The sequence below is a fragment of the Neisseria sp. P0013.S005 genome (assembly GCF_051958425.1).
In the GTDB taxonomy this organism is placed as follows: domain Bacteria; phylum Pseudomonadota; class Gammaproteobacteria; order Burkholderiales; family Neisseriaceae; genus Neisseria; species Neisseria subflava.
The window spans coordinates 301,535-357,043 of the sequence record NZ_JBQCVL010000002.1 but is presented as its reverse complement, the minus strand read 5'-3'; the positions used below and the strand labels follow the sequence as shown (position 1 = coordinate 357,043).

General features: G+C 49.2%; 52 protein-coding genes, 6 tRNA genes and 1 pseudogene. 29 read left to right on the top strand and 30 right to left on the bottom strand.

Translation table 11 applies throughout. From position 1 onward, the window contains the following. Both ACTHTA_RS03890 and ACTHTA_RS03885 read left to right on the top strand, forming a co-directional pair. Positions 1 to 1,686, top strand: a 1,686-nt coding sequence (locus tag ACTHTA_RS03890) for a transferrin-binding protein-like solute binding protein (protein ID WP_440379628.1), incomplete at its 5' end; no start/stop codon positions are given. A 237-nt stretch (positions 1,687 to 1,923) separates the two neighbouring features. After that, positions 1,924 to 2,532 (top strand): annotated as a pseudogene (locus ACTHTA_RS03885) (IS5 family transposase); the annotation flags it as partial. A 216-nt stretch (positions 2,533 to 2,748) separates the two neighbouring features. On the opposite strand, the gene ribBA reads toward ACTHTA_RS03885, so the two are convergent. Further along, positions 2,749 to 4,089 carry a bifunctional 3,4-dihydroxy-2-butanone-4-phosphate synthase/GTP cyclohydrolase II gene (gene ribBA, locus ACTHTA_RS03880; RefSeq protein WP_372340825.1) on the bottom strand — a complete coding sequence of 447 codons (1,341 nt, stop codon included), beginning with the start codon at positions 4,087 to 4,089 and terminating at the stop codon, positions 2,749 to 2,751. 190 nt (positions 4,090 to 4,279) lie between these two features. On the opposite strand from ribBA, the gene ACTHTA_RS03875 reads away from it, so the two are divergent. After that, positions 4,280 to 4,891: a DUF4230 domain-containing protein gene (locus tag ACTHTA_RS03875; RefSeq protein ID WP_137040559.1), complete on the top strand. Its 612-nt coding sequence runs from the start codon at positions 4,280 to 4,282 to the stop codon at positions 4,889 to 4,891. Between the two features lie 66 nt (positions 4,892 to 4,957). Here ACTHTA_RS03875 and ACTHTA_RS03870 read toward each other — a convergent pair whose 3' ends face one another. Together ACTHTA_RS03870 and tsaE are read right to left on the bottom strand one after the other, a co-directional pair. Beyond that, on the bottom strand, positions 4,958 to 6,205 hold the full coding sequence (locus ACTHTA_RS03870) for an N-acetylmuramoyl-L-alanine amidase (RefSeq protein WP_308887357.1): 1,248 nt from the start codon (positions 6,203 to 6,205) through the stop codon (positions 4,958 to 4,960). Further along, entirely contained in the window at positions 6,193 to 6,663 is a 471-nt protein-coding gene (tsaE, locus tag ACTHTA_RS03865) for a tRNA (adenosine(37)-N6)-threonylcarbamoyltransferase complex ATPase subunit type 1 TsaE (RefSeq protein ID WP_308887356.1), read from the bottom strand. The genes ACTHTA_RS03870 and tsaE overlap by 13 nt, the downstream gene beginning before the upstream one ends. Positions 6,664 to 6,835: 172 nt before the next feature. On the opposite strand from tsaE, the gene pheA reads away from it, so the two are divergent. Beyond that, entirely contained in the window at positions 6,836 to 7,924 is a 1,089-nt protein-coding gene (gene pheA / locus ACTHTA_RS03860; RefSeq protein WP_049323519.1) for a prephenate dehydratase, read from the top strand. Between the two features lie 61 nt (positions 7,925 to 7,985). Here the strand turns inward: pheA and ACTHTA_RS03855 are convergent, their stop codons facing one another. The 6 genes from ACTHTA_RS03855 to ACTHTA_RS03830 form a co-directional block, all read right to left on the bottom strand. Further along, the gene (locus ACTHTA_RS03855; RefSeq protein ID WP_070633467.1) at positions 7,986 to 9,215 is read right to left on the bottom strand and encodes an HlyD family type I secretion periplasmic adaptor subunit; all 1,230 of its coding nucleotides are present in this window, start codon (positions 9,213 to 9,215) and stop codon (positions 7,986 to 7,988) included. Between the two features lie 87 nt (positions 9,216 to 9,302). Beyond that, positions 9,303 to 11,519, bottom strand: a complete 2,217-nt coding sequence (locus ACTHTA_RS03850; RefSeq protein ID WP_308111419.1) for a type I secretion system permease/ATPase — start codon at positions 11,517 to 11,519, stop codon at positions 9,303 to 9,305. Positions 11,520 to 11,562: 43 nt separating this feature from the next. Beyond that, complete coding sequence (locus ACTHTA_RS03845) at positions 11,563 to 12,792, bottom strand: TolC family protein (protein WP_308887354.1); 1,230 nt, start codon at positions 12,790 to 12,792, stop codon at positions 11,563 to 11,565. Positions 12,793 to 13,097: 305 nt separating this feature from the next. After that, complete coding sequence (locus tag ACTHTA_RS03840) at positions 13,098 to 14,357, bottom strand: RsmB/NOP family class I SAM-dependent RNA methyltransferase (RefSeq protein WP_308887353.1); 1,260 nt, start codon at positions 14,355 to 14,357, stop codon at positions 13,098 to 13,100. A 34-nt stretch (positions 14,358 to 14,391) separates the two neighbouring features. After that, positions 14,392 to 15,240, bottom strand: coding sequence for a DUF1853 family protein (locus tag ACTHTA_RS03835; RefSeq protein ID WP_308887351.1), 849 nt, complete (start codon positions 15,238 to 15,240; stop codon positions 14,392 to 14,394). A 60-nt stretch (positions 15,241 to 15,300) separates the two neighbouring features. Next, the gene (locus ACTHTA_RS03830) at positions 15,301 to 16,116 is read right to left on the bottom strand and encodes an RNA methyltransferase (RefSeq protein ID WP_308887350.1); all 816 of its coding nucleotides are present in this window, start codon (positions 16,114 to 16,116) and stop codon (positions 15,301 to 15,303) included. Between the two features lie 175 nt (positions 16,117 to 16,291). Here ACTHTA_RS03830 and ACTHTA_RS03825 point away from each other — a divergent pair, with 175 nt between their 5' ends. The 6 genes from ACTHTA_RS03825 (at position 16,292) to ACTHTA_RS03800 (ending at position 20,996) form a co-directional block, all read left to right on the top strand. After that, entirely contained in the window at positions 16,292 to 17,077 is a 786-nt protein-coding gene (locus ACTHTA_RS03825; protein ID WP_308887349.1) for an inositol monophosphatase family protein, read from the top strand. A gap of 264 nt (positions 17,078 to 17,341) precedes the next feature. Beyond that, positions 17,342 to 18,145, top strand: coding sequence for a glutamate 5-kinase (gene proB, locus ACTHTA_RS03820; RefSeq protein WP_049323529.1), 804 nt, complete (start codon positions 17,342 to 17,344; stop codon positions 18,143 to 18,145). Between the two features lie 9 nt (positions 18,146 to 18,154). Continuing rightward, on the top strand, positions 18,155 to 19,405 hold the full coding sequence (locus ACTHTA_RS03815; protein WP_440364454.1) for a glutamate-5-semialdehyde dehydrogenase: 1,251 nt from the start codon (positions 18,155 to 18,157) through the stop codon (positions 19,403 to 19,405). Between the two features lie 89 nt (positions 19,406 to 19,494). After that, a complete protein-coding gene (gene grxD, locus ACTHTA_RS03810; RefSeq protein ID WP_003681608.1) occupies positions 19,495 to 19,806 on the top strand; it encodes a Grx4 family monothiol glutaredoxin in 312 nt (103 codons plus the stop codon). Positions 19,807 to 19,954: 148 nt separating this feature from the next. Further along, on the top strand, positions 19,955 to 20,581 hold the full coding sequence (gene upp, locus ACTHTA_RS03805) for a uracil phosphoribosyltransferase (protein ID WP_308887346.1): 627 nt from the start codon (positions 19,955 to 19,957) through the stop codon (positions 20,579 to 20,581). A 97-nt stretch (positions 20,582 to 20,678) separates the two neighbouring features. Continuing rightward, positions 20,679 to 20,996: a DUF2322 family protein gene (locus ACTHTA_RS03800; RefSeq protein ID WP_308887345.1), complete on the top strand. Its 318-nt coding sequence runs from the start codon at positions 20,679 to 20,681 to the stop codon at positions 20,994 to 20,996. A 61-nt stretch (positions 20,997 to 21,057) separates the two neighbouring features. Here the strand turns inward: ACTHTA_RS03800 and trxA are convergent, their stop codons facing one another. The 9 genes from trxA to ACTHTA_RS03755 form a co-directional block, all read right to left on the bottom strand. After that, positions 21,058 to 21,390 (bottom strand): thioredoxin TrxA, encoded by a 333-nt coding sequence (gene trxA / locus ACTHTA_RS03795; RefSeq protein WP_003682963.1) that lies wholly within the window; start codon positions 21,388 to 21,390, stop codon positions 21,058 to 21,060. A gap of 125 nt (positions 21,391 to 21,515) precedes the next feature. Then, on the bottom strand, positions 21,516 to 23,081 hold the full coding sequence (locus ACTHTA_RS03790) for an ABC transporter ATP-binding protein (RefSeq protein WP_440364455.1): 1,566 nt from the start codon (positions 23,079 to 23,081) through the stop codon (positions 21,516 to 21,518). A gap of 81 nt (positions 23,082 to 23,162) precedes the next feature. Next, entirely contained in the window at positions 23,163 to 24,716 is a 1,554-nt protein-coding gene (locus ACTHTA_RS03785) for a fatty acid--CoA ligase (protein ID WP_308887342.1), read from the bottom strand. Positions 24,717 to 25,030: 314 nt separating this feature from the next. Then, the gene (locus ACTHTA_RS03780; RefSeq protein ID WP_070633445.1) at positions 25,031 to 25,822 is read right to left on the bottom strand and encodes a TatD family hydrolase; all 792 of its coding nucleotides are present in this window, start codon (positions 25,820 to 25,822) and stop codon (positions 25,031 to 25,033) included. Positions 25,823 to 25,826: 4 nt separating this feature from the next. After that, complete coding sequence (locus ACTHTA_RS03775) at positions 25,827 to 26,180, bottom strand: PilZ domain-containing protein (RefSeq protein WP_003682949.1); 354 nt, start codon at positions 26,178 to 26,180, stop codon at positions 25,827 to 25,829. Positions 26,181 to 26,190: 10 nt separating this feature from the next. Beyond that, the gene (locus ACTHTA_RS03770; RefSeq protein WP_308887340.1) at positions 26,191 to 27,171 is read right to left on the bottom strand and encodes a DNA polymerase III subunit delta'; all 981 of its coding nucleotides are present in this window, start codon (positions 27,169 to 27,171) and stop codon (positions 26,191 to 26,193) included. A gap of 322 nt (positions 27,172 to 27,493) precedes the next feature. Beyond that, positions 27,494 to 28,810 (bottom strand): MFS transporter, encoded by a 1,317-nt coding sequence (locus ACTHTA_RS03765; protein WP_308887339.1) that lies wholly within the window; start codon positions 28,808 to 28,810, stop codon positions 27,494 to 27,496. Then, positions 28,807 to 28,995: a cbb3-type cytochrome oxidase assembly protein CcoS gene (gene ccoS, locus ACTHTA_RS03760; protein ID WP_003681462.1), complete on the bottom strand. Its 189-nt coding sequence runs from the start codon at positions 28,993 to 28,995 to the stop codon at positions 28,807 to 28,809. Before ccoS ends, ACTHTA_RS03765 begins: the two co-directional genes overlap by 4 nt. Further along, positions 28,995 to 29,300, bottom strand: a complete 306-nt coding sequence (locus ACTHTA_RS03755; protein WP_308887338.1) for an HLGFF motif protein — start codon at positions 29,298 to 29,300, stop codon at positions 28,995 to 28,997. Before ACTHTA_RS03755 ends, ccoS begins: the two co-directional genes overlap by 1 nt. Before the next feature lie 234 nt (positions 29,301 to 29,534). Between ACTHTA_RS03755 and ACTHTA_RS03750 the strand changes: the two genes are divergently transcribed. Further along, the gene (locus ACTHTA_RS03750) at positions 29,535 to 30,731 is read left to right on the top strand and encodes an acetate kinase (protein ID WP_308887337.1); all 1,197 of its coding nucleotides are present in this window, start codon (positions 29,535 to 29,537) and stop codon (positions 30,729 to 30,731) included. 149 nt (positions 30,732 to 30,880) lie between these two features. Here ACTHTA_RS03750 and ACTHTA_RS03745 read toward each other — a convergent pair whose 3' ends face one another. Both ACTHTA_RS03745 and ACTHTA_RS03740 read right to left on the bottom strand, forming a co-directional pair. Beyond that, positions 30,881 to 33,643, bottom strand: a complete 2,763-nt coding sequence (locus ACTHTA_RS03745) for a TonB-dependent receptor domain-containing protein (RefSeq protein ID WP_308887335.1) — start codon at positions 33,641 to 33,643, stop codon at positions 30,881 to 30,883. Between the two features lie 387 nt (positions 33,644 to 34,030). Beyond that, positions 34,031 to 34,492, bottom strand: a complete 462-nt coding sequence (locus ACTHTA_RS03740) for a c-type cytochrome (RefSeq protein ID WP_308887333.1) — start codon at positions 34,490 to 34,492, stop codon at positions 34,031 to 34,033. A gap of 132 nt (positions 34,493 to 34,624) precedes the next feature. Here ACTHTA_RS03740 and ACTHTA_RS03735 point away from each other — a divergent pair, with 132 nt between their 5' ends. The 7 genes from ACTHTA_RS03735 to ACTHTA_RS03705 all read left to right on the top strand — a co-directional run bounded on the left by ACTHTA_RS03735 (position 34,625) and on the right by ACTHTA_RS03705 (position 40,889). After that, positions 34,625 to 35,449: an SDR family oxidoreductase gene (locus ACTHTA_RS03735; RefSeq protein ID WP_137040576.1), complete on the top strand. Its 825-nt coding sequence runs from the start codon at positions 34,625 to 34,627 to the stop codon at positions 35,447 to 35,449. Positions 35,450 to 35,562: 113 nt separating this feature from the next. Further along, positions 35,563 to 36,036, top strand: coding sequence for a Fur family transcriptional regulator (locus tag ACTHTA_RS03730; RefSeq protein WP_049351198.1), 474 nt, complete (start codon positions 35,563 to 35,565; stop codon positions 36,034 to 36,036). Then, on the top strand, positions 36,024 to 36,953 hold the full coding sequence (locus ACTHTA_RS03725) for a CobW family GTP-binding protein (RefSeq protein WP_308887330.1): 930 nt from the start codon (positions 36,024 to 36,026) through the stop codon (positions 36,951 to 36,953). Before ACTHTA_RS03730 ends, ACTHTA_RS03725 begins: the two co-directional genes overlap by 13 nt. 152 nt (positions 36,954 to 37,105) lie before the next feature. After that, positions 37,106 to 37,876: a phospholipase D family protein gene (locus ACTHTA_RS03720; RefSeq protein ID WP_308111405.1), complete on the top strand. Its 771-nt coding sequence runs from the start codon at positions 37,106 to 37,108 to the stop codon at positions 37,874 to 37,876. An 89-nt stretch (positions 37,877 to 37,965) separates the two neighbouring features. Then, the gene (locus tag ACTHTA_RS03715; protein WP_308887329.1) at positions 37,966 to 39,021 is read left to right on the top strand and encodes an ABC transporter permease subunit; all 1,056 of its coding nucleotides are present in this window, start codon (positions 37,966 to 37,968) and stop codon (positions 39,019 to 39,021) included. A 36-nt stretch (positions 39,022 to 39,057) separates the two neighbouring features. Beyond that, positions 39,058 to 40,098, top strand: coding sequence for an ABC transporter permease (locus ACTHTA_RS03710; protein WP_004520828.1), 1,041 nt, complete (start codon positions 39,058 to 39,060; stop codon positions 40,096 to 40,098). Between the two features lie 110 nt (positions 40,099 to 40,208). Beyond that, a complete protein-coding gene (locus tag ACTHTA_RS03705) occupies positions 40,209 to 40,889 on the top strand; it encodes a sulfite exporter TauE/SafE family protein (protein WP_070749838.1) in 681 nt (226 codons plus the stop codon). Between the two features lie 86 nt (positions 40,890 to 40,975). On the opposite strand, the gene ACTHTA_RS03700 is transcribed toward ACTHTA_RS03705, so the two are convergent. From ACTHTA_RS03700 to xseA, 3 genes are all read right to left on the bottom strand, one after another. Then, entirely contained in the window at positions 40,976 to 41,785 is an 810-nt protein-coding gene (locus tag ACTHTA_RS03700; RefSeq protein WP_154953538.1) for a sulfite exporter TauE/SafE family protein, read from the bottom strand. 1 nt (position 41,786) lies between these two features. Beyond that, positions 41,787 to 42,566 (bottom strand): CDP-diacylglycerol--serine O-phosphatidyltransferase, encoded by a 780-nt coding sequence (gene pssA, locus ACTHTA_RS03695; protein WP_101755407.1) that lies wholly within the window; start codon positions 42,564 to 42,566, stop codon positions 41,787 to 41,789. A 123-nt stretch (positions 42,567 to 42,689) separates the two neighbouring features. Beyond that, positions 42,690 to 44,039, bottom strand: coding sequence for an exodeoxyribonuclease VII large subunit (gene xseA / locus ACTHTA_RS03690; protein ID WP_440364362.1), 1,350 nt, complete (start codon positions 44,037 to 44,039; stop codon positions 42,690 to 42,692). Positions 44,040 to 44,220: 181 nt separating this feature from the next. Between xseA and lpxK the strand changes: the two genes are divergently transcribed. The 11 genes from lpxK (at position 44,221) to rfaD (ending at position 52,562) form a co-directional block, all read left to right on the top strand. Next, positions 44,221 to 45,231: a tetraacyldisaccharide 4'-kinase gene (gene lpxK, locus ACTHTA_RS03685; RefSeq protein ID WP_440364361.1), complete on the top strand. Its 1,011-nt coding sequence runs from the start codon at positions 44,221 to 44,223 to the stop codon at positions 45,229 to 45,231. Between the two features lie 64 nt (positions 45,232 to 45,295). After that, the gene (locus ACTHTA_RS03680) at positions 45,296 to 45,961 is read left to right on the top strand and encodes a DUF2059 domain-containing protein (protein WP_308887326.1); all 666 of its coding nucleotides are present in this window, start codon (positions 45,296 to 45,298) and stop codon (positions 45,959 to 45,961) included. 48 nt (positions 45,962 to 46,009) lie between these two features. Next, the gene (locus ACTHTA_RS03675) at positions 46,010 to 46,435 is read left to right on the top strand and encodes a hypothetical protein (protein WP_308887325.1); all 426 of its coding nucleotides are present in this window, start codon (positions 46,010 to 46,012) and stop codon (positions 46,433 to 46,435) included. A gap of 254 nt (positions 46,436 to 46,689) precedes the next feature. Next, positions 46,690 to 46,872, top strand: coding sequence for a Trm112 family protein (locus ACTHTA_RS03670; RefSeq protein ID WP_049329252.1), 183 nt, complete (start codon positions 46,690 to 46,692; stop codon positions 46,870 to 46,872). Then, positions 46,869 to 47,627, top strand: a complete 759-nt coding sequence (kdsB, locus tag ACTHTA_RS03665; RefSeq protein ID WP_308887323.1) for a 3-deoxy-manno-octulosonate cytidylyltransferase — start codon at positions 46,869 to 46,871, stop codon at positions 47,625 to 47,627. The genes ACTHTA_RS03670 and kdsB overlap by 4 nt, the downstream gene beginning before the upstream one ends. A 21-nt stretch (positions 47,628 to 47,648) precedes the next feature. Then, positions 47,649 to 48,167 (top strand): hypothetical protein, encoded by a 519-nt coding sequence (locus ACTHTA_RS03660; RefSeq protein ID WP_049329254.1) that lies wholly within the window; start codon positions 47,649 to 47,651, stop codon positions 48,165 to 48,167. Between the two features lie 71 nt (positions 48,168 to 48,238). Beyond that, positions 48,239 to 48,886, top strand: coding sequence for an adenylate kinase (gene adk / locus ACTHTA_RS03655; RefSeq protein WP_049329255.1), 648 nt, complete (start codon positions 48,239 to 48,241; stop codon positions 48,884 to 48,886). 110 nt (positions 48,887 to 48,996) lie between these two features. Next, complete coding sequence (pyrF, locus tag ACTHTA_RS03650) at positions 48,997 to 49,728, top strand: orotidine-5'-phosphate decarboxylase (RefSeq protein WP_308887322.1); 732 nt, start codon at positions 48,997 to 48,999, stop codon at positions 49,726 to 49,728. Between the two features lie 13 nt (positions 49,729 to 49,741). After that, positions 49,742 to 50,413: an NAD(P)H-binding protein gene (locus ACTHTA_RS03645; protein WP_308887320.1), complete on the top strand. Its 672-nt coding sequence runs from the start codon at positions 49,742 to 49,744 to the stop codon at positions 50,411 to 50,413. Between the two features lie 41 nt (positions 50,414 to 50,454). Then, on the top strand, positions 50,455 to 51,417 hold the full coding sequence (rfaE1, locus tag ACTHTA_RS03640) for a D-glycero-beta-D-manno-heptose-7-phosphate kinase (RefSeq protein WP_308887319.1): 963 nt from the start codon (positions 50,455 to 50,457) through the stop codon (positions 51,415 to 51,417). Positions 51,418 to 51,557: 140 nt separating this feature from the next. Continuing rightward, positions 51,558 to 52,562, top strand: coding sequence for an ADP-glyceromanno-heptose 6-epimerase (gene rfaD / locus ACTHTA_RS03635; protein ID WP_049348399.1), 1,005 nt, complete (start codon positions 51,558 to 51,560; stop codon positions 52,560 to 52,562). A 99-nt stretch (positions 52,563 to 52,661) separates the two neighbouring features. Here the strand turns inward: rfaD and ACTHTA_RS03630 are convergent, their stop codons facing one another. The 7 genes from ACTHTA_RS03630 to ACTHTA_RS03600 form a co-directional block, all read right to left on the bottom strand. Beyond that, positions 52,662 to 54,671 (bottom strand): LTA synthase family protein, encoded by a 2,010-nt coding sequence (locus ACTHTA_RS03630; protein ID WP_049351211.1) that lies wholly within the window; start codon positions 54,669 to 54,671, stop codon positions 52,662 to 52,664. Positions 54,672 to 54,925: 254 nt separating this feature from the next. After that, a tRNA-Leu gene (locus ACTHTA_RS03625) sits at positions 54,926 to 55,015 on the bottom strand. 21 nt (positions 55,016 to 55,036) lie between these two features. Further along, positions 55,037 to 55,114: transfer RNA gene (locus tag ACTHTA_RS03620), tRNA-Cys, on the bottom strand. Between the two features lie 10 nt (positions 55,115 to 55,124). After that, positions 55,125 to 55,198 (bottom strand) — tRNA-Cys (locus ACTHTA_RS03615). Between the two features lie 36 nt (positions 55,199 to 55,234). Then, a tRNA-Gly gene (locus ACTHTA_RS03610) sits at positions 55,235 to 55,310 on the bottom strand. 21 nt (positions 55,311 to 55,331) lie between these two features. Then, a tRNA-Gly gene (locus tag ACTHTA_RS03605) sits at positions 55,332 to 55,407 on the bottom strand. 24 nt (positions 55,408 to 55,431) lie between these two features. Further along, positions 55,432 to 55,507, bottom strand: a tRNA-Gly gene (locus ACTHTA_RS03600). Positions 55,508 to 55,509 lie beyond the last annotated feature (2 nt).

The window sequence follows — 55,509 nt, the reverse complement described above, 5'->3', positions numbered from 1 at the left end:
GAAGAAGCCAAGAAAGCTGAAGAAGCCAAGAAAGCTGAAGAAGCCAAGAAAGCTGAAGAAGCCAAGAAAGCTGAAGAAGCCAAGAAAGCTGAAGAGGCCAAGAAAGCTGAGGAAGCTAAGAAAGCCAATGAGGCCAATTCAGGTCAAGGTTTTGGCGGCGAAGGCAAAGTAATGGGCAAGGCTTTGGATGGCGGTGTCTTGGTAGCGAAAAAACGTGAAACCGGCGATTTGGAATATGCCAAAACCGAAGCTCCGACTGCCTCGGATAAAAACAGCGTCGTACTTGATGGTGTCGCCATTAATACCAAAGACGTTAAAGCGGGTGAGTTTACGTTGGGCGAAAAAAGTATGAACGGCGGTAAAGCCGATGCAGCACAATATGCGGTACACAGCGGCGACCTGTTGTCTGACGTTCGTTACGGCGGTGTTGCCGATGTCAGCGATCTGCGTGATGTGAAACAGGCGTTGTTTGTCCAAGGCACGCCATCAGGCAGTGATACCGTTGCAGCCCAAAGAGGGGATGCAACCTATAAAGGCATCGGCCTGCATTTCCAAAACGGACTGCCGATCAATACAAGAGGTCTGCAAGAAATTTTTGAAACCGGTTCGCAAGCCAAGCTGGCCAATCTGTATCCTGCCGCCAAAGCAACCGATGTTACCGCAAAAGTCAATTTCGACCAAAAAACCATCAATGTCAGCATCAACCGCTATTCCGATCAAACGGTTGGCGGTGGTAGCGGTGGCGATAGGATTGCAGGTGTCGTCAAATCCAATGCGCGCGATATGGCGGAAAATTTGTCTTTCAATGGCGATTTGCACGGCAACACCTTCACCAACAAGCAAGGTACGATGCAAGGCGGATTCTTTGGCGCGAAGGCAGACCAACTTGCCGGTACATATAGTGCGGCAGGCAAAAACCAACGTGATGAAGACGTAGTGGCGCGCGGTGTGTTTGGTGCAAAACGCCAAGATGCGGCAGCTCAAGCAGGCGGACAGCCTGATGTGCCGGTTGTCAAACCCGATACGCCCGTAACCAAACCTAAAGGTGATGCCGCTGCGGCCGAATTGAAAAAAGGTGAAACAGGCGAGCAATATATCTTATCGAATATCGCGGACTTGACCAAAGTCATTATCAACGGTACGGCAATCGCTTTGGCACCTGTTACCAACAAGCTCCATCAAACTGAATTGGGTTCGGACTACAAATCGTTTGTTGCTTCAGGCAATTTGAGCAATGTTGTCTTCGGTGCGGCAAAACTTGCCGATAATGCCTACTCCTTGTTTGTTCAGGGGGTAATGAGTACCTCTCTACCGTCCGGTACAGCTAAATACGCAGGCGAGGTGTTGAATTTCCGTGCCCGCAACTTGGATGATAAGGAAAACTGGGTGGATGCCGGCAACACCTACCGTACCACCGGTTCGTTTACCGCAGATGTCAACTTCGATACCAAGACTATCGCAGGTAAAATCAATAGTGGTGACAGATGGTTCATGAATGAACGAGCCTTTACCGCAGGTATTACAGGTAGCAGCTTTAATGGTAAATGGACTTCAGATGCACAAGGCTCTGTAACCGGCGGATTCTACGGTGACAAAGCTGCCGAAATGGCTGGGCGATACAGTTATCATGACAAAGAAGATAAAAGTAACAATGCCTTCGGTGTATTTGGCGGTAAAAAACAATAACCGTCTGTTTAAGCTGAAAACAAACCGCCTGAAAAGGCGGTTTGTTTTTGAGTGGGTAGGATTTTCAGACGACCTTTTACGGTAACAACAATCTAGAGAGCAATTTACCCGCTAAAAGGTCGTCTGAAAACCTTGAATCTTATTTTCAGATAATCTGAGACCTTTGCAAAATTCCCCAAAATCCCCTAAATGTCTTGGTAGGAATTTAGGGGATTTTGGGGAATTTTGCAAAGGTCTCAAATAGAGAAAGCATCCGCCGCCGTCATTGACGCCACCATTATTCAGACCGCCGGCAGCAAACAGCGTCAGGCCATAGAAGTCGATGAAGAAGGACAAGTCAGCGGCCAAACCACACCGAGCAAAGATGAAGATGCCCGTTGGACAAAGAAAAACGGCCTCTACAAACTCGGTTACAAACAACATACCCGTACCGATGAGGAAGGCTATATCGAGAAACTGCACATCACCCCCGCCAATACCCATGAGTGCAACCACCTGTCCCCTTTGTTGGAAAGTATAGCTGAAGGCACGACCGTCTATGCCGACAAAGGCTATGACAGCGCGGAAAACCGGCAACACCTGAAAGACCATCAGTTGCTGGACGGCATTATGCGCAAAGCCCACCGCAACCGTCCGCTGACGGAAGCGCAAACCAAACGTAACCGATATTTGTCGAAGACCCGTTATGTGGTCGAACAAAGCTTCGGTACGCTGCACCGTAAATTCCGCTACGCCCGGGCAGCCTATTTCGGGCTGATTAAAGTGAGTGCGCAAAGCCATCTGAAGGCGATGTGTTTGAACCTGTTGAAGGCCGCCAACAGGCTAAGTGCGCCTGTAGTTGCCTAAAAGGCGGCCAGATGCCTGATTAATCAGGTATCCAAGGGGGATTAAGGGTGGGATTTGAGTAGAATCAGTGGATATTTGAAACAAAAACAGCCGAAAATCTTTGTTTAGGTTTCGGCTGTCGGGGAAAAAGGAATTTTGCAAAGGTCTCAGGCCGTCTGAAAAATGATGTTCAGACGGCCTTTTGTTTCATTTGCTTTGAGAATCAATCAAGCAAGATTATTTTTCAGCTTCTTCAAAACCGACGACTTCGAGGCCGAAGCCGGTGAGGCCGGTGAAGGATGACGGCTGGCCGAGGACGCGCAGTTTTTTGACGTTGAGGCCGGCGAGGATTTGTGCGCCTATGCCGTAGCTTTTGCTGTCCCATTTGTAGGCTTGGTTTGCGCCTTTGGGCAGGGTGCGGTCGAGTAGGGTGGCGCCGTCTTCGGTACGGTGCAAGAGGATGACTACGCCGCTTTCGGCTTGTTGGATGCGCTCAAGGGCTTTGGGCAATGACCATGAATGGCGCGGGTTGGCTTGGATGAAGTCCATTACGCTGAAGGGTTCGTGGACGCGGACAAGGGTTTCTTCGTCGGCGGTTGGTGTGCCTTTGACGAGGGCGAGGTGGGTTTCGCCGGAGAGTTTGTCGACGTAAACGTGTTGTTGGAACTCGCCCCACGGGGTTTGTACGGGTGCGTTACCCATGTCTTCGAGCAGGCTTTCGGTACGGCTGCGGTATTCGATGAGGTCGGTAATGGTGCCGATTTTGAGATTGTGTTCTTCGGCGAATTTCATCAGTTCGGGCATGCGCGCCATGGTGCCGTCGTCGTTGATGATTTCGCAGATGACGGCGGCGGGAATCAGGCCGTTCATTTGTGCCAGGTCAACGCCGGCTTCTGTGTGTCCGGCGCGGACGAGTACGCCGCCTTTTTGGGCGCGCAGTGGGAAGATGTGGCCTGGTTGGACGATGTCTTCTGGTTTGGCGGATGGGGAAACGGCGGTTTGAATGGTCAGGGCGCGGTCGGCGGCGGAAATGCCGGTGGTAATGCCGTGGGCGGCTTCGATGGAGACGGTAAAGTTGGTGCCGTATTGTGCGCCGTTTTTCTGGGTCATCATGGGCAGGCCGAGTTTTTCGACCATTTCGCCGTCCATCGGCAGGCAGACCAAGCCGCGTGCGTTTTTGATCATGAAGTTGATGGCTTCTGGGGTAACGAATTGGGCGGCCATCAGCAAGTCGCCTTCGTTTTCGCGGTCTTCGGCATCGGTGATGATGACCATTTTGCCGGCTTTGATGTCTGCTAGGATTTCGGGGATGGTGGAGATGTGGGACATGGTATTTCTTTCTTGGCTGATGGTGGGGGTGTGGCGGTCTTGGTGGTCTTGATCCAGCCACATGTCAGGCATATTGGCTGCCTGCTCGATTTTTCGGGCTTTTTTCTCGCCGAAAGATTTGTTTTTCAGCAGTGCGGACAGCTCGCCTTGGTTGATGGCGATGGCTTGGGCAAACTTGGTCTGCTGGCCGTTGTGGTGTTGTGTTATCCATTGCCGCAGGTTGTGGCGGCGCAGGTTGGTGGTATTCATGATGAGATGAAATTGAATTGTGTGTAATGGATTGTAGTCTTGTCTTTACCAAAAGGCAAACTTTGTTTATTGGGATTTTTTTATTACTTTTTGGTAATAAGTTTTAATGTTTCAGACGGCCTGGGTATGGCTTGAAATTGACGGTTTTGGGAGAATATGGGGAATGTTTTGATGATTATTTTAACGGGGGATGTTTGAAATGAAAATGCTTGGGCGCGGATTGGTCGTGCTGGTGTTGTGTGCGCTGACGGCTGCGGGCGGCTGGTTTTATGCCCTGCATGGTCAGAACGAAGAACATCAGGTTTTGTCCCGTGAGGGGGTTTTGATGCAGATTAAGCAGATGAACCGCTTGGAAAGTACGGCATTTTATATCGATACGATTATCCGTACGGAGAAAAAAGGGGATTGGCGCAGGCTGTGGCAGGATTCGCAAAGCGGTATTTTTATTGTGCGCGGTAAGGTGTTGGCCGGTTTGGATTTGGACAAGTTGGGCGCGGACAATGTCAATATTGTGGACGATAAGGTAATTATCAGTCTGCCGACGGTGGAAATCTTGAGCGTGGATTTGGAAAATATCGAAGTGTACGATATTCAGACCGGCTCGTTTAATTTGCTGCCTATGGATAAGTCTGTATTTAAGACGGTGCAGGAAGAGGCGAAACGGCAGGTATTGCAAAGCGCGTGTAAGGCTGAGATTTTGGAACATGCCAACCGTCAGGCGCAAACGCAGTTGGAAAACCTGTTTGCATTGACGCAGACGAAGGTGTCCGTCTATCCGGCTGCGGTAGGGAAGTGCGGTTAAATAGATTGCTTGAAAAGATAAGGCCGTCTGAAAAAATTTCAGACGGCCTTTGTTTCATCAAGCCATTTAACCGCGTCGTAAAACGGCGGTATTGATGTATTTTTGAATACCGGTGGCAATGGCTTGGGCGCATTGTTGTCGGAAGGACTCGCTGCCGAGCAGTCGCTCTTCGGTAGGGTTGGAGAGGAAGGCGGTTTCCACCAGAATGGACGGAACATCCGGCGCGCGGAGAACGGCAAAGTTAGCCTCGTCAACGCGGCCTTTGTGCAGTTGGTTGAGTTTGCCTAATTCGGTCAGGACGGAATGGCCGAGCTTGCGGCTGTCGCGCAGGGTCGCGGTTTGGGTCATGTCTAAAATGGCGTTATCGACGTTGCGGTTGCCGCTGGTTTGTACGCCGCCGATGGCGTCGGCGTTGTTTTGGGTTTGGGCAAGGAATTTTGCCGCCGAGCTGGTCGCGCCTTTGGTATTGAGCATATACACGCCGGTACCGCGAGCGGACGGGCTGGTAAAGGCATCGGCGTGGATGGATACGAATACGTCGGCATTGCGCGCACGGCCTTTGGCAACGCGTACGCCCAATGGGATAAAGATGTCTTCGTTGCGCGTCATGAATACGTTGTAACCCAAGGCTTCGAGGCGTTTTTTGGTTTCGCGTGCGATGGAGAGTACAACGTTTTTCTCTTTGAGGCCGCTCGGGCCGATTGCGCCGGGGTCTTCGCCGCCATGACCGGGGTCGATCATAATCACAGGACGGCGGTTGCCGCCGCTGCCGCGATTGCTTTTAGGGGCAGGGGTGTCGTATGCGATATTGGTATTCGGACGTTGTTTGGGGATATTGCCGTTGAGCAAGGCCATCATCGGGTCGTTGGCATCTGCGCCGTGCGGATAGAGGTCGATAACCAAGCGGTTTTTGAAGTTGCCGACGGGTGCGAGTGCGAAGACTTGAGGATGAGTGCTTTGTTTGAGGTCGATAACGATACGCACGGTGTTGGGCGTATTTTGACCGGCGCGGATGCTGCGGATAAAAGGGTCGTTAGACAGCACTTTGCTGGAAATGCCTTGCAGGACGCTGTTGATTTCCGCACCTTGAATATCCACGACCAACCGGCTGGGGTTGTCCAACATAAAATGTTGGTATTTCATCGAGTGGTTGCTCTCAAGGGTAACGCGTGTGTAGGCGTTCGCCGGCCAAATGCGGACGGCAAGGAATTGCGCAGGAGAGGCCGGTTTGGCCAATGCGGCACCAACGGGCGTGAGGGTGAGAAATAGTCCTGTGCCTTGACGGAGAATGTGTCTTCTAGTTAATTTGACCATGATTCTAAACTTTTTCGGCCTTGGTTTGTGTGGGCGGAAAAGGTGCAGGTTCTGCCCTTATCGGTGTACGTCAATGTAATGGTAATGTCTGCCGGAGGCGTGAATTCCCCACCTTGCTGCGGCCATTCAATAAGGCAGACGCTGTCAGGCGCAAACAATTCGTCCAAACCGGCATCTTCCCATTCCTCGGGCATGGTAAAGCGGTAGAGGTCGAAATGGTGGAGGGTAAATGTATCCAGCGGATAAGATTCGACAATGGTGTAAGTCGGGCTTTTGACTGCGCCCGTATGCCCCAGTCCGCGCAAAATCCCGCGTGTCAGCGTGGTTTTGCCTGCACCCAGCCCGCCTTCAAGGTAGATGGTCAGCGGAGCGGAAAGCTGCTTGCTCCATTCTTCACCCAGTTGCAGGGTTGCTTCTTCATCGGGCAGAAAACGGGTGTACAGTCCGTTTGAGTGCATGGGAATAGGCCTTGTCGTTCAAAAGGCTTAATTATGATGGAATTGGCGGCGTTTGCAAACCTGATAGACGATAAAGTTAGATAAAGATAGTGTTGAGGCCGTCTGAAAACGGAATTCAGACGGCCTTTAATGTTAAAATGAAAATATCCCTCACAAAATTGCGAGACAGCTTATGCCTTTATCCATAGACGAACAATTATTGCCGCACCGCAATGCCATCGACAGCATCGATGCGGAAATCCTCCGTTTGCTCAACGAGCGTGCCGGCCATGCGCATGCTATCGGCGAATTGAAAGGAACAGGCGCGGTGTACCGTCCTGAGCGGGAAGTGGCCGTTTTGCGCCGGATTCAGGATTTGAACCGCGGCCCTTTGCCGGACGAATCGGTCACCCGGCTGTTTCGCGAGATTATGAGCGAATGTTTGGCAGTGGAGCGTCCGTTGACGATTGCCTATTTGGGCCCGAAGGGAACATTTACCCAGCAAGCCGCCATCAAACATTTCGGCCACGCCGCACACACCATGGCGTGTACCACCATCGACAACTGCTTCAAACAAGTTGAAACGCGTCAAGCCGATTATTTGGTGGCGCCGGTAGAAAATTCGACCGAGGGCTCGGTGGGGCGAACTTTGGACTTGTTGGCAGTCACTGCGTTGAAAGCCTGCGGCGAAGTGGTTGTCCGCATTCATCACAACCTGTTGCGTAAAGACAGCCATGAAATCGGCGGCATTACCAAAGTTTTCGCCCATGCCCAAGCCTTGGCACAATGCAACGACTGGCTCGGCCGCAACCTGCCCAATGCCGAGCGTATCGCCGTAGCCAGCAATGCCGAAGCAGCGCGTTTGGTTGCCGAATCTGACAGCCCGAATGTGGCCGCCATTGCCGGACGTATCGCCGCGGAAATTTATCAGTTGAGTTTTGCCGCCGAGTGCATCGAAGACGAACCGAACAACACCACGCGTTTCTTGGTGATGGGTCATCAAGAAACCGGCCGCAGCGGCAACGACAAAACCTCTTTGGTCGTATCTGCGCCCAACCGTGCCGGTGCCGTTACTTCCTTGTTGCAACCCTTCACCGAGTTGGGCATTTCCATGACCAAATTTGAAAGCCGCCCAAGCAAATCGGTTTTGTGGGAATACCTGTTCTTCATCGATATCGAAGGCCATCAAAGCGATGAAAATGTCCAAAAAGCCTTGCAGCTTTTGGGCGAACGCGCTTCCTTCGTGAAAGTTGTCGGCTCTTATCCGACCGTTGTTTTGTAAGGATTATTGGGTATAAAAGGCCGTCTGAAAATATTCAGACGGCCTTTTATCGTTTTATCGATTAGCGTTCGCTTAACGCTTGTTTCATACGCGTAATCGGTTTGATCAGGTATTGGAAGATGGTTTTTTCACCGGTTTTGATGTCCACCGTTGCAACCATGCCCGGAATAATCGGCATAGGTTTGCCGTTTTTGTCTTTCAGGGAGTTGTTTTCGGTTTGGACGAGAACACGGTAATAGACTTGGTTCGGGTCAAGTTTCAAGTCGTTGGCACGGTTTTGCATGGAGTTGCTGACGGTATCGGCGCCGACGAGGGTAACTTTGCCTTCTAAACCGCCGTAGATGGAGTAGTCATAGGCACTGACTTTAACCAATGCAGGTTGGCCTGCGCGGATAAAGGCGATGTCTTGCGGACGGATATAGGCTTCGACCAGCAGTTTGTCGTCAACGGGGATGATTTGCATGATGTCTTCGCCTGCATTCACAACGCCGCCGATGGTGGTGACTTTTATGCCTTTGACGATGCCGCGCATAGGTGCGCGGATTTGCGAGCGTTCAACCGGGTCTGCACGCATGGCAACGTTTTCTTTGGATTGCGCCAGCTCGGATTCGGCTTGCAAGAGTTCGTTGTTGGCATCGGCTTTATAGCGGTTGCGGCGTTCGGAGATTTGGGTGGCCAAGTCTGCGGAATCGCGGCGCATTCTTAAAAGTTCGACTTCGGAAACCACGCCTTCGGCAACCATAGGTGCGGTAATGGCGATTTCGCGGTCAAGCGCGGCCTTGCTTTGGGAGAGGCCGCTGACAGCGTCGGTCATGGCTTGACGGCGTGCTTTGTAGGCGGCAATTTCGCGACGGCGAAGCTCAGGGCTCACGCTGTCAGGGAAGGAGAGCTTGATGCCGTAGGCTTCGGCTTTAAGACGGGCAATAGTGGCTTCGAGGTTTTCGACTTTGGCTTCGCTTTCTCGTAAAACGGCAGAGCTGCGCGTGTCGTCGAGTTTCATCAGAATCTGATCTTTCTCGACCATGTCGCCTTCTTTAACCATGATTTCGGTTACGATGCCGGGGTCGAGGCTTTGGATTACTTGCTCACGGCTGCTGGGAATGATATTGCCGTTGCCGCGGGTCACTTCTTCGACAGGGCTGTTGTATGCCCAGACGACGAAGACAATCAGGAAAAGGAAGAATAGGATGATGACCCAAAATTGGCCGCTGTGTTTTTCTTTTTGAAGGGCGGCATTGAGGTCGTTGATGAGGTGTAGGTCTTTGGATTTGACGTTGTTTTCGCGGCTCATAATCGTGTATCTTTATTGTGTTTGGTGGATTTTAACTATTAGGGCAGCCGTCTGAAAGGGTAAGTAGGTTTCAGACGGCCTTTTGCTTTATTGTGCTGCCGATTGAGGGGCGGCGGCAGCTTGTTGTTGCTGCTGTTTGACTGCAGCAGCTTGTTGCTGTTGTTGTTTGACGTTGGCTGCTTTGGCCTGTTCGTTTTGCATGAGTTTTTGCAATACCAGGTCACGCGGGCCGTCCATCACGACTTTACCATTGTCCATTACAATGATGCGGTTGACGATTTGCAGCACTTGCGGACGGTGGGTCACCAAAAGCATGGTGCGGTTGCGGCCCCATTGGGCAATGGCATTGAGCGCCATACGCTCAGTGGCTTGATCCAGGCTGGTGGTCGGCTCGTCCAGCAAGACGACTCTCGGGTTGCGCAAGGTCATGCGCGCCAGGGCGATGATTTGTTTTTGACCGCCGGATAAGCCCAAACCGTCTTCACCCAAAGGCATATCCAAACCACGCGGATGGTTGCGGATGATTTTGTCGAGGCCGAAGCGGTTGAGTGCAGTCAGTAAGTCTTGGTCGGTAGAGTAGCTGCCGGTACGTGCCAAGTCCATGTTTTCACGCAATGTGCCGAGGAACAGGCGTGGCGATTGGCTCAGCAGCAGGACTTGATCGCGCAGGAAGTTGGGGTCAAGCTGGCGCATATCGACTCCGTCAAGGGTAACGTTGCCTTTTTCAGTGTCGTACAGACCGCTGGCCAGTTTGAGCATGGTGCTTTTACCGCTGCCGATGCGGCCCAAAATACCGACTTTTTCGCCCGGTTTGATGGTCAGGCGCAAATCTTCGACGGCGCTGTTGTTGTCGGCTTGATATTTGAACGATACGTTTTCAAAGGTAATACTGCCTTGAACGTTGTCTAAAGTAATGTATTTGCGTTCCGGATTGCGCTCGATAGGGCGGGTAACGATATCGTTTACGCCTTTGAGGGCAAGTTTGGCCTGTTGGAAGCGGGTCGCTAGACCGGCGATTTGTGCCAACGGCGCCAAGGCGCGACCGGACAGAATCACGGAGGCAATCAATGCACCCATGGTGATGCGTTCCGCATGGTTGTCGGCATGAATCAGATAGGTACCGACGACGACCAAAAAGACGGTATTGAGCTGCTGCATGGCAACGGCGAAGTTGACCATGAAGTTGCTGGTGTCTTTGACTTTGATGGAAGAAGCGGAAGTTTTAGCGGTGTATTCGTCCCAACGTTGTTGCGCCCAAGATGTGGCGTTGTTGGTTTTCAGGGTTTCGATGCCTTCGATGGCTTCAACGGCAAGGCCGGAACGTTGCGAACCTTCTTTCATCGATTCGTTGATGTGGCGAGAGAGCGGGCGTTGTACGACAAAACCGACAATCACGACAATTGGAATGATGGTCAGGGGAACAAGTGCCAGTTTGCCGCCGACCATGGAAATCACGAAGATAAACAGCAACAGGAAAGGCAAGTCGACAATAGTCAACAAGCTGGCACTGGTCATGAACTCGCGCACGGCTTCAAATTCGCGCAGGTTGCTGGCGTATGAACCGGAAGAAGCAGGACGGTCTGCCAGACGCAATGCCATCACGCGGCGGAACAGGGCGGAGCTGATGATCAAATCGGCTTTTTTACCGGCAATATCGGTCAAGTGGCCGCGAATCATCTTGGCGGCAAACTCAAACAAAATTGCCAAGACCACGCCGATGCTCAAAACCCATAAGGTTTCATAGGCTTGGTTCGGAATCACGCGGTCGTACACGTTCATCACATACAGGGAGCTGACGAGCGCAAGGAAGTTGATGATGATGGTGGCCAAAATGACTTGGTAGTAGTAGCTGCGGAAACGCCAAATGACTTTCCAAAACCATGCTTTGGGCAGATGGTATTCAGGCAACTCCGAGCGCATATCGGTCGCCATTTTGGGTTTGATAAACCAGCAGTAGCCCAAATACAGGCCGGAGAGCTGCTCATGGCTGAGTTCCTGTTCCAAACCGTCAACCTGGCGGATATGGTATTTGCGCTCTTGGCCGGAGCCTTCGATTTGGGTGATGACCGCAGCCTCTTCGTTGTGCAGGATAATCATGACCGGCACGGCGAGCGAGGGGATGTCTTCCAGATTGCGTTTGGATAAGGTATTTTCAAAGCCGTGGCTGCGCAGGACTTCGACCAGTGAGTGATAGTTGACTTTGAGCTTTTTGTCGCGTACGACTTCGGCGGACAAAGCGGCTTCGGATACGGGCGCACCCAAAAGGCGGGTCACTAAAACGATGTGTTCAATGATGGTTTTCATATTTTTTCGCGTAATGTTTTTGGTTTAACCGGCGGATATGGCTTTATTTTTGTGCCAAACCGACCCAAGCGGAGATTTTGGCCTGGGTATTTAAATAGTCGAGCGCCGCATCGCGGAAATCGTTGCGGGCGGCAACGTAATCCTGCTCGATGGAGGATAACTCGCTGTATGCGCTCAAAACGTCAGTCAGCGTACGTCGGGCGATTTTAAACTGCAATTCGTACACTTTGATGACTTCTTTTTGGGCGGCGATGTGTTGCGCCGTCAGCACGGTACGCTGTTCGCTTTCCTGCATATCGATGGCGGATGTTTGAACGCGTTCGTTCATGTCGCGCAGGATTTGTTCGGACTTGGCTTCTGCGGCAATCAATGATTTGGCATTGCGTTCCACATTGTGGCGTGCGGCAATATCCAGAACATTCCATGCAACGTTTAAATAAAGCTGTCTGGTGTTGCGCGTTGCACTGCCTTCCAAATTGAGGGCAGGCAGGCGTTCGGCTTTGGAAGCGTCCAAATCGGCACGGACGCTGTCGCGTTCGGCCAATTGCGCCTGATAGGACGGATTGTTGTTGCGGTTGGGGTTGTTGAAGCGTTCGCTGATGGATTTCGCCGTGTCGTTTTTAAACGGATCTTCCAAGTCGTTGGCAGTCAGCTGGCGCGAGGTATAGCGGGACAGGCGGCTCAGTGCCAAATCCATGGTGCGGCGTTGTTGGGCGATAATGTTTGCCACTTGCAGTTGGCGCGCGCGCGCTTCAATCAGCTCGGAACGGCGGCCGGCATCATATTTGACGATGGTGTCCAAGTCTTTTAAGAGGTTGTTGTGGCGCGCCAAAGTCTGTTCGTTGAGGACCAGGGTTTCTTTTGCACGCAATGCGCTCAGATAGAGGCGGCCGATATCGCTGCCCAGCTGCTCTTGGCTTTCGGTGTATTTGTGTTGATAGTATTCTTCGCGGCTGCGGTCGCGGCGGACGGCGGCTTCAATCGCTCCCCATGAGTAGATGTTTACGCTGCCACGCACGCCAACACCGTCTTTCATATCGTTGCTGGAATATTTATTGTGTTGCGCCAGCACTTTCGTGCCGGTCAGGGTCACGACAGGATAATGACGCGCACGCGTGGCTTTGGTCGTGCTTTGCGCTGCTTCTTGAGTGGCTTTGGCTTCACGCACGATCGGGTCGCTGACTAAAGCGTCCCTGAGGATGTCTTGCAGGCTGTATGCAGAGGCCGTCTGAAACGGCAACAGACAGCAGGCAACGGCAACGGCCGATGACAAGAAACGGGGCTTTGTGGGGGAAGAATAACTATGCGACATGATTTTTAACCAAATGATTTATATATTATCGTTGTCTGTATCGGGTATCGCCTGAGGCATGACCGGGCGAATTTTGAACGAGAACGCATACATTTACAAAGCATAAAGCATTTTTTCCAGCTTTTCACAATATTCTGATAAAAGGTCGAGATACATGCCTTAAAGTATATTATTGCAGAGCGCGACTATCGTATTTAATGATTTTAATGTAAAAAATCTATCAAAAAGGCCGTCTGAAAGGATTTCAGACGGCCTTTTTTTCAACCTTAATCCTTACGTTGCAATACAGCGGCAAAGAAGCCGTCGGTTTGGTGTTCTCCAGAGTTGAGGCGCAGGTATTTTCCAGTATCCAAATCAATCTTCAGGCTTTGCAGCAGTTCGGCGCAGTTGACGAGTTCAAACTCGGGATGCTCGGACAGGAAACGTTCGACTTGCAGCTCGTTTTCTTCCGGCAATACGCTGCAAGTGGCGTACACCAAACGGCCTTGCGGTTTCACCAATTTTGAGGCGGCATCGAGGATGCTGTGTTGCTGTTCTAAAAGGTTGGCCACGGTCTCGGCGGATTGGCGGTATTTGAGGTCGGGATTGCGGCGTAAAGTACCCAAACCGGAGCAGGGCGCGTCCACCAACACACGGTCGGCTTTGCCTGCTAGTCGGGCAATACGGGGATCGTGTTCGCTGCTGATGCGTTCGGGGTGGATGTTGGTCAGTCCGGCACGGGTCATGCGCGGTTTGAGGTTGGCAAGGCGTTTTTCGGCGATGTCGAAGGCGTAGATTCTGCCTTTGTTGGCCATTTGCGCGCCGACAGCCAAGGTTTTACCGCCGGCACCGGCGCAGAAATCGACAATGATTTCGCCGCGTTTTGCGCCCACCAATAAGGCGAGCAGCTGGCTGCCTTCGTCTTGAACTTCCAGCGTGCCGTCTAAAAACAGTTCGTGTTTGTTAAGCGCGATTTTGTTTTTCAGGCGGATGCCCCAAGGCGAATAAGGGGTTGCCTCTGCATCGGCACTTTCGGCTTGCAACAATGGCAGCACTTTATCACGTTTGCTTTTCAGGGTATTGACGCGGATGTCGAGCGGGGCAGGTTGGTTGATGCTGCGGCCGAAGGTGAGGATTTCTTCTTCGCTCCAATGCTGTTGCAGTTGTTCCACCAGCCATTGCGGCAATTCTGCGGCGGTATTCAGGCCGTCTGAAAACTCGGTTTTACGGGCTTTCAAATTGCCGAGGAACTCTGTTTCTTCTTCATCAAGCAGGTCTTTGATTTGGCTGATGTTGGGGCTTCTGCCGAGAATCAGTGCGGCGAGTGCGGCTTTGCGTGGCTGCGCGTGCGGACGGCGCAGGGCGGTGCTGATTTTTTGATAGTGGCGCAGCGCGGCAAAGGCGGTTTCGGCGATTTCGTGGCGGTCTTGGCGGCCGAGCTTTTTGTGTTCGCGGAAATAGGCGGAGAGGACGGCATCGGAAGGCTGTTTGAAAGTCAGCATTTCAGCCAAAACTTTGGCGGTATGGTCGAGTTGTGCGGCGTTCATAATGTAATGGGTTCTCTTAAGTGGGTAAATGGTTTCAGACGGCCTTCATGATGCGTTCGATTTCGTGCCAAAAGCCGTCCGGCCGTAATTCCAAAACGGCAATCAAGCCTTGGTCGATACAGCGGATTTCGGTTTCGTTCAATGTTTCGGTTTCGGCGACACGAGCAGGCGCGAGGTAGGCCATACGGTCGAGCAAATGGTAGCGTGCTTCTTGGCGTTCAAACCCATATTCCGCCCAATCTTGAATATAGATGCCGCGCCAACCGTATGGATTAAGCGGCGGCTCAAAAGCATGGAAACCTTGTGGGAAAAATCCGATGCCGCGCACGATGGATGCAGGAAGCGGATTTTCCGGCAGACTTTGTGTCGCTAAGGTCGCTTTGCCTTGCGGCGTATGTAGTAGCTGAGATTGCTGTACCAATTTGGCGGCTTTGTCCGTCAGCGTATCTTTAGGATTGAGGCCGCGCAGGTTCTGCACTTGGTCTCCGCCGTAGTATTTACACGCCAGCTCGATATGGTAGGGCTGTTGGTTGAGGGAAGCGACAAAATCCGCGGCACCTAAAGTTTGGCCATCTGAAAAAACGGGCAGGTTGTATGCGTGCAGTTTGGCGTGCGGCGCGTTGGCAAACCAGAAAGCCAACAGCTCTTCGGCATAAATGCCGAGACGGTGGCCGAACGGGGCGCGTTGGGCGAGGTGTTCCTTCAGCGGCGTGGGATCGGCGTCCAATGCCAAAAGGTAGCGGAAACCGTGTTCCCCCAATAGTTCGCGCACGCTTAATTCGCAACCGCTTTGCCACAAAGGCGGCGCAGTCAGTAGCGAGGCGAGGTCGCGGACGGGTTGGCTGGTGAGTTTCCACCATAATGCGTCTAGGGCGTAATTCATGCTTATCCGAATATCAGTCATGCCGTCTGAAAAGCTGGAAATGTTTTCAGACGGCCTTAATCAGTCTTTTTTATGGATACGGTGACTGACAGTATTGAAAAAACCGCGCAGGATATCGATGTCTTCGGTTTGCGTGTTGGCGCGTCCGAACAGGCTCTGCATACGGCGCATCAGGCGCTCGCCGTTGCGGCGGTTGAAAAAGCCGATGTCGTTCATCACGCTTTCCATGTGGGCGACCATGCCTTTGATTTGCTCGTGGGTCGCGGCGTGGTCTTCTTGTTGCAAGTGGGTCATGGGCGAATCGGTTTGGCTGAAGATTTCATAACACACGACCTGCACGGCTTGGGCAAGGTTGAGCGAGAAATAGTCGGGATTGCCATTGATGGTCATCAGTCGGTTGCAGGCTTGGACTTCTTCGATACTCAAGCCGAAAGTTTCGTTGCCGAAAACCAGCGCCACTTTCTCGCCGCGGTTGGCGGCCTGCAGTAATTCGGGCACCAAGTCGCGTGGGGTTTGCAGCGGCGCGGTGATTTCGCGGCGGCGGCTGGTCAGGGCGCAGGCGATGGTGGTGTCGGCAAGGGCTTCGTCCAAAGAAGCGGCAATGGTGGCATTTTCCAAAACGTCTGCCGCGCCGGATGCGAGGATAAAGCTTTCTTCCGGTAATTTAAACGATTGCGGATGCTCCGGATCTAACACGGGCGGATTTTCCGTCATCGGCGTTGCCATCAGATTGGGGGCGACGATGGTTAGTTTGTGCAGGCCCATTGTTTTCATGGCGCGCGCGGCGGAGCCGATATTGGCGGGATGGCTGGTGCGCGTGAGAATGATGCGGATGTTGTCCAGATAAGCGGGCAGAGCGGGTTTTTCGGAAGTCATGTTTTGTTTTCTGTTTGTACGGGAATCAGGTATAATGCGCCATCTTTTTGTTTTCAGACGGCCTTTTTCCATGCCGTCTGAAATGTTCTTTAACAGCATCGGAAACGATTAACAGCCTCTTGTGTGCCTTGTTCGGCGCATTAGGGCGTATTTTACCTGAATTAGGAAGAAAACCATGAATCCGTTTTTAAATACCGCTTTCAAAGCCGCCCGTAAAGCAGGGCAAATGATGATTCGCGCCGCCGGCAATCTGGATGCCGTCAAAGTAGACAGCAAAGCATTCAACGACTTCGTTTCCGATGTTGACCGCAGCTCCGAAATGATTTTGGTGGAAGCGCTTAAAGAAGCCTATCCGCATCACAAAATCACTTGCGAAGAAGGCGGCTCCCACGGTAAAGTCACCGCCGAGTACGAATGGATTATCGACCCGCTCGACGGCACAACCAATTTCCTCCACGGCCATCCTCAATACGCCATCTCTATGGCACTCCTGCACAAAGGCGTGTTGCAAGAAGCTTTGGTATACGCACCTGAGCGCAACGACGTATACATGGCTTCCCGCGGCAAAGGCGCGTTGCTCAATGACCGCCGCATCCGCGTTTCCAACCGCATCGAATTGAACCGCTGCCTGATCGGTACCGGCTTCCCTGTTGTCGATCAAAGCATGATGGACAAGTATCTGGCGATTTTGAAAGATTTCTTGGCAAAAACCGCCGGCGGCCGTCGTGAAGGCGCGGCTTCTTTGGATTTGTGTGCCGTTGCGGCCGGCCGTTTGGACGGTTTCTTCGAGTTCAACCTCAAGCCTTGGGATATTGCCGCCGGTGCATTGATTGTCCAAGAAGCAGGCGGCATCGTTACCGATATGTCCGGTGATGAAGGCTGGCTGGAAAGCGGCGACATCGTTGCAGCCAATCCTAAAGTATTGGCGCAAATGCTGAAAATTATTTCTGAACACCAATAAACATTTATAGAGAACGGTCTGTATTTATCTTTGCAGGCCATGTTCTCAATAATCGGTAAAAGGCCGTCTGAAACCTGAAATTGGGCTTCAGACGGCCTTTTGTTTTGTTGTTAACGGATTCGGATAAAAGCTGAAAATATGGCTTTTAAAGGAAGCGTTTTTTAATTTTGTCTGTATTTTCTATTGCTTCGCAGTTATGATGTAGATACGTTTGGCTGAAATAATGCCTGATGCAATCATAAAAATAGAAAGCAGAGGAGAATAATGAAACGAGATTTTGAAGCAGTAAAACGCATTGTCATTAAGATTGGAACCAGTTCTTTGGTGTTGCCAAACGGCAAAATCAATTTGGCAAAAATCGACCAACTGGCCTTTGTCATTTCCAGCTTGGTCGGTAAGGGCAAAGAAATTGTGCTGGTGTCTTCCGGTGCAATGGGTTTTGGGCTGAATGTCCTCAACATGGAAAAACGTCCGGTGGAAATGGCGCAGCAGCAGGCTGTTTCAAGCGTCGGCCAAGTGGCCATGATGAGTCTTTATTCGCAGATTTTTTCCCATTATCGAATGACGGTATCGCAAATCCTGCTGACGCGCGATGTGGTCGAATATCCGGAAAGTTTGGCAAACGTTACCAATGCTTTTGAATCCCTGCTTTCTATCGGCGTTATCCCCATTGTCAATGAGAATGATGCGGTCAGCGTGGACGAGATGGACCATGCGACCAAATTTGGCGATAACGACCGTTTGTCGGCAGTTGTGGCGAAAATCGTTAAAGCCGATTTGCTGATTATGTTGTCCGATATCGACGGTTTGTTTGATAAAAATCCGGCGGTTCACGCCGATGCCAAGCTGCGCAGCCATGTGGCCGATATTACCGAAGAAATTATTGCTTCTGCCGGCGGCTCGGGCAGTAAGTTTGGTACGGGCGGTATGCTCAGTAAGATTAAGAGCGCGCAGATGATGTTTGAACATCATGGCCAGATGGTGTTGATGAATAGCGCCAATCCGCGCGATATCCTTCAGGTTTTAGATGGCGCGCCTATCGGAACGTGGTTTGCACAAGAGAAATAGGGAGGTTTTATGAGCTATATCGAACAGTTGGGCAAGAATGCTCAAAAAGCCAGTAAAACGTTAATCAGCCTGGGAAGCGTAGAAAAAAACAATCTGCTGCGTCAGGTTGCGGCGGCGTTGGTTGAACAGGCTGAGATGATTTTGGCGGAAAATGCCCGCGATTTGGCCGCTGCAAAAGAAAACGGCATTTCGGACATTATGCTCGACAGGCTGCGCTTGAATCACGAATGCATCAAAGGCATTGCGGAAGGCGTTGAGCAGGTTGCCGATTTGCAGGACCCGATTGGGCAGGTTGTTCGCGGCTATACCAATTTGGACGGTTTGAAGATTGTTCAAAAACGCGTGCCTTTGGGCGTGGTTGCTATGATTTTTGAAAGCCGCCCGAATGTTTCGGTCGATGCGTTTTCTCTGGCCTTTAAAACCGGCAATGCCATTATTTTGCGCGGCGGTCGCGATGCCATCCATTCCAACACCGCATTGATTGCCGTCATCAGGCAGACTTTGGTACAAGCGGGAATGGATGCTGATGTGGTGCAGCTGGTCGAAGATACCAGTCATGCCGCCGCCGAAGAATTGATGCAGGCAGTCGATTATATTGATGTACTGATTCCGCGCGGCGGCGCGCGCTTGATTCAGACGGTGAAAGAAAAATCGAAAGTTCCCGTCATTGAAACCGGAGTCGGTAATTGCCATATTTATGTGGATGACAGTGCCGACTTGGAGATGGCGGTCGATATTGTCGTGAACGCCAAAACGCAACGTCCGAGCGTATGCAATGCCGCGGAGTCTTTGGTTGTTCATGAAAAGATAGCAGAAGCGTTTTTGCCCAAACTGGAAGAAGCCGTTACCAAAGTGCATCCGGTAGAATTTAGAGCCGATCAGGAAGCATTGCGTATGTTTAAAAATGCTGTTTTGGCAACCGAGGAAGATTACAGCACCGAGTTTCTTGACTATATTATGTCGGTCAAAATAGTGAAAACAGTGGAAGAAGCCGTCGATTGGATTAACGGCCATACGACGCATCACTCGGAAGCGATTGTGACCCAAAGCATTGCCCATGCCGAGTATTTCCAAGAAAGCATTGATGCGGCGGCGGTTTATGTCAATGCGTCCACTCGGTTTACCGACGGCTTTGTTTTCGGATTGGGCGCGGAAATCGGTATTTCCACCCAGAAAATGCACGCCCGCGGTCCGATGGGTTTGGAAGCGCTGACTTCGACCAAGTTCTACATCAACGGCAACGGTCAGATCCGACGTTGAGAAACACCCCCTCAACTCCATCAATTTGCGTATAATGGCGGGAAATTTGATTTTCCCCGAACAACCGATTTAGTAAAAAGGAACACACCATGTCCTCTATCCACGATCAAATCAAAGAAGTCGTTACCACACACCGCGTCGTATTGTTCATGAAAGGCACGAAGCAATTCCCGCAATGTGGCTTCTCTTCCCGTGCCGTACAAATCCTGAATGCGGCAGGTTGCACTGACTATGTGACTGTCAACGTATTGGAAAACGATGCCGTACGCCAAGGCATTAAAGAATACAGCGATTGGCCGACCATTCCTCAACTGTACGTCAACGGCGAATTTGTCGGAGGTTCTGACATTTTGATGGAAATGTACGAAGCCGGCGAACTACAAGAATTGCTGAAAGCTTAATCATCTACAATATTCCGTAATGTAAAATTGTTGACAAAGGCCGTCTGAAACCCTGATTCAGACGGCCTTTCGCACGAAACATACCCTTTCCGCCATTCGTGAAAAAAAGTATAATTCACTCCGTCAACGAAACTCGGAAATACAGAAAATGAATGTTACCGTCATCAATCATCCCCTCGTCCGCCACAAACTGACTTTGATGCGCGAGGCAGAATGCAGCACCTACAAATTCCGCACGCTCACTACCGAGCTGGCACGCCTGATGGCATACGAAGCCAGCCGCGACTTTGAAACCGAAAAATACATCATCGACGGTTGGTGTGGCTCTATCGAAGGCGACCGTATCAAAGGCAAAACCTTGACCGTTGTCCCTATTTTGCGTGCAGGCTTGGGTATGCTCGACGGCGTACTCGACCTGATTCCTACCGCTAAAATCAGCGTTGTCGGCTTGCAGCGCGATGAAGAAACGCTGAAACCGGTTTCTTACTTTGAAAAATTCGTTGACAGCATGGCCGAGCGTCCCGCCCTGATTATCGACCCGATGTTGGCGACCGGCGGCTCTATGGTTGCGACCATCGACTTGCTGAAAGCCAAAGGTTGCAGCAATATCAAAGCATTGGTATTGGTTGCCGCTCCGGAAGGCGTGAAAGCCGTCAATGACGCGCATCCTGATGTAACCATCTACACTGCCGCGCTCGACAGCCACTTGAACGAATACGGCTACATCATCCCAGGCTTGGGCGATGCCGGTGATAAGATTTTCGGTACACGATAATTGAAATGTTTAAGGCCGTCTGAAAAGTGTCAAACATCAACTTTCAGACGGCCTTGTTATATGGTTTGCTTTAAAACCCACATCAGAAAGGACAATCATGAGCTTCCAAGACAATCTGGCCACCATGCCTGCCATCGACCATTTGAGCGGCTTGGATATTCTCGATAAAGAGGGCAAAGTGGTTCATCACATTCCCAATGCGCCCGGCAAACAAGGCTCGCTCAAGCTTTACCATGCTTTGGCGCAAGAGTTTGACGGCAAGCTGGACGCAGCGGCAGCAGAACGCGGCCTGGCATGGTTTGCCGAACATGTTGCCGATGCCGAAGCCAATCCGGGTAAGCATCCGAATATTGATTTGCTGTTTAAAGTGAAGACTGACAATACCAGCCTGACTTTGAAACCATTGGCTGCTTAATAAATACAAAAAAAGGCCGTCTGAAAATAATTTCAGACGGCCTTTTTATATGCTTAAAGCCTTAAGCGATAGAAGCTTCAACGAATGCAGTCAGTTGACCTTTAGCCAATGCGCCGACTTTAGTTGCAACGTTTTTGCCGTTTTTGAACACCATCAGGGTAGGGATGCCGCGAACGCCGAATTTGGCAGGAGTGACTTCATTTTCGTCGATGTTGATTTTAACGACTTTCAGACGGCCTTGGAATTCGGAGGCGATGTCGTCCAAGATTGGGGCAATCATTTTGCAAGGGCCGCACCATGGTGCCCAGAAGTCCAGCAATACAGGTACGTCGGATTTCAAAACGTCTTGTTCAAAGCTCGCATCGCTGGCGTGGATAATCAATTCGCTGCTCATGTTATTTCCTTTCAAATCGGGATTAATAAAGATGTTGTTCAGAATAGTGGCAGACAGGGAAAATTTCAAGTGCCGCCACCCGGCAATAGTTTTTTTGAAATGCGTCTATCGTAATCCTTAAAGATTCAGACGGCCTCTTGAACCATGTGGCCGGAGTGGGCAATCAAATGGCACGTATAGTCGCTGCTTGGATTGGCAAACACGTTTTCGCATTCGCCTTCTTCAACGACTTTGCCGTCTTTCAACACCATTACGCGGTGGGAGATAGCGCGGATTACGGCGAGGTCGTGGCTGATGATGATGAAGGCGAGGCCATATTCTTTTTGCAGGCTGCTGAGCAATTCAAGGATTTGTTGTTGCCATTGGACATCAAGCGCGCTGGTTGGTTCGTCCAATACGAGGATTTTTGGGCGGACAATGATGGCGCGGGCGATGGCGAGGCGTTGGCGCTGGCCACCGGAGAATGCGTGCGGATAGCGTTCGAGTGCATCTTCGGGCAGGCCGACTTGTTTAAGGACTTCTTCGACGCGGCGACGCATTTCTTCGCGCGGCATACTAGGCTCGTGAACGCGCAAGGCTTCGGAAACGGTATCAAAGACGTTCATGCGTGGATTGAATGCACCGAATGGGTCTTGGAACACCATTTGGATTTCGCGTCGTAATTCATGTCGCCATGGCTCGCCGTTGATGTTCAGGCTGCCTTCGGAATCGATAAGGTGCATAACGGCTTTCGCCAGCGTGGTTTTGCCGCAACCACTTTCGCCGATGATGCCTAAGGTTTCGCTGGATTTGAGATCGAAAGAAATGGGGTTGAGAATGGTTTTGTCGCGTTTCTTGAACCAGCCGTCTGATTCTTTGACGGAGAAGGCGATTTGTTCAGCCTTAAGTACGGTGGCAGGGTTTTCAGGCAAAGGAGCTACGCGTCGCGTTGTGCCGGCATTGAGCAGCATTTTGGTGTATTCGTGCTGCGGATTGGCGAAGACTTCGGCTGCTTTGCCGGTTTCGAGGATACGGCCGTTACGCATAACGGCGACATCGTCGGCAAAACGGCGCACAAGGTTCAAGTCGTGCGTAATGTAGAGCATGGTCATGCCGTGTTCTTCCTGCAGGCGTGAGAGCAGGTCGAGGATTTGGGCTTGGACGGCAACGTCCAAAGCGGTGGTTGGTTCGTCGGCAATCAGAAGCTTGGGCTGGGCTGATACGGCCATGGCAATCATGGCGCGTTGGCGTTGGCCGCCAGAAAGTTGGAAAGGGTAGGCTTGGGCTTTTTGCTCAGGCTGGTGGATGCCGGTTTCGTCTAGGAGTTCGATAGCGCGCGCCCATGCCTGTTTTTTATCCAAACCCAAATGCAGGGACAGGACTTCGGCGATTTGTTCGCCGACACGCATCACAGGGTTGAGGGCGGTCATGGGTTCTTGAAACACCATGCCGATTTCGCGGCCGCGTAATTTTTGCAGGGCGCGTTCGGGCTGGGTCAGCAGATCGGTTCCGCAATATTTCAGACTGCCTTCAAAGGTAACCATCGGATTCAGGCGCATAATGCCTTGCGACAATACGGTTTTGCCGCTGCCACTCTCGCCGACCAATGCCAGTTTGCGGCCGGGTTGCAAGGTCAGGTTGATATCGTACAGGACTTGCTTGCTCGGAAAGGAGCCGCTTAGGTTTTCGATTTCGAGTATAGGTGTCGTCATGGTCGTGGCCGTCTGAAAAGTTTGTTGATGACAGGTTTTCAGACGGCCTGCATGAATCAAGGGGCCGTCTGAAATAGCGGTTTAGTCTTGAAACTGTTCTTTGAGTTTGCGTTTTAACACTTTGCCGGTGGCATTGCGCGGCAGCTCGTCTTGGAAGATGACTTGTTTGGGGATTTTAAAGTTTGCCAACAGGCCGCGCAGGTGGCTGCGGACTTCGGCTTCTTCCAGCTTCATGCCTTCTTTTAGTTGGATAAAGGCAATGATTTCTTCATCGGCGTATTGGTCTTTCACGCCGATTACGGCGGCGGCTTCCACGGCATCGAGTTTGTAGATGGCTTCTTCGATTTCGCGCGGATAGACGTTTTGGCCTTTGGAGATAATTAGGTCTTTTTTACGGTCGACGATGAAGATAAAGCCGTCTTCGTCTATGGTGACGAAGTCGCCGGTTTTCAGCCAACCGTTGACAATGGTTTCATCTGTGGCGTCAGGCATATTGAGGTAGCCCTGCATCACCGAGCCGCCTTTGATGATGAGTTCGCCCACTTCGCCGCGCGGCACTTCGATTAATTCGTCATCGACGGCTTTCACGGTCAAGCCGGGCAGGGCGACGCCGACGCTGGCGGTTTTTTGGCGCTCAGGCGTATTGACGGCCACAACGGGCGAGCATTCGCTCAAGCCGTAGCCTTCCAGCAATTTGGCGCGCGGAAATTTGGCTTTAAAGTCGTCGATGGTTTGTCCGGCCAGAGGTGCGCCGCCGCTGATAAACAGACGGACGCGGTTAAACCATCTAAAATACCAAGGGATTTTGGCTTTGCTCATGGCAGTGTAAATAGCCGGTACGCCGAGGAAAATGGTAGCGCGTTTGAGCAAAACCTGTTTCAACACGTTGGAGAACGGGAAGACGGATTTGACCAAAATAATCGAGCAGGCTTGATATATCGGCAGTAAAACCATGGCAGTCAGCGTAAAGCTGTGGAACATGGGCAAGAAGACGACGAAGCGGTCTTTTTGCGAAATTTGGAAAATTTGTTCGATGCCCGAAAGGTTGGAAAATAGATTGCTATAACTGATTAATGCGCCTTTGGGATGGCCGGTTGTGCCGGAGGTGTAGATAATGTGCGCCAAATCGTTGGCTGACGGCTGACGGCTCAGATTCGGCTTGCCGGGGAATGTACGCGCGGCATCGAAATAGCTGTCATCGCCACTTGCGGCGTTGGTTTCGCCAATCCAGATGATTTTATTGACTTTGGTTTTGGCTTTGATGTTTTTGAGTTCTTTGGCCAACGGCGCGGAGGCGAACATAAAGCGTGCGCCGCAGTCATTAAGGATGTAGGAAAATTCTTCGCTTTTCAAAAAGACGTTGAGTGGGACGGCTACCGCGCCGATGGAAGTAATGGCGAAATAGGCGGCAATAAATTCGGGAGAGTTGGAAACGACAAGGGCGACCCTGTCGCCAAATTGTACGCCTTGGTGTTGCAGATAGGCGGCGACGGTTTCTACTTCGCGTTTGAGGGAGGAATAGCTGATTTTTTCTTTGTCGTTGAAAATGACTGTGCCTTTACCGTTTTTTTGGCAGGCTGCAGTCAGCATAGCGTAAAAATTAGGGTGGGTGTGCATTTCGGAGTTTGTGTCCATATTGTGTCGATTGATGTACGGTTTCGATGAACCGTTTATTTCGAAGGGTAGGTTTTACATCCTATCGGTAAAATAAGCAAGAGGCCGTCTGAAAATACTTTCAGACGGCCTTGCGCTTTACTGGGCTTAGGAAAGCAATATTTTGAATTTAAACTTACTTATTGTGTTGATGGGAAAATTCCCATTCTTCAAAAGTCTGGCCGTTCGGTAGATGGTACAAGCTGATTTCGTTTCTGTCTCAAGCCATTTCGAGTTTGCCGCTGAGTTTGACGTAGAGCCTGGATGCCGGGTAGGCAGAGCCGATGGTAGAAGCTCTAGGCTTCACCGTTGTTCAGACGGCCATCGGGTACTTTGTTAAACAGGCGATAGAAATTGTCGCTGGTGTTTTGTGCCAATGTTTCCAAGCTCTCGCCGCGCAGATTGGCTAAGAACTCGGCTGTATAGCGGACGTAGGAAGGCTCGTTTTGTTTGCCACGTTTGGGAACCGGCGCGAGGAAAGGCGCATCGGTTTCTACCAAGATTCTATCGGCTGGGACGTATTTGGCGGCTTCTTGTATCAGCGGCGCGTTTTTAAACGTCACAATGCCGGAGAAGGAGATATACATGCCTAAATCCAAAGCGGCTTTGGCAAAGGCGACGTCTTCAGAGAAGCAGTGAATCACGCCGGAGTTGGTGTGGCATTCTTTCAAAATCCGCAACGTGTCTTCGGCTGCATCGCGCGTGTGGACGATAACGGGCAGGCCGCTTTCGTTGGCGGCTTGGATATGATCGGCAAAGCGTTGATGTTGCCATGACAAATCGCCTTTGCACCAGTAATAGTCTAAGCCGGTTTCGCCGATACCGACGATTTTGGGATGTTTGGCCGCTTCTACCATTTCGGCAATGGTAAATTCTTCCGCTTCTTGGCTGTCGGGATGTATGCCAATGGTGCAGTAGATGTGGTCGTTTGCCTGAGCAATGTCGAAGACTTCGGCAAAACTTTGTTTACTGACGCTGATGGCAAGCGCCTGCTTGACGCTTTGCGCTTCCATATTGGCAAAGACTTCGGGCAGGCGGTCTTTTAAGCCGTCAAAATTGAGATGGCAATGTGAATCGATTAAATACATGGTATTACAGGGTAAAAGTAGTGCGGTCGCTGCGCAGGCGCGGGCCAAGCTCGGCTTCGATCAGGTTTTTGGCCTGCAGGCAGCTTTCGTGTTCGGAGAATGCAAGGCCTACGCCTTTGGGGCGGTGGGCTGAAGTGCGCGCCGGATTGATCCAAACGACTTTGGTTGGCAGGAAGCGTTTGGGATAGTCGGCGATTTCTACGGCCAAGAGGATGTCTTCGCCTAGGGAGAATACGTCATCGGTCGGTACGAACAGTCCGCCGTGTTCTAAAAACGGCATATAGCAGTTGTACAACAGATTGGGGTCTTTGAGTTGCAAGGCCAACATCTTCGCCGGAATGTCTTTTTTATTCATCATTTATTACCTGTTAGGGTTTGTTTTGCCAAAAATCTAAATATTCGATAAGCAGATACTCAAGCTGCATTTTAACACTCAAGGTATGGTATCCGTAAGGGTTGAGCGCGTTCAGACGGCCCAATAGGGCAAACAGCTTGCGTGAATCGGTTTTAGAGGCCGTCTGAAGCAGGGCTTGGGCATGGTGCGGATAATAAAGCGGCGCCATGTTTTGTTGTGCCAAGCCGACATCCATCAGCCACTTTTGCAGCCAGTCGATGAAAACGGCCAGCGGTTGCTTTTGTTTGTCGAACGCGGCGGCGTAGTCGAGTATGGCCAACAGGCGCGGGGCAGTCAGCAGTGTCAGCAACTCTTCGCGTAATGCGTCCAATTCGGGAGTCGGCGTGAATAAAGGCGCGCCGCTGTGAAATGCCAACAAGGCTTCTGCATTTTCCACGCCCTGTTGGCGCAGATATGTCGCAGCCTGCTCATGGGTAGGCGAGGGCAGCACCATCTGGCGGCAACGGCTTTTGATGGTGGGCAGGAGTTTGTCGCGCGCATGGGTAACGAGCAGGAAAACGACGTGTTGCGGCGGCTCTTCCAGAGCTTTCAACAAACCGTTTGCCGCCTGTGTATTCATGCTTTCAGCCGGATGCACCAATACTACGCGCAGGCCGCCGCGGACAGCGGTCAGGTAAATGTTTTCAACAATATCGCGCACGGCATCGATTTTGATTTGCAGAAGTTTGCGTCCTGTTGCCTCGCCTTCGGGAATTTCCGGCGTGAGTTCGTAAAAGTCGGGATGGGTGTTTTGGCTGAACAAATGGCACGAAGCACACTCGCCGCAGGGTTCATGACCGGACTTGGGCGATTCGCACAGCAATGCCTGCGCGACAAAGCGGGCAAACTCGGTTTTGCCGGTGTTTTCTTTGCCGGTAAACAGCCAGGCGTTAGGACGGTTTTGCCAATGGGCGGCGAGCTGTTGCCATTGGGTTTCATGCCATGGATAAATCATATCGTTTGGGAACTATAAGGTAGGTGGTTATTATACTCTCAGGCCGTCTGAAAAAGGTTTCAGACGGCCTTTAATAAACTGCCTAAAAATTAATTAAATATATTTTTACTTTGAAATATCAACTATTAAGCTGACTTATTCACAGCCTTTGCACACGCTTGTTTGGGGAAAATGTGCATTTTGTTTTGAGGTGAAATTGTGCTTAAAATTTAGGCAGATGTGTTTTTTAATTTTAAATCAGACAGTAATCTGATTTATGCACAAGCTGTCCACGCGATTGAACAGTGAAAATGTGCATGGTGGGGATACATTTCAGACGGCCTTATTTGCTGATTTTCAACAAAGCGGTCAAATCCCCGATAAATTTTGGTTCCCGTTTGATGAGGTAAACAATCAACGGAAGATTACCCACGGCAACAATCAAATACAGCAGCGTAATACTGTCGAACAACATCAGCAAAACCGCGCTCAAAATAGCGGCCGATACCATAAACACGCCGTTGATGATGTTGTTGGCGGCGACGGCGTGGGCTCGGAAGGTTTCGCTGCTGGCGGTTTGCAGCCAAGTGTAGAGCGGTACGGAGAAGAAGCCGCCGAAAAAGCCGATGGCCGACATCACCAGCATAATCGGATACGCTTGGGCTTGCGATAAAAACCAAATAATGCCGTTTAATTCGGTAAAGCGTTGGCCGTGGGTCAGCCACACCAGCAATAATCCACAGACGGTCAGACCCAGAGTGCCGATGGTAACCAAGCCCAAAATCAGGCGCTCATGGCTGAGTTTGGCGCATAACACCGAGCCGATGGCAATGCCGATGGAGAACAGCGCCAACATCAGGTTGAACACATTATCGTTGCCGCCCAAATGGATTTGCGTGAACGTCGGCAGTTGGGTGGTATAAACCGAGCCGATAAACCAAAACCATGAAATACCGATGATGGACGTGAATACGGGACGATCGGCCGCCGCTTCACGAATCAGTGAATTCGTACCTTTGATGATGTTCCATTCGATTTTTGTATCCGGCATTTTAGCGGGTACAGACGGCATAAACAGACTGGTTATTGTACCGCCGACGGCTACCAATAACACCAAACCGCCAACAATATACGGCGGAACGCCTGCGACTGCCGTGCCCAAAAGTTGGCCAAGCAAAATGGCGATAAACGTACCCGATTCAATCAGGCTGTTGCCCATAATCAGCTCTTTGTCGTTGAGGTAATCGGGCAAAATCGCGTATTTCAGCGGGCCGAACAAGGTCGATTGTGTGCCCATGCAAAACAGGCAGATTAAAAGCAAAGGTGCGGATTGGATATAGAAGCCATACGCCGCCACTGCCATGATGATGATTTCCAACAGCTTGATCCAACGCGCCAAAACAGCTTTATCGAATTTGTTGCTCAGCTGCCCAGAGAGCGCGGAAAACAGGAAGTAGGGCAGGATAAACAGCATTGCGCCCAAGTTCAGCATTTGGCTGGGTGGCAGCAAGTCGTTTTTGCCCAAACCGTAAAAACTGATCATCACGAATAATGCGGTTTTGAACATATTATCGTTAAACGCACCTAAAAACTGCGTCCCAAAGAGCGGCGCAAAACGGCGGGTCGTGTGGAAACTCAGATTATCTTTTTTAAGGCTCATTGTTTGGATTCTTTATCTTCGTCTTTTTCGATCAGTTTTTCAGTGGAGTCGTCGTCCATCAAAATGCGGTGCGCAGGGCCTTCAAGGTCGTCAAACTGTCCGTTTTTACCCGACCACCAGAAAAACCAGCCGATGATAAAGGCCAAAATAATGCTGATGGGGACAAGGATAAACATACTTTCCATTACATCGCTCCGGTCAAATCGGTCAGGATAAAGGTTTTACCGCTGATGGTCAGGTATTCGTTGCGCAACGTACCGATATTTTTATCGTCAAAAAACAATTCGATATGGTCTTTAACCACGCGCCAGTATTGTGGGATATCGGTTTGCTCAAAAGGATACAATACCGCCGCTGCGGCTGCATCTTCGCTTTGCAACTTGATTGCGAAGCGTCCGCTTTGCGGCGGATTTTGTGATTCATCGTCTGCCAACATAATAAAAAATCCGGCGTGTTCGCCGTCTTGAGTGTGGATACTGAAATAATGCATATCGGGAAATCTTCAAAACCGCCGTCATTTTTTCAGACGGCCTAAAATAAAATTCCGTCCATTTTACATCAAATATTAAGTCAAGCAGCCGATTACATTTTTTGTTAGAATACGGCGTTTACTTTGTTAATCTGTTCAGACCGCTACCCACTACGTCCCACAAGGGGTGCAACATAGCCGGAGCAGTAGTAAGGTCCCGACAAAAATGCCGTCTGAAGCCTCAAGGAGCATAAAATGACACAAAAATTAATCTTGGTTTTGAACTGCGGTAGCTCTTCTCTCAAAGGTGCCGTATTGGATAACGACAGCGGCGAAGTATTGCTGAGCTGCCTGGCAGAAAAACTCAATCTGCCCGATGCCTACATCACCTTCAAATTCAACGGCGAAAAACACAAAGTCGACCTGTCTGCCAAGCCCGACCACACCGGTGCAGTTGAAGCCCTGATGGAAGAACTCAAAGCCCACGGCCTCGACAGCCGCATCGGCGCGATCGGCCACCGCGTGGTAAGCGGCGGCGAATTGTACAGCGAATCCATTTTGGTTACCGACGATGTTATCGCTGGTATCGAAAAATGTATTCCACTTGCTCCTTTACACAACCCGGCCCACCTTTTGGGCCTGCGCGCTGCACAAAGCATCTTCAAAGGCCTGCCGAACGTTGTCGTATTCGACACTGCATTCCATCAAACCATGCCTGAACACGCTTACAAATATGCTGTTCCACATGAATTGTATGAAAAATACGGCTTGCGCCGCTACGGTGCGCACGGTACCAGCTACCGCTTCGTTTCTGACGAAACTGCACGCTTCCTCGGCAAAGACAAAAAAGACCTGCGCATGGTGATTGCCCACTTGGGTAACGGCGCATCTATTACTGCCGTCGCCAACGGCGAATGTAAAGATACCAGCATGGGCCTGACTCCGCTGGAAGGCTTGGTAATGGGTACCCGCAGCGGCGATATCGACCCTTCAGTTTTCAGTTTCTTGGCCGAAAACGCAAACATGACCATTTCCCAAATTACCGAAATGCTGAACAAAAAATCAGGCCTGCTCGGTATCTCCGGTTTGTCTAACGACTGCCGTACCATCGAAGAAGAAGCTGCCAACGGCCACGCAGGTGCCAAACTGGCTCTAGAAATCTTCATCTACCGCTTGGCTAAATACATCGGCAGCATGGCAGTAGCAGCCGGCGGTTTGGACGCCTTGGTATTTACCGGCGGCATCGGCGAAAACTCCGACATCATCCGCGAACGCGTATTGGGCTACTTGGGCTTCCTCGGTCTGCACATCGACCAAGAAGCCAACCTGAAAGCCCGCTTTGGTAACGCCGGTGTAATTACCACTGCCGACAGCAAAGCTGTTGCCGTTGTGATTCCTACCAACGAAGAATTGATGATTGCACACGATACTGCCCGTCTGAGCGGCCTGTAATCCGTCATTATTAAAAACCTGTCCGCAAGGGCAGGTTTTTTGTTGTGTATAGATGAAGAAAATTTTGAGAATATATTGAAAAAAGCCGGCAAACATTGTGTTTACCGGCTTTTTAATCAGTGCAATATTAAGAATGCTGATGGATAGGTTTAGAACTTATAACTGATGGTAAACAGCAAAGTCCTGCCTCGTGCGTAGTTGTTCAAGACGGAGCGTGTCGTACCGCCATATTTGCCATTGCATAAACCGTTGGCATCGCATTCGACTTCCTCATCATCTAAACCGCCTTTTCTTTCAAATACGCTGAAATAGCGCTGGGTTGCTGCATCGTTTGCGGCATCCAAAGGATCGACATAGCGTTTATTGAACGCATTTTGAATGTCAAAACGAAGGATAAGGTTTTTCTTCGGTTCATAATTGGCATAGAAATCAAAAATCAGCGGCTGTCTGTTGATGCTTTCTGTTTTTTTGATTATCCTTCCGCCCGTTTTCCATGAAGAGTAGGTATTATCACCGGTTGTACCGTCAACAAATTCCTCCTCAGTCGTTGCCCGTGTGCTTTTGCCGTAATAGCGCATAATGCCGCCGATGGTCAATTTATTGCCTAACCATCGGGACCCTAATTCAAACCGGCCATAATCTCGGGGCAGGCGGGAAATTTTGCTTAAGCCGTAGCCTTGTTTGATTTGGTCTTCTTTAGAAGAATTACGGGGCGATTCGCTGGCATCGCTATAATTGGTCGGCTGGTTGGTTTTTTGATATGCGTAAGACAGGGTTGTAAAAAAGCGGCCGAAATCATAGTTCATTTCCACTTCCAAACCATTTTTATGGACAGGTTTGGCATAGTTTCGATGCTGGATGGAGTATTTCAGGCCGGTACTGGTTACCCAGCTGGGTGCTTTATCCAAATCCCACCATTTGCCATAAACATTGTGGATATAGTTGTTTATCCTGCTGCGATAGGCGACCAGTTTGAAACCCAATACATCGTCCGGCTTGAAAATCCCTTTTTTGAAGGTATTGAAGCCTATTTGGTAAGTATTGGCCTGTTCCGGCTTAAGGGCGGTATTGACGCCTGAGTCGCCGATTTGTGAAAAATACATTTCTTGAATATTCGGCATTCTATGCGTACGCGAATAGCTGATAAACGGCATAAAGTAATCGTTGACATTGATGTTTAATGCCACCGAATGGTTTACCGCATGCTTTTTACCGGATTTGGTATAAACCGGTTCGTAAAGGTCGCAGCTTGGCGTGCAATGCTGTTTATAAATTTCAGAATCTTCTCCAAATGCTTTTTTAAAGTCTTCTTGGGTATTGAAGTAGTCGGTATATTCGCCCTTGTAGCGGTAGTTGACCATATTGGCGCTGTAATTCAATTGATAAATGCCTTTTTTCAAGGAAGTATCAAAATAGAACGTATTGAATTTTTGCTGGCCTGAAGGTTGCAATATGGTTGATTTCTGAGGAAATATTCCTTTGTCGCCTTTGAAGCGGCCTAAAAAGCTATACAAGCCGGCATCTTGATCCGGGCCGTTGTAAAACAGGCTCAGCTCTTCCGGAAAGCGGTTTTTACTGTATTGGTTTTTAAAGAAATTGAAACCGACAGTAGCTTTTAAATCTGTTTTTTGGGGAAGTTTGAAAGAAAAGCTATTGTTGACATCCAAAAGATTGGCTGTGTTTTTGGTTTCCAAATAATCAAGCAGTCCCCATCCTGAAAAACGTGAGTTTTTCGGATATTTTTGTTTTCCCAAATTATGGGCAGCCAATACGTTTAAATCGACATAATCGCCAATGTTTAATTTGTAATTGGCTTGGTAGTTGCGGTTTTCTACTTTGCGGCTGCCGATACGGTTGTTCATGGTACGAAGCTGAAGGTCCAGCTTGTTGTTGTCGTTTTCGTATTCCACTTTGACCAAATGGCTGTTTGAGCGTTGTTGCAGGCTGGTCGGGTCGATTGGAGTCAGATCCCATTGCGGTGCCAAATTTTCTTTCCAGCCTTTTTCCAAGTCATCGACATAATCTCTTTGTAAAACCTCAGGATCGTTATATTTTTTGGAGAAAGGGTAGTCCCAATAGCTTTTACCAACCGCATTGCGCTTAGAAAAGTCGCGAACCCAACGATTTTGCCCTTGGTCGAATTTTAATAAGTTGCTCTCAAAATATTCTTGTTTTTTACGGTCCAAATATTCTTCGCCAAAATTGCCGATACGCTGACCGCCGCCGCCTACTTTATAGTTTTGCTCGACATTGCGGTGGCTATAACCATATAAGGCACCAAGGCGCGCGCCACTGTCAAACCATTTTTGTGCTGCTCCGGTTGCCATAAAGTTGCTTTTGGTGCTGTTTGTGCCGGTCAATCCTTTGGTCAAGAGGCCGAAGGTATTATTTCCGTGTACCACATCGTCTACCCGTAAAGTACGGAAATTGGCTGTACCGGATAAGGTATTGATGCCGTTGGCACCTGTGAAACTGCCTTTGGTTACATCCACGCCGGCAATAAAATTGGGATCCAGTGCCGTACCGAATTGCGAGGAGCTGCCGCTGCGTCCGGCATCGGCAGAAGTGGAATAGAAGGTTTGGGTGACGCCGTCAACCATCGTATTGACGCGTCCCAAACCGCTATCACCACGGATATTGACCGCCAATACCCCCGATCCCTTGTCTTGTTGGGTAAAAACGCCGGGCATGCTCCGAACGATGGTATCGATGTTTTCGCTGGATTGATAAATGCGTTCACGCGAACTTTTGGCTTGGCCTTCGGTAAAAACTTTTTTTTCTTTGGCAATGTGTTTGCCTTTGACTTGAATTTCATCAAGCTCTTGAGTTGAAACCTCGTCTTCTGCGTGTGCGATACTTGTTATAGCCAGTAAAGATAATGTCAGTAGGTTTAATTTGAAATTCGGATTCATGATAGTTACCTCAGAAACGAAGTTCATTACTTTATAACATATTATTAAACTTTACAAATATTTTAATAATGAATTTTATTTATTAAAAAATAAAACAGATTCTTGTTTTAGGGGATAACTCAAACGCATATAATGAATATGGCTGAAAAGATAAAGCGGGTCTGAATTTGAATTTTATTAGCAGGGAAGAGGAAAGATTTAATTGGATTTAAACAGACGAAAGAAGAAAATTTGATTGCGATATGTGAATTGAGCCGTCGGTTTCAAATGAAACCGGTAAAAAAACATGAAATGCAAAATATAAAGTCAATATAGAAAGATTTGAAGTCAGTTGAAGAAAAGGCCGTCTGAAATATCATTTTCAGACGGCCTTTATTGCTTTAAGCCTTATTCCGGACCGCGGAATGTGTCGTGGCAGGATTTACAGGTTGCACCGGTTTCGCCGTAAGCGGCTTTGATTTCTTCAAGCTTGCCGGTTTGGGCGGCGGCATTGAGTTTCTCAACTGCGGCGGCAAATTTTTCTTCTTCGGCTTTGAAGGTTGCCTTGTCTGTCCAGATGGCAGGCAGGGCGCGGCCGTTGCCTTGAGGGTCGGATTCAAATAGGGTGAACGGTTTTTTGCTGTTTTCGGCGAAGGTTGCGGCGGCTTGTTTGAATTTTTCTACGTCGTAAGGCTCTTCGTCTTTGACCATTTTGCCCATGCGGGTAAACTCGGGCATCATGGATTTGAACGCGGCCGTACGGTCTTCGGAAATCGGGCCTTTAGGCTGGGAAGGCGCGCCGCTGCCGCCGCAGGCGGTCAGGGTAAGCGCTACTGCTGCCAAAGCGACAGGGAGAAAACGGGTTTTCATATGGAGTGTGTCCTATTGTGATGATATGATTATCGTTAAATTTAGAATCGGCCGGCCAAACACTCAGGCCGTCTGATAAGGCGTTATCATACCTTAAACCCAAGTCTGAAACGAGTATAGAAAGGAAACGATATGGCAATTTTGATTACCGGGGCATCGGCAGGATTCGGCGCGGCCATGTGCCGCACCTTTGTTGCGGCAGGCTATCATGTCATCGGTGCGGCAAGGCGTGAAGACAAATTGCAGCAGTTGGCAGAGGAATTGGGCGAGCAGTTTTACCCGTTGGAAATGGATGTTTCGCGTACGGAGTCGATTCAAAACGCTTTAAACAGCCTGCCCGAGCATTTATCTGAAATCGATTGCCTGATCAACAACGCCGGTTTGGCTTTAGGTTTGGATTCTGCCGATAAAGCCGATTTTGGCGATTGGGAAACCATGATTCAAACCAATATCATCGGCCTGACTTTTCTGACCCGCCAGATTTTGCCGCAAATGGTAGCGCGCAAACAAGGCTACATCATCAATTTGGGTTCGATTGCCGGCAGTTATGCTTATTCCGGCAGTAATGTTTATGGCGCGACCAAGGCTTTTGTGCGCCAATTCAGTATGAACCTGCGCGCTGAATTGGCAGATAAAAATATCCGCATTACCAATATCGAACCGGGCTTATGTGGCGACACCGAGTTTTCCAACGTCCGTTTCAAAGGCGACGACCAGCGTGCGGCCGAGGTTTATGAGAATGTCGAGTTTATCCAGCCGCAAGATATTGCCGATACCGCTTTATGGCTCTATCAGCGTCCGGCGCGGATGAACGTCAATTCCATCGAAATCATGCCGGTTGCCCAGACCTTTGCAGGCATGAAAGTTTACCGCGATGAGCCTGCTCTGGTGAAGGAAGAAACGTTTGAAAAACAAAGCATGTCTTTGTTTGGAAAAATAAAATCTTGGTTTAAGTAATCGGCATCAGGCCGTCTGAAGGTTTCAGACGGCCTCTTTGTTATCTGAAATTGAACAAACACGTTATAATGTAATTTTTTATTAACAAGGCCGTCTGAAAGGCTGTTTCAGTTATGAACGCAATCAAACAAAAAATCTTAGAACAAGCGCAGCGCGATGGCGTGCAGGTAACCGCATTGCGTGAGCAAGTGCTTGATATTGTTTTGAAACAAAGCGGCGTGATTAAAGCCTACAACGTTCTGTCGCAGATGCAGCAGCAAAGCGAGGGCGTGGTTGCGCCGCCGACGGCCTACCGCGCCCTTGATTTTTGGGCCGAGCAGGGCGTTTTGCACAAAGTGGCTGCGGTCAACGGCTATATTTTGTGCAGCCACGCGCAGCACGAGTGCGACGACCATTGCCACGACCACGAAGAAGCCGAAGCGCACCATAGCGCGTTTATTTTGGTTTGTACCGAATGCGGTACGGCAGATGAGCAGACCTTGAGCCAAGAATGGGCGGCGTTGCGTGCAGGCGTGGCCGAAACCGGTTTCTCATTAAAAGAAGAACATGTTGTTTTAACAGGAATTTGTAAAAAATGTCAGAAGTAAAAAAGACCAAAGTCCACCTGATTTCAGGCTTCCTCGGAACAGGCAAAACCACTGCCCTCAAAAGTCTGATGGCGCAAAAAGACCCGAATGAAAAATGGGTCATCATCGTCAACGAATTTGGCGAAATCGGCATTGACGGCGCCGTCTTGAGCGACAACGGTATTCCCGTGGCAGAAATCGCCGGCGGCTGTTTGTGTTGTACTACAGGCGCGCAAATGGGTACGACCGTACAAAAAATGCTGCGCGATGCCCAACCCGACCGCTTGATGATTGAGGCAAGCGGACTGGCGCACGCCGCCAGCGTCATCGACGAATTGAAAGCCAAACCGCTGGACAGCCTTTTGGAAATCGGAGCTGTCTTTACCGTCGTCGATCCGCGCCAGTTCATCAACCCCGATTACGCGCAGCAGGCATTGTATAAAGACCAAATCGGCATCTGCGACGTATTGGTCGCCAGTAAAACCGACTTGTGCACGCCCGAGCAGCTTGCCGAATTTCACGACAAAGCGGCAAAACTGTTCCCGCCCAAAGCCAAAGTGGTCGAAGTCCAAAACGCACAACTCGACATCCAATGGCTTGATATTCCCGTTATCGAAAAATCACGCTACCGCCTCAAAGCCCTGCCGGACAACACCATGGGCTTCCAGTCTCAAGGCTTCACTTTCCCTGCCGGACGTGATTTCGACGGCGAAAAGCTGACCAACTTCTTCAATGACCTGCCCAAATTCACAGACGGTCTTGTTCGCGCCAAAGGCGTGTTCCAAGTGCTCGGTACATGGGTGTGGCTCAACTGGGTGGACGGGCAATGGGGTGCCAATCAAGTCTCATGGCGGCGCGACTCACGCTTCGAGCTGATTGCCAAATCGTTTGACGTGGATTTGATTGAGAAGAAACTGCAAGAGGCTTTGGAGAAATAAGGAAGGTCGTCTGAAAGTTTGCCGCAGCAATTTTCAGACGACCTAAGCGATAGTGAAGTCTATTGTTTCAATTGTCAGAAGAATATAAAGCAACTGTGTAGCGTGGGCTTTGCCCGCGAATAAATTAAATAAACATTGCAGGAAAGAAGAAAATGGCAAAATTTTTAAATACCAGCGGTACAACGTATTACTTGGAAGAATTAATAAAAAATGCACAGGAACGGCTTTATTTGATTAGCCCTTATCTAAAATTAAACGATAGGGTAAAAGAGCTTTTAGAAGACAAAGACCGCATGAAAATCGATGTGCGGATTGTATATGGTAAAAGTGAATTGCAGCCTTCAGAGGCAGCTTGGTTGAAAAATTTAAATTATGTTCGTACGAGTTATTGTCCGAATCTTCATGCAAAATGTTACGTCAGCGAAGATGCTTGCATTATTACAAGCCTGAATTTATATGAATTCAGCCAAGTAAATAATAATGAAATGGGTATCTTGCTGAAGCGTAGTGAAGATGGAGAAGTCTATCAAGATGCTTATAGCGAAGCGCAGCGTATTATCCGTATTAGCGATGAAGTTAAAATTTCAGTTGACGTAGTAGAAAAAGAGCAAGTTTCGCAGAAAAATCAGAATATAGAAATTGCTAAAAAATACGATACATTGACTGTCGCTAAGCTGGCAGAAAAATGGGGCGTAACAACGGAAGAATGCAATGCGAAACTGTGTCATGCAGGCTTGCAGGAAATAGACGGTAAGTTCTACCGTTTGACAGATACAGGTAAGAAAGCTGGTGGGCTTATCAAAAAAGGACGTTACGGATATTTTATTGTGTGGCCGGATAGTTTGACATTGGAAATGGTTGAAGCGGCTGGCAATAATCAGAAAGATTTGCTGGATAGGTTTATTAGTTGGCTTATCAGTTAATTTTTTATAAGTATTAAAAGTATAGGTCGTCTGAAAGCAATCCGTACTTTTCAGACGACCTTAAAACCCAAATAGAGGAACACTTAACCATGTGGCGTTATATTTTTCATCGTATGCTCCTTTTGATTCCCACGTTATTGGGGATTTTGGCGATTACTTTCGCCGTGATTCAGTTTGTTCCCGGCGGTCCGGTGGAACAGATGGTTCAGCAGCTGACGCAGGGTGCGGTTGGCGGTGAGACGGCAGGGCGCAGTATGCCTGGAACTTTGGCTAAAAACGGCAACCGCATCAGTGCGGAAGATTTGGCCGCGCTGAATGCTTTGTACGGATTCGACAAGCCGCCTGTGACGCGTTTTGTCGATATGGTATGGAAATTCGCCCGTTTCGATTTGGGCGAAAGCTTTTTCCACCACCAAACCGTATTTGAGCTGGTGAAAGAGAAAATGCCGGTATCGATGAGTTTGGGTTTGTGGACATTCTTCTTAACTTATTTGATATGTATTCCGTTGGGTATTGCCAAGGCAGTCAGGGATGGCAGCCGATTCGATACGATTACGGGCATGGTGATTTTGGTCGGCTATACCGTACCGCCGTTTGTATTGGGTTTGGTGTTGCTGGTGTTGTTTGGCGGTGGCAGCTTTTTTGCCTGGTTCCCTCAGGGCGGCTTGGTCGGCGATGATTTCGATACGCTTTCTTGGGCAGGTAAAGTCAAAGATTATTTATGGCATATGGCCTTGCCGATTACCGCTTCGGTAGCAGGCAACTTGGCGGTGATGACCGTATTGACGAAAAACGTGTTCCTTGAGGAAATCCGCCGTCAATATGTTTATACCGCGCGAGCCAAGGGCTTGCCTGAGAAGCAGATTTTGTGGAAGCATATTTTCCGCAATGCCATGATTCCTCTGATTACCGGTTTCCCGGCCGCATTTATCGGCGCATTCTTTACCGGAAGCCTGTTGATTGAAACGCTGTTCTCGCTGGACGGGTTGGGTTTGCTGTCTTACGAGGCGGTGATGAAACGCGATTATCCTGTTGTAATGGGTACGCTGTATGTGTTCACGCTGATGGGGTTGTTGGCTAAATTGGTGTCGGATATTTCTTATTCATGGGTCGATCCGCGTATTCACTTTGGCGGACAGAAATAAGGCTGTCTGAAAATATCTTCAATCCATTATTAAAGAATGTTTCGAACCATGAAAAAGAAAAAATCTACTTCAAACCCTACTTGGCAAGCATTTAAGCAGCATAAGCGCGGTTGGTTGGCTTTACGGATTTTGGCCGTTTTATTTGTCGTCACTTTGCTTGCACCTTTGTGGAGCAACGACAAACCTTTGTGGATACGCTATCAGGGAGAGTATTTCTTCCCCTTGGTAAACGAATATAACGAAACCACATTTGGCGGCGATTTCGATACGCCTGCGGATTATCTGGATCCGCTTATCCGCCACAACATTACTTCAGACGGCAATTTTGCCCTTTACCTGCCCAATCCTTACGATGCCGATACCTTGAACGATTTTGATACGGCACCCGATCCGGCCAAACCGTCCGAACGTCATATCTTAGGAACGGACGACCGCGGCCGCGACCTGTTAGCGCGCTTGGTTTATGGTTTCCGTGATTCGCTGCTGTTTGCCTTGGTGTTGACCGTGGTGACTACCGTAATCGGCGTGGTTGCAGGCGCGGTGCAGGGTTATTTCGGCGGCAAAACCGACCTTCTGATGCAGCGTTTTATCGAGGTTTGGGGCGGTATGCCGGAGCTGTACCTCCTGATTATCCTATCTTCGTTCTTTAATCCAGGGCTGTTGATTTTGCTGGTGTTGCTGTCGCTTTTCGGCTGGATGGGCTTGTCCGACTATGTCCGCGCCGAGTTTTTGAAAAACCGCCAGACCGATTACGTTTTAGCAGCGCGCGCGATGGGCGTGGGCAACCGTGAAATCATGTGGCGCCATATCCTGCCCAACAGCTTGACGCCGGTATTGGCCTTCCTGCCTTTCCGTATTTCAGGTGCAGTACTCGCTCTGACCAGTTTGGACTTCTTGGGCTTGGGCGTACCTGCCTCACAGGCAAGTTTGGGTGAGTTGCTGGCGCAAGGCAAAGACAACTTGGATGCGTGGTGGATCGGCCTGTCTGCCGTTGCTACGTTGACGGTGATGCTGCTTTTGCTGGTCATGATCGGCGAAGGTTTGCGTCAGGCATTTGACGTACGCGCACGCAGTTAATTGCTTTTCTAAAGCGTGAAGAGGATGGGCGGAAAAGCTTATCCTGCATTCTCAGGGCCGTCTGAAAAGTTTCAGACGGTCTCATCCATTCGTTTGAATCATTAAAAACCATGAATCAAGAAATCACATTTCTTACTCTTTTTCTGCTCGGCTTTTTTGGCGGAACGCATTGCGTCGGCATGTGCGGTGGCTTGAGCAGCGCATTCGCTTTGCAACTGCCGCCCCATTTAAACCGAATCGGGCTGATTGTATTGTTGAACTTGGGGCGTATCAGCAGCTATGTCGTCATCGGTCTGTTGGTCGGCTTGGTTGGGCAGGTCGGCATTTCCTTAGACGATACGCGCGCGGTTCAAAACGGTTTGTATATTGCCGCCAATATCTTGCTGCTTTTGCTCGGTCTCTATCTTGCCGGTATTTCGACTGCCGCAACCAAAATCGAACGCATCGGCAAACCGATATGGAAACGCCTGAATCCTTTACTGAACAAATTGCTGCCGATTAAATCGGTGCCTGCCTGTTTCGGCGTGGGCGTGCTTTGGGGCTGGCTGCCTTGCGGTTTGGTGTACAGCGCGTCTTTGTATGCCTTGGGCAGCGGCAATGCCTTGCACGGCGGGCTGTATATGCTGGCGTTTGCATTGGGGACCTTGCCGAACTTGCTTGCGATGGGCATATTTGCCGCGCAGTTGAAAACCTTTCTGCAAAAACGCATGGTTCGTTTGTGTGCCGGATTGTTGGTGGCAGGATGGGCGATATGGCGCTTGGCCGTATTTGCAATGGGGCAAATCGGGTAAGGTAAAGGGGATTTATTTAGTTTGTTGTTTTGCAATTTAAAAGGCCGTCTGAAAGATTTTCAGACGGCCTTTTTCACAAGAAAGATTTAATGTATCAAATTCCAAGCCATCTTGGCGGCAATCAGCAGCAACATGATGCCGAAGGCGATTTTGAGTTTTCGGGCGGGCAGCTTGTGTGCCGTTTTAACGCCGAGCGGAGCAAAGAGGATGGTGGCAACGCTCAATATGGCCACAGCCGGAAGATAGATAAAGCCTGCCGCGCCTTCAGGCAGGTTGGCAATATGCAAACCGTTGGCAAAATAGCCGATGGTGCCGGCAATCGCAATCGGCCATGCCAGGCCTGAAGATGTGCCGATGGCACGGTGTGCCGGAAAGTTGCAATACAGTAGAAATGGAACGGATAGTGAACCGCCGCCGATACCGACCCAGCTTGAAGCAGCCCCAAAAAGCGTGCCGACGGCTGTCAGGCCGGGGAGTTCAGGCAGGGTGCGCGAAGGTTTAGGTTTGGAATCGCGTAGGGTTTTGAGTGCGATAAAGGCAAGAAATGCAATAAAGAAAACCTGCAAAGCCAGCGTCGGCATATATTTTGCCGACACCGCGCCGAGGAGTACGCCGAGTATCATGCCCGGCGTCATCCGGCGGACGCTCGCCCAATCGATGGCGTGCTTTTTATGTTGGGCGTACATGCTGGAGAAGGTGGTAAATACCATGACGGCAAAGGAAGTGCCGATGGCGAGATGCTGGGCATAGGGGTGGCCGCCTATGCCTTGCAGCTGTAACGCCCATAAGACAACGGGAACAATTAACGTGCCGCCGCCTACGCCGAATAATCCGGCAATAAAGCCCGCCGCGCTGCCGACGGCGAGCAGGGAAAGGATGATGTCCCAAGACCACATTTCAGACGGCCTTATCGTGTTTGTGAGTTTTGTGGCGTTTTTTAAACCAGCGGATGACTGCCATCACATAACCGGACAGGCTGTAACCGAGGAAAAACAGGAAGAGGACGAGCGAAGGCTCCCAATTGATGAGCAGCAATACCAACACGGCCAATACCATGCCCATAAACGGCACTTGGCGGCGGATGTTGATTTCTTTGAAGCTCCAAAACGGAATCTGCACAATCATGGAAATACCGGCAAACAGGGTAATGCCCAATGCCCACCAATGCACGCCGGGGAAGCGTTCGATGCTGTGGTTGACCCAAATCAGGCCGACAATCAACGCAGCAGCGGTCGGGCTTGGAACACCAATAAACCAACGTTTATCGACTTTGCCAATAAGTGTGTTGAACAGCGCCAAACGCAGGGCGGCGCAGGCGCAGTAGATAAAGGCGACGGAATAACCGATTTTGCCAAACTGCCAAAGTTGCCATTTGTAGGCAATCAGGGCAGGCGCCACGCCGAAGCTGACCATATCTGCAAGGCTGTCGAGCTGTTCGCCGAATGCGCTCTGGCTGTTGGTCAAACGGGCAACGCGTCCGTCCATGCCGTCGAGCAGCATGGAAAGGAAAACTGCAATCGCCGCCGTTTCATAACGTCCGTGCATGGACTGGGTAATGGCGAAGAACGCGCAAAACAGTGCGGCGATGGTAAAGGAATTGGGCAGCAGGTAAATGCTGTTTTTGCGGATGGAGTTGCGTGGAGGAATCGGATTTTCTGTATTTTGTGCGTTGTCCATAATGTTTCCGTATATGCTGCGTGTGCAGATGAGGCATTATACCGCATTGGTTGGTTAAGGATTTTTAAAAGGCAGACATAGTTTCACTTCAATCGCATAAAGTTTCAGACGGCCTTTATTTTGTCAGTCAAACAACTCGCCTTGTGCCTGCTCTTTGGTTACGCGTACGTCGGTTTCGCCGTCGGCAAAAGTGATGTGCAGTTTCTGCCCTTGTTTCAACATATCGGCATTGCGGATGACTTGTCCGCGTGTGTTTTTGACGACCGAAAAGCCGCGCTCCAGAATATGTTGCGGCGATATGGCTTCGAGCAATGCGGCTTGGGCGGTCAGGCTTTGACGGCGGTGGGCAAGCAGCTGGCGGAAGGAATGCGACAGGGCCATCTGAAAGTGGTCGATATTTTGTGTGTAAACGGAAACATCAGGACGGCAATGTTTAAGGGTTTGGGTTTGGCGTTCGAAACGGGCGGTGTGGGCGCGGAGGTTTTGCGTCATCGAGTAAGACAGCATTTGCGCCAGCTTACTGATTGAGGCACGTTGCTCGTCAAGTTTTTGGCGCGGATGACGGATTTGCCGTGCCAGCCAGTCGAGTTTTTGACTGGCATCGAAATAGCGTTGTTCCAAAACGGTTTTCAGACGGCCTTGCGCTTGGGCGAGGCGGTGTAGCGATTCTTGGCGGTTGGGGCTGACCAGCTCTGCCGCGCCGGTCGGTGTCGGTGCGCGCACGTCGGCAACAAAATCGGCAAGCGTGAAATCGGTTTCGTGTCCTACGCCGCTGACGACCGGAATCGAGCAGGCTTCGATGGCGCGTACGACCGGCTCTTCATTAAACGCCCACAAGTCTTCAATGCTGCCGCCGCCGCGACAGACAATCAGTACATCGCACTCGGCGCGTTGCGAAGCGGTTTTAATCGCTTGGGCAATTTGCAACTCGCTGCCTGTGCCTTGTACGGGCGTCGGATAAACGATAACGGGGATTTCGGGCGCGCGGCGGTTTAAGGTGGTTACAACATCGCGTAAAGCAGCTGCCGCCAGGCTGGTGACGATGCCGATACATTGAGGGCGGGCGGGCAACGGTTTTTTGCGTTCCGCTGAAAATGCGCCTTCTGCCTGCAACTGTGCCTTCAATCGTTCATAGGCTTCGTAAAGCTGCCCCAAACCTTTGAGCCGTACTTCGTTTACGGTAATTTGAAATTCGCCCCGCGCTTCATAAATGCTGATTTTTCCTGATACTTCGATATGGTCGCCTTCTTTCAAAGGCTTCGCCAAACGCATGGCTGCACCCTTAAACATTGCGCAACGCACCTGCGCGCGGCTGTCTTTGAGCGAGAAGTAATAATGTCCGCTGGCGGCACGGGTCAGGTTGGATACTTCACCGGCAATCCATAAGCCTGCGAGATGGTCTTCCAGCAAGGCTTTGGCAATGGCGTTGAGTTCGGATACGGAAATGGAGGAGGGCGCGAAAAGTTCGGACATTACGAAACAGGAAAAATTTGGGAAAGCTGAATTATAAGGGTTTTAGAGCGATTCGTTGTATTCGTTTTCATGAAACTTGCGCCTTTTGTTTTAATATTATCAAAGCCGCATGTTCAGACGGCCTTGACTGGACGGGCTTGTGTTATATTATCGTTTGATTTTCGCTTCAAAAGCCGTGCGTATGCCCAAACTCCACCAAATTATCGAGCGCCATTGGCAATCTCCCAATCCGTTTTTGTCTTTGCTGCTGAAACCCTTATCCAAGCTGTTCGCCAAAATTGCGGCGAAACGGCGTGATGATTTTGTTTCAGGCCGTCTGAAAAGCGAAAAATTGCCTGTACCTGTGGTGGTGGTCGGCAATATTCATGCAGGCGGAACAGGGAAAACGCCGATAGTCGCCGCGCTGGTGTCGGGTTTGCAGGAAAAGGGCGTTAAGGTCGGCATCATCAGCCGAGGTTACGGGCGCAAGAGCAAGGCGGTTCATGTATTGAATACAGCCAGCAGTGCGGCAGATGCAGGTGACGAGCCTTTATTGCTGTTTCGTCAAACCGGTGCGCCGACGGCGGTAGGCAGCAGCCGTGCAGAAGCAGGCAGGGCATTGCTTGCGGCGCATCCAGAGCTTGAATTGATTGTGGCCGACGACGGCTTGCAACATTATGCCTTGCAACGTGATATGGAAATTGCCGTATTCCCGGCGGCAGATACTGGTCGCACCAATTTGGATTTACTGCCCAACGGTAGCTTGCGCGAACCTTTGTCTCGGTTGGCTTCCGTTGATGCGGTCGTCATCAGTGGCGGAAAAGCAGATATGGCATTCAGACCGTCTGAAAATATGTTTGCCAGCCATATTGAAACAGGGCAGATTTACCGTTTGAATAAGCCGTCTGAAAAATTGGATTTGGCGGGTTTGGGAAATCAAACCGTCGCCGCCGTCGCCGGTATCGCTAAGCCGGAGCGTTTTTTCAATACGTTGCGAAGCATGAATATTGCTTTAAAACAAACCGTTGCCTTGCCTGATCATGCAGATATTACGGTAGCGGATTTGCCGGATGCAGATGTGGTGATTATCACGGAAAAGGATGCGGTCAAATTTTCAGACGGCCACAGCCTGAATCATGTGTGGGTCTTGCCTGTCTATGCGATAATTGAGCCGGACTTGGCGGCGTTTGTATCCTCGAATGTTTCAATCTAAATGCTTATAGATGTTTCACAGATGTTTTAAAGATGATCTTCAAACTACGCGATAGGAGTAAATCATGAAGTTAAAATATTTGTTGGTCGCTTGCGCAGCTTTATTTGTATCCACTCAAAGCTTGGCTGCTAAACCAAGTGATGAATCTGCAATGAAATGGTTGGAGATTCAAGGGATAAGCAATAATTATAGCGAGAAAGTACAACGTTCTTTGGAGATGGTAAATAAAGAGGACAATGAGCGCTTGTTAACGATGACGCCCAAAGCTCAAAAAGCGCAGATGAAGGCGGTCATCAGTCGTTATATGAAAGACATGCAAGACGATTTGAGCCGCCCTGAGTTGAAAAAACAATGGTTGGATGAAGAAAAGCGTGCCGTACAGAAAGTATTTACACAAGAAGAAGTGGATGTGCTCAATCGCTTTTTCTCTTCCCCTCGGGGCAAGGGTATTTTGAAAAAAATCAATCATCTCAGACAGCATGGCGGAGATATTGATAATGTACTGAGCCAAGCAGACGTGGACAGCATGGCAAAATTGTTTGAGCATGGGGCCGGTAAGTCTGCATTTGAAAAGATGGAACGTTTCGATAAATTGAATGATGAGATTGTTGAAAAGACAATGAGCAATAACTATATCAACGCAAGCAGGAAATATACGCCCGCTTTTGAGGCGCAAACGCGCGATATTTTGTGTAAGGGCAATAAACATTCTTCGGAATGTGCCAAATAATGTGCAGGCCGTCTGAAAATATTGATATTTATTAAGTAGGTAGAAAAAATGAAATTGAAAACTTTATTGTTGCCTTTTGCTGCTTTGGCCTTGTGTGCCAATGCGTTTGCCGCGCCGCCCAGTGATGCGTCGCTGGAGCGGTTGTTTGAAGTGCAGAAGATGGATGCTCTGATAGACCAGTCTCTCCAAAGCGTTGGAGGTATTGTACTTTCTGATCCGAAGATACAGGATTTTTTGAAAGATGTGCCCAAAGATAAGCGTCCACAGTTAGAAGAGGTCCTTAAAAAATATACAAATCAATTAATTAACGAAATTAATGCACTACAAGAGAATACTCAGGTACATAAAGCAGCTTTAGACGGTATAAAGGCGGTTTATACTCAGGAAGAAGTCAATAGATTGATTGACTTTTACGGCACGGCAGTGGGGCAATTATACTTACTAAAACGCCGTGCTATTTTGAGATCACAATGAATCTAATATTGTCTAATATTGAGTATCATCACCGAAAAATACGAAAAATCCAGTCAAAACGAAAACTTAGCCCGTGAAATCCGTCAGATCATGTGCAACGGCAAAAATCCTAACCAAGTCTGTACGCGGCAAGCAAAGAAAACGGCACGGAAAAAATGATGCCGCTTGAGGCCGTCTGAAAACAAGCGTAGCAAGTTTCGCCAAAACGAGCAAAGTGATTTTCGCTAAAACTATCAAACCTGAAAGTAAACCCCATGGAAAAAAAATTCTTAGACATCCTCGTTTGTCCTGTGACCAAAGGCAAACTCGAATACCATCAAGACAAACAGGAATTGTGGAGCCGTCAGGCAAAGCTCGCTTATCCGATTCGTGACGGCATCCCTTATATGTTGGAAAACGAAGCGCGCCCGTTGAGCGAAGAGGAACTGAAAGCATGACCGAATTTGTCGTATTGATTCCGGCACGGTTGGATTCTTCACGTCTGCCGGGAAAGGCTTTGGCCGATATTCACGGTAAACCGATGGTTGTACGCGTTGCCGAGCAGGCAGCGAAAAGCAAGGCCGCGCGTGTTGTCGTTGCCACCGACCAACCCGATATTCAGACGGCCTGTCAGGCGCATGGCGTCGAAGTAGTCATGACTTCCAATCAACACGAAAGCGGTACAACGCGCCTTGCCGAAGCAGCCAATACGCTGAAACTGCCGCAGCATCTGATTGTTGTGAACGTACAAGGCGACGAGCCTTTAATCGATCCCGAGCTCATCAACCGTACAGCCGAAGTTTTGGTTGAAAACAATGTGCAAATGGCGACCGCTGCCCACGAATTGCACGATTTTGACGAGTTTATGAATCCTAATGTCGTCAAAGTCATCCTCGATAAAAACCGCAACGCCATCTATTTCAGCCGCGCCCCGATTCCTTATCCGCGCGATGTGATGCGTGCCGAAAAACGCGAATTGCCTTCCGAAACAGCCGTTCTGCGCCACATCGGCATTTATGCCTATCGTGCAGGTTTCCTGCAACGCTATTCAGAAATGGATGTTTCTCCTTTGGAAACCATCGAATCGTTGGAACAGTTGCGCGTCCTGTGGCATGGTTATCCGATTGCTGTTGAAATCACCCAAGAAGCGCCTGCTGCAGGTGTGGATACGCAGGAAGATTTGGACAGAGTACGTGTTGCGTTTAAAGCTTAAGGCCGTCTGAAAGGAAAAGACATGAATGATTTCCGCCATTTGAACCGTGAAGAACAAAAATTGCTTGCCGACGTGGAGAAGCTGGTAAGAGATGACGAACAAGAATTCAACTATGACATGCTGAAAATAGAAGCGCCGGAGCAGGCCAGCGGCGAGTTTTGGTTCCGCATGGCAGAAATGCTCAGCACTTTGCCGCCTAACCAGTCGTTGGACTTGCGTATGAACGGCGGACGCTTGACCGTTGCCGTATCAATTTTGTCGGTATTGCTGCAAGACAATCCCGATATTCCGCAGCTTTGGGCACAAAAAATCATTGCGCTCAATTACTTGGCTCATGGCCATCAAACCCGTGCAATCGGTCTGGCGCAGCAGCCTGACAAAGCGGCCGAAGCCAATGAGGAAGAATATTTGGCGAAAGCCTTATCGCAAAACTTGCTTTCCACTTTGAAAGACGCGATAGAGCGATTCCCCGAAGACTCCTGGTTTATCGAAATGCGCGACGATGCATGGAAGCATTTCGGCACGAAAGAGGCCGTCTGAAGTTTTGAACGATAAACACAAGCCGTGTAAAATTATCTGAACATTAAATCCGTCAACCAAAAGGACTCATCATGAAAGTATTATTGTTGGGCGCACCAGGCGCCGGCAAAGGCACACAGGCTCAATTCATCACTGCTGCATTCGGCATTCCTCAAATTTCTACCGGCGACATGCTCCGCGCTGCCATCAAAGCAGGCACTCCGCTGGGTTTGGAAGCAAAAAAAATCATTGATGAAGGCGGTTTGGTACGCGATGACATCATTATCGGCATGGTTAAAGAGCGCATTGCCCAAGACGACTGCAAAAACGGTTTCCTGTTTGACGGTTTCCCACGCACATTGGCACAAGCCGAAGCCATGGTTGAAGCCGGTGTGGATTTGGATGCCGTGGTTGAAATCGATGTGCCTGACAGCGTGATTATCGACCGCATGAGCGGCCGCCGCGTGCACTTGGCTTCCGGCCGCACCTACCACGTTACCTACAATCCGCCTAAAGTCGAAGGCAAAGACGACGTAACCGGCGAAGATTTGATTCAACGCGACGACGACAAAGAAGAAACCGTGAAAAAACGCCTTGCCGTTTACCATGAGCAAACTGAAGTTTTGGTTGATTTTTACAGTAAACTGGAAGGCGAACACGCGCCGAAATACATCAAAGTTGACGGCACTCAACCGGTAGAGGCCGTGAAAGCCGAAGTATTGAAAGGTTTGGGCAAATAAGTTTTGCCGAAGTAAAATCATAAGGCCGTCTGAAAAAATATTTTCAGACGGCCTTTTGTGTACAAAAGCTGTTAAAATCGAAGCTATAACCGTTTATCCGCAGGCATCTCATGAATCCCTTGATCTCCGACTTCCAAACTCAGCAACAACGTACTCCCGTTATCGTCGCCCTCGATTTTGCCAACGAAAAAGATACGCTCGGATTTGTCCGTAATCTTGACCCGGCATTGTGTCAAATCAAAATCGGCAAAGAGCTGTTTACCGCAACCGGCCGTAGTTTGGCAGAAAGCTTAATCAATCAAGGTTTCAAACTTTTCCTCGATTTGAAATACCACGATATTCCCCACACCGTTGCGCAAGCCTGTAAAGTTGCCGCCGATATGGGCGTTTGGATGGTCGATATGCACGCTTCAGGTGGTCGCCGTATGATGGAAGCCGCAGCAGAAGCCGTTGCCGGATATCAAACCAAGCCGCTCTTGATCGGCGTAACCGTGTTGACCAGCATGGAACAAAGCGACTTGGCAGAAATTGGTTTGAATATCGCTCCTGAAGAGCAAGTCATCCGCTTGGCAAAACTGACGCAAAGTTCAGGCTTGGACGGCGTGGTATGTTCCGCTCAAGAAGCCGCGCCACTGCGCCGTGAATTGGGACAGAATTTTGTCTTGGTTACGCCGGGTATCCGCTTGGACGTTGCAAGTAATAATGACGACCAACGCCGTATCATGACACCAGCCGAAGCCTTGGCTGCCGGCTCAACCTATTTGGTAATGGGTCGCCCTGTTACCCAAGCCGCCGATCCGGTAGCCGTATTGCGTGAAGTTAATCGAATAGCCAACACTTAAGGCCGTCTGAAGTATGAAGGCGATTGTAATTGGCACGACAGGCGCAACAGGAAAATCCTTGTTGCCTCTGCTTGCAGCCAGTTCAGAGGTTGAGTCTATCGATTGTTTTGGTCGCAGACATCCTGATTTTACCCACCAAAAGCTAAATAGCCATCAGATTGATTTTTCTAAGCCTGATGATTGGCGCGAAGAAGTGCAGGGCGATGTATTGTTTGCCTGCTTGGGAACAACTCTGAAAGCAGCAGGCAGTAAAGAAGCGCAATGGGCTATCGATTATGAAGCGAATCTTGAATTTGCCAAAGCCGCACGAGAAAACGGCGTCAATACTTTGGTTTTGGTTTCCGCTTCCGGTGCAAATTCTGCTTCGCGCCTGTTTTATCAAAGGATGAAAGGCGAATTGGAGCAGGCATTAATTGCTTTGAACTTTCCGTGCCTCATCATTTTCCGTCCACCATTGCTGATTCGTCCGAATAGCGACCGCTTGGGCGAAAAAGTAGCAGAACGGATTTTTCGCGTACTCAACCGCATCGGCATGCTGAAAAACCAACGTCCGCTTGCTGTCGAAAAATTGGCGCAAGCCATGCTGAAAGCAGCGTTGTTGTCATCTCATGAACAGGCGTCGTACTCGAAAAACCATATGCAGGTATATGAGCCTCAAGATATTTTTAGGCTGTTAGATCAATAAACTGATAACAAGCCTTACACAGAGATTTTAATGGAGCCAGTATGGTAACCAAGTTCCAACAAGAAACCCTCAAATCCCGTTTTGCACAAGCCAAAGTCCTTGTTGTCGGCGATGTGATGCTCGACCGCTATTGGTTTGGCGATGTGTCCCGTATTTCTCCTGAAGCCCCAGTGCCGGTGGCGAAAATCGCCCGTATCGACCAACGAGCGGGCGGAGCGGCAAACGTTGCGCGCAATATCGCTTCATTGGGCGGCAAAGCAGGGCTGTTGTCCGTGACTGGCGATGATGAAGCTGCGGATGCACTGGATGCGTTGATGGTGCAAGATGGCGTTTCTTCCTATCTGATGCGCGACAAGCAAATTGCGACTACTGTGAAATTGCGCGTTGTTGCCCGTAATCAGCAGCTTATCCGACTTGATTTTGAAGAATCGCCTCATCGTGAGGTGTTGGAACAAATCAAGCATCAATATCGAGAAGTGTTGCCTGAATACGATGCCATTATTTTTTCAGATTACGGCAAGGGCGGTTTGTCGCATATTTCCGATATGATTGATTGGGCGAAACAGGCCGGTAAACCCGTTTTAATCGACCCGAAAGGTGATGATTACGAAAAATATGCCGGCGCTACGCTGATTACGCCTAACCGTGCAGAGCTGAAAGAAGTGGTGGGAAGCTGGAAAAACGAAAATGATTTGACCGAAAAAGCCCAAAACCTGCGCCGTCATCTCGACTTGACCGCGATTTTGTTGACCCGAAGCGAAGAGGGGATGACCCTGTTCAATGAGGGCGAGCCGATTTATCAGCCTACACGGGCTCAAGAAGTCTATGATGTATCGGGTGCGGGAGATACCGTTATTGCCGGAGTGGGCTTGGGTTTGGCCGCTGGTTATACCATGCCTGAAGCGATGCACCTTGCTAATACTGCGGCTGGGGTTGTCGTAGCGAAACTTGGTACGGCGGTTTGCTCGTTTGCCGAATTGACTAAGGCATTAGAAGAGCAGTAATTGCTGTTTCCAGACGGCCTTAAAACCTAAAGGCCGTCTGAAAATACAGTTGGAAAATAATCCAGACAGACAAGTTTTTATTTTCAGACGGCATGATTTCTTCAAGGCCGTCTGAAAAATCAAAATAAAGGAAATTCATTATGACCATTATCGTAACAGGTGCGGCCGGCTTTATCGGCAGCAACATCGTCAAAGCACTTAACCAGCGCGGTATTACCGACATTGTTGCCGTCGACAATTTGAGCAAAGGCGAAAAATTTAAAAACCTTGCCGAGTGTGAAATTGCCCATTATCTCGATAAACACGAATTTATCCGCCAAGTGCGCGGCCATCTTCTGCCTTACGACGATATTGAAGCCGTTTTCCATCAAGGCGCATGTTCCGATACCATGAATCATGACGGCCTTTACATGATGGACAACAACTATCAGTACACGCTCGATCTCTTGGACTGGTGTCAGGATGAACGTATTCCATTCCTTTATGCTTCCAGCGCCGCAGTGTATGGCAAGGGCGAAATATTCCGCGAAGAGCGCGAACTGGAAAAACCGCTCAATGTATATGGCTACTCTAAATTCTTGTTTGACCAAGTATTGCGTCGTCGTATGAAAGAAGGTCTAACAGCCCAAGTTGTCGGATTCCGCTACTTCAATGTTTACGGACAACAGGAGCAACACAAAGGCCGTATGGCATCCGTCGCCTTCCACCATTTCCACCAATACCGTGAGCATGGTTATGTTAATCTGTTTGGTGCAAATGACGGCTACGGCAATGGCGAGCAAACACGCGATTTTGTCAGCGTAGAAGACGTTGCCAAAGTTAACCTTTACTTCTTTGACCATCCCGAGCTTTCAGGCATCTTCAATCTCGGTACAGGCCGTAGCCAACAATTTAACGAACTTGCCGCCGCAACCGTCAACGCCTGCCGTGCAGCCGAAGGCAAACCTGAAATGAGTTTGAAAGAGTTGGTTGAAGAAGAACTTATCCGTTATATCCCATTCCCCGATGCACTTAAAGGCAAATATCAGAGCTTTACTCAAGCGGATATCACCAAGCTGCGCGAAGCCGGGTATAAAGAAGAATTCTTGGATGTAAAACAAGGTGTCAGCCGTTACGTTAAATGGATGCTGGAGAACTTGGTTTAATAAATAGTACAGTAATGTTGTCTGAGAATAAAACCGACTTACCTGTTTGGGTAAGTCGGTTTTATTTTACTAAGATAGTATAAAAATTTAGTTGTATTCTTAGTGATGGGTAGTTGCAATACGGTTAATTTGCCAATCTAAAAATTGAGTGTAAACACTACCTCGTTCAATAAAAGGTATATCTTCAGCAGGTGGTTGGCTGATTTCAGCTTCTGCTGTTTGCAGCCCCTGATTATCCCAACGATGGAACTCCTGATTGTTTAAATTATAAAAACCATGTTTGGTGATTAAAACTTCAGGATTATAACCATAGCCACACCATGAGGAATCAACAGTAGGTGCAGTCAAATTACAACCGGTTTGATAATAAGGTATTTCTGATAGGCTAAGATTATATAACGTTGGCAAAATGTCTTTATGTGAGCCTGCCCGCTCAGGATGATATTCTGCATTGGAGCGGTAAGTAGGTGGAACATAAAGATAGAATGGTACACTGTGGCCAAGGGCAATTTCATTAGGTGCAGGATAACTGATTGCTCGCATATTATGGTCTCCAGTTGCAGCAATAATAGTATCCGGTGCAATAGATTTTGTATGACTAATGAAGCGTCCAAGTTGGTCGTTGCTATATCGGAATGTGTTAAAAATCTCATTCAATTCTTTTCCTGTTGCTAGACTGGAAAGTCGCTGTTTTTCTTGCTCAGTGAGATGAAAATCTTTAGTTGGGTTAGGTTTAGGTAATTGATATGGGGGGTGATTAGTTACTGATAGCATCATGACGAATACGGGGGTATTATTTTTTTTTGCTTGTTTCAACTCGTCTTCTGCATATCGGAACATAAATTCATCAGGTACTCCCCATGTGCTGGATTGGGCTTCAGGGTAGCGTGCTTTGATCGCATTTTCATCAATAATTTCATGTACACCCAAATGACGCAGAAAACTATCAAAATCACGCCACCCCCCATTACCGGCAGTGATATACACAATACGATATCCTGCATCAAGATATGGTTTAAACATGTTTCCAGGAAAAGTTTTATTTTTAGCAGCAGATTGGCTAAGGTTAAGGCGTGGGCTACGAATAAAAAAACGGTGTAGTGAGTCGCTAGTGCCATCACCCTCAGAGATAAAACGTGAATAAACCCAATCTTCTTTCCAATGTTTATCTAATTCACCTAATAGATCTCGTTCAGGCGTATTTAGAGAAAGCAAGTGAGTGCTCATACTTTCCATAACAGCAAATACAACGTTGGGCTTATGTTGTTCAACAATCAAATTTTTATTAGTTTGTGTAAATAAGCGATTTAAATTGGCATCAGCTTTTTGATTTTGTAGACGATTCATCAGTTCAATACCATCTGAATCGGTAACCTCGATAAAATTATTACTGTTTCGATGTTCTGCAAAAGCCCAATTTAAAGAAATTAGTGCATTGGGAACTAATTTATTTATTTGCGGTAAGGTTGAAATTTGCATGGAAGTTTGACGTAAAGGGAATTTACCAAACGAACCACGTATACCAATACTTAAGATTAAGATAGGTATCATTATGATAGCAACCCAAGTTGCTTTGCTTGTAGTAGTAGCAGAAAAAGAGTATCTGTTAATTTGGGAAAAACATTTCCAAAAAAGGGTTACTGCTATGGCTAAAGCAATTAATCCCCAAATAATTGGGAAATCGGACCAAATAGTTTTGAGTACGGCTACAGTATCTTCCTCTGCAAGACCAAAAATAAAAACATCGAATTGGCGTTCGTAGACTCCATAATAAAACCAATTCCCTATAGCCAGAGCAGAAACGATAGATAACAATACTGTAGACAATAGAGCTTGAATCCGTCCATATGCTACAACAGTTTTTGAATTTAATAAGCTGAATAATCCCAGTAAAAATGGTAATGCCGTTAATACAGAAGCAGCTTTGATATCAAATAATAACCCTTTGAGCATAAGCTGGATAATATCCTCGGAATAACGACTACGGATATCATCTGATAGATAATATTGTGACATTAAACACCGTTCAATAAAAAGAATTAGAACAGTGCAAAGCCATAATGAAAAAGAATTACATAGAATTTTTTTGTAGGTAAGTAGACGAGACATTTTTTAGATATGTAATAAGTATTTAAAACGGCGTTATTTTATAACCTTTTAAGGGTTTTAAACTAGCATATAATTTTTATAGAAATCATATGATATGATGATTTGGGTTTGGAAAGGAGATAGACTGGTTTAAATGAATTTCTTGTCCTAGATAGAATAGTGGGTACTTATAACTACAAAGCTGTTAATGGGCTATCTTTTCTATTATTAGGCGTGGGTACTAGACAAAAAAATAACCGCTTAAAAGCGGTAAATGGTGCCCGGAGCCGGAATCGAACCGGCACGGCCGGTTTAGGGCCGACGGATTTTAAGTCCGTTGTGTCTACCTATTTCACCACCCGGGCGTAGACAATAAATCGAGAGATTGGAGGCGGGGGCGCGGATTTGAACCGGCCTATATAAGGGTTGCACCCCTTATAGCATAAACACTCTGCCACCCCGCCATGAAATGGATGGAGGCGAGAGTCGGAATCGAACCGGCGTAGACGGATTTGCAATCCGCTGCATAACCACTTTGCTATCTCGCCAAATAAACTACTTTGGAGTGTTTGTAGTATTGAAACTGGAGCGGGAAACGAGTCTCGAACTCGCGACCTCAACCTTGGCAAGGTTGCGCTCTACCAACTGAGCTATTCCCGCGTATTCGGATGCATGATTTAATGGAGCGGGAAACGAGTCTCGAACTCGCGACCTCAACCTTGGCAAGGTTGCGCTCTACCAACTGAGCTATTCCCGCATTTGAGTGCATCTGAAATTAAACTGGAGCGGGAAACGAGTCTCGAACTCGCGACCTCAACCTTGGCAAGGTTGCGCTCTACCAACTGAGCTATTCCCGCAT

What these genes read in the sequence shown, in the direction of transcription:
- ACTHTA_RS03800 (WP_308887345.1), top strand. Translation starts at nt 20,679, where the DNA reads ATGAGCTTCCAAGACAATCTGGCCACCATGCCTGCCATCGACCATTTG.
- ACTHTA_RS03735 (WP_137040576.1), top strand. Translation starts at nt 34,625, where the DNA reads ATGGCAATTTTGATTACCGGGGCATCGGCAGGATTCGGCGCGGCCATG.
- ACTHTA_RS03765 (WP_308887339.1), bottom strand. Translation starts at nt 28,810, where the DNA reads ATGAGCCTTAAAAAAGATAATCTGAGTTTCCACACGACCCGCCGTTTT.
- rfaE1 (WP_308887319.1), top strand. Translation starts at nt 50,455, where the DNA reads ATGGTAACCAAGTTCCAACAAGAAACCCTCAAATCCCGTTTTGCACAA.
- adk (WP_049329255.1), top strand. Translation starts at nt 48,239, where the DNA reads ATGAAAGTATTATTGTTGGGCGCACCAGGCGCCGGCAAAGGCACACAG.
- ACTHTA_RS03855 (WP_070633467.1), bottom strand. Translation starts at nt 9,215, where the DNA reads ATGAGCCGCGAAAACAACGTCAAATCCAAAGACCTACACCTCATCAAC.
- ACTHTA_RS03660 (WP_049329254.1), top strand. Translation starts at nt 47,649, where the DNA reads ATGAATGATTTCCGCCATTTGAACCGTGAAGAACAAAAATTGCTTGCC.
- ACTHTA_RS03835 (WP_308887351.1), bottom strand. Translation starts at nt 15,240, where the DNA reads ATGAATTACGCCCTAGACGCATTATGGTGGAAACTCACCAGCCAACCC.
- tsaE (WP_308887356.1), bottom strand. Translation starts at nt 6,663, where the DNA reads ATGCACTCAAACGGACTGTACACCCGTTTTCTGCCCGATGAAGAAGCA.
- xseA (WP_440364362.1), bottom strand. Translation starts at nt 44,039, where the DNA reads ATGTCCGAACTTTTCGCGCCCTCCTCCATTTCCGTATCCGAACTCAAC.
- ACTHTA_RS03645 (WP_308887320.1), top strand. Translation starts at nt 49,742, where the DNA reads ATGAAGGCGATTGTAATTGGCACGACAGGCGCAACAGGAAAATCCTTG.
- pheA (WP_049323519.1), top strand. Translation starts at nt 6,836, where the DNA reads ATGCCTTTATCCATAGACGAACAATTATTGCCGCACCGCAATGCCATC.
- ACTHTA_RS03720 (WP_308111405.1), top strand. Translation starts at nt 37,106, where the DNA reads ATGGCAAAATTTTTAAATACCAGCGGTACAACGTATTACTTGGAAGAA.
- ACTHTA_RS03745 (WP_308887335.1), bottom strand. Translation starts at nt 33,643, where the DNA reads ATGAATCCGAATTTCAAATTAAACCTACTGACATTATCTTTACTGGCT.
- ACTHTA_RS03710 (WP_004520828.1), top strand. Translation starts at nt 39,058, where the DNA reads ATGTTTCGAACCATGAAAAAGAAAAAATCTACTTCAAACCCTACTTGG.
- proB (WP_049323529.1), top strand. Translation starts at nt 17,342, where the DNA reads ATGAAACGAGATTTTGAAGCAGTAAAACGCATTGTCATTAAGATTGGA.
- ACTHTA_RS03675 (WP_308887325.1), top strand. Translation starts at nt 46,010, where the DNA reads ATGAAATTGAAAACTTTATTGTTGCCTTTTGCTGCTTTGGCCTTGTGT.
- ACTHTA_RS03790 (WP_440364455.1), bottom strand. Translation starts at nt 23,081, where the DNA reads ATGACGACACCTATACTCGAAATCGAAAACCTAAGCGGCTCCTTTCCG.
- ACTHTA_RS03770 (WP_308887340.1), bottom strand. Translation starts at nt 27,171, where the DNA reads ATGATTTATCCATGGCATGAAACCCAATGGCAACAGCTCGCCGCCCAT.
- pyrF (WP_308887322.1), top strand. Translation starts at nt 48,997, where the DNA reads ATGAATCCCTTGATCTCCGACTTCCAAACTCAGCAACAACGTACTCCC.
- ACTHTA_RS03700 (WP_154953538.1), bottom strand. Translation starts at nt 41,785, where the DNA reads ATGTGGTCTTGGGACATCATCCTTTCCCTGCTCGCCGTCGGCAGCGCG.
- lpxK (WP_440364361.1), top strand. Translation starts at nt 44,221, where the DNA reads ATGCCCAAACTCCACCAAATTATCGAGCGCCATTGGCAATCTCCCAAT.
- ACTHTA_RS03715 (WP_308887329.1), top strand. Translation starts at nt 37,966, where the DNA reads ATGTGGCGTTATATTTTTCATCGTATGCTCCTTTTGATTCCCACGTTA.
- ACTHTA_RS03705 (WP_070749838.1), top strand. Translation starts at nt 40,209, where the DNA reads ATGAATCAAGAAATCACATTTCTTACTCTTTTTCTGCTCGGCTTTTTT.
- rfaD (WP_049348399.1), top strand. Translation starts at nt 51,558, where the DNA reads ATGACCATTATCGTAACAGGTGCGGCCGGCTTTATCGGCAGCAACATC.
- ACTHTA_RS03850 (WP_308111419.1), bottom strand. Translation starts at nt 11,519, where the DNA reads ATGAAAACCATCATTGAACACATCGTTTTAGTGACCCGCCTTTTGGGT.
- pssA (WP_101755407.1), bottom strand. Translation starts at nt 42,566, where the DNA reads ATGGACAACGCACAAAATACAGAAAATCCGATTCCTCCACGCAACTCC.
- ACTHTA_RS03730 (WP_049351198.1), top strand. Translation starts at nt 35,563, where the DNA reads ATGAACGCAATCAAACAAAAAATCTTAGAACAAGCGCAGCGCGATGGC.
- grxD (WP_003681608.1), top strand. Translation starts at nt 19,495, where the DNA reads ATGTCCTCTATCCACGATCAAATCAAAGAAGTCGTTACCACACACCGC.
- ACTHTA_RS03830 (WP_308887350.1), bottom strand. Translation starts at nt 16,116, where the DNA reads ATGACTTCCGAAAAACCCGCTCTGCCCGCTTATCTGGACAACATCCGC.
- trxA (WP_003682963.1), bottom strand. Translation starts at nt 21,390, where the DNA reads ATGAGCAGCGAATTGATTATCCACGCCAGCGATGCGAGCTTTGAACAA.
- ACTHTA_RS03680 (WP_308887326.1), top strand. Translation starts at nt 45,296, where the DNA reads ATGAAGTTAAAATATTTGTTGGTCGCTTGCGCAGCTTTATTTGTATCC.
- ACTHTA_RS03825 (WP_308887349.1), top strand. Translation starts at nt 16,292, where the DNA reads ATGAATCCGTTTTTAAATACCGCTTTCAAAGCCGCCCGTAAAGCAGGG.
- ACTHTA_RS03740 (WP_308887333.1), bottom strand. Translation starts at nt 34,492, where the DNA reads ATGAAAACCCGTTTTCTCCCTGTCGCTTTGGCAGCAGTAGCGCTTACC.
- ACTHTA_RS03775 (WP_003682949.1), bottom strand. Translation starts at nt 26,180, where the DNA reads ATGATGAATAAAAAAGACATTCCGGCGAAGATGTTGGCCTTGCAACTC.
- ACTHTA_RS03725 (WP_308887330.1), top strand. Translation starts at nt 36,024, where the DNA reads ATGTCAGAAGTAAAAAAGACCAAAGTCCACCTGATTTCAGGCTTCCTC.
- ACTHTA_RS03815 (WP_440364454.1), top strand. Translation starts at nt 18,155, where the DNA reads ATGAGCTATATCGAACAGTTGGGCAAGAATGCTCAAAAAGCCAGTAAA.
- ACTHTA_RS03630 (WP_049351211.1), bottom strand. Translation starts at nt 54,671, where the DNA reads ATGTCTCGTCTACTTACCTACAAAAAAATTCTATGTAATTCTTTTTCA.
- upp (WP_308887346.1), top strand. Translation starts at nt 19,955, where the DNA reads ATGAATGTTACCGTCATCAATCATCCCCTCGTCCGCCACAAACTGACT.
- ACTHTA_RS03840 (WP_308887353.1), bottom strand. Translation starts at nt 14,357, where the DNA reads ATGAACGCCGCACAACTCGACCATACCGCCAAAGTTTTGGCTGAAATG.
- ribBA (WP_372340825.1), bottom strand. Translation starts at nt 4,089, where the DNA reads ATGAATACCACCAACCTGCGCCGCCACAACCTGCGGCAATGGATAACA.
- ACTHTA_RS03780 (WP_070633445.1), bottom strand. Translation starts at nt 25,822, where the DNA reads ATGTATTTAATCGATTCACATTGCCATCTCAATTTTGACGGCTTAAAA.
- ACTHTA_RS03785 (WP_308887342.1), bottom strand. Translation starts at nt 24,716, where the DNA reads ATGGACACAAACTCCGAAATGCACACCCACCCTAATTTTTACGCTATG.
- ACTHTA_RS03870 (WP_308887357.1), bottom strand. Translation starts at nt 6,205, where the DNA reads ATGGTCAAATTAACTAGAAGACACATTCTCCGTCAAGGCACAGGACTA.
- ccoS (WP_003681462.1), bottom strand. Translation starts at nt 28,995, where the DNA reads ATGGAAAGTATGTTTATCCTTGTCCCCATCAGCATTATTTTGGCCTTT.
- ACTHTA_RS03755 (WP_308887338.1), bottom strand. Translation starts at nt 29,300, where the DNA reads ATGCATTATTTCAGTATCCACACTCAAGACGGCGAACACGCCGGATTT.
- ACTHTA_RS03750 (WP_308887337.1), top strand. Translation starts at nt 29,535, where the DNA reads ATGACACAAAAATTAATCTTGGTTTTGAACTGCGGTAGCTCTTCTCTC.
- kdsB (WP_308887323.1), top strand. Translation starts at nt 46,869, where the DNA reads ATGACCGAATTTGTCGTATTGATTCCGGCACGGTTGGATTCTTCACGT.
- ACTHTA_RS03670 (WP_049329252.1), top strand. Translation starts at nt 46,690, where the DNA reads ATGGAAAAAAAATTCTTAGACATCCTCGTTTGTCCTGTGACCAAAGGC.
- ACTHTA_RS03875 (WP_137040559.1), top strand. Translation starts at nt 4,280, where the DNA reads ATGTTTGAAATGAAAATGCTTGGGCGCGGATTGGTCGTGCTGGTGTTG.